This window comes from Erythrobacter sp. (assembly GCF_035194505.1).
Lineage (GTDB): Bacteria > Pseudomonadota > Alphaproteobacteria > Sphingomonadales > Sphingomonadaceae > Erythrobacter.
In genome coordinates this window covers 1,178,931-1,233,706 of sequence record NZ_CP136573.1, presented here as the reverse complement: position 1 = coordinate 1,233,706, position 54,776 = coordinate 1,178,931, and the positions used below count along the sequence as shown (strand labels likewise).

Annotated in this window: 54 protein-coding genes, 2 tRNA genes, 1 other RNA gene and 1 pseudogene (2 of these 58 cut by a window edge); 41 read left to right on the top strand and 17 right to left on the bottom strand. The window is 65.9% G+C overall.

The genetic code is table 11. The features are described 5' to 3' along the window. Both RSE14_RS06185 and RSE14_RS06180 read left to right on the top strand, forming a co-directional pair. Nucleotides 1-390, top strand: the 3' portion of a protein-coding gene (locus RSE14_RS06185; protein ID WP_324076344.1) for a fatty acid desaturase. 387 nt of this gene lie to the left of the window's left edge; only the last 390 of its 777 coding nucleotides appear in the window; its start codon lies off the left edge, out of view; it ends in the stop codon at nucleotides 388-390. Continuing rightward, nucleotides 387-917, top strand: a complete 531-nt coding sequence (locus tag RSE14_RS06180; RefSeq protein WP_324076343.1) for a sterol desaturase family protein — start codon at nucleotides 387-389, stop codon at nucleotides 915-917. Before RSE14_RS06185 ends, RSE14_RS06180 begins: the two co-directional genes overlap by 4 nt. On the opposite strand, the gene RSE14_RS06175 is transcribed toward RSE14_RS06180, so the two are convergent. Beyond that, nucleotides 914-1,306, bottom strand: a complete 393-nt coding sequence (locus RSE14_RS06175; protein ID WP_324076342.1) for a VOC family protein — start codon at nucleotides 1,304-1,306, stop codon at nucleotides 914-916. The genes RSE14_RS06180 and RSE14_RS06175 overlap by 4 nt on opposite strands. A 79-nt stretch (nucleotides 1,307-1,385) precedes the next feature. Here RSE14_RS06175 and RSE14_RS06170 point away from each other — a divergent pair. Next, a protein-coding gene (locus tag RSE14_RS06170) for an IS630 family transposase (RefSeq protein ID WP_324072659.1) occupies nucleotides 1,386-2,332 on the top strand; the annotation gives its coding sequence in 2 pieces (ribosomal slippage) (nucleotides 1,386-1,722 and nucleotides 1,722-2,332; 948 coding nt in all). Nucleotides 2,333-2,462: 130 nt separating this feature from the next. On the opposite strand, the gene RSE14_RS06165 is transcribed toward RSE14_RS06170, so the two are convergent. Beyond that, nucleotides 2,463-3,944, bottom strand: coding sequence for a porin (locus RSE14_RS06165; RefSeq protein ID WP_324076341.1), 1,482 nt, complete (start codon nucleotides 3,942-3,944; stop codon nucleotides 2,463-2,465). A gap of 201 nt (nucleotides 3,945-4,145) precedes the next feature. Further along, nucleotides 4,146-4,222 (bottom strand) — tRNA-Pro (locus tag RSE14_RS06160). A 298-nt stretch (nucleotides 4,223-4,520) separates the two neighbouring features. Between RSE14_RS06160 and yajC the strand changes: the two genes are divergently transcribed. The 3 genes from yajC to secF are packed head-to-tail and all read left to right on the top strand — an operon-like array spanning nucleotide 4,521 to nucleotide 7,499. Continuing rightward, a complete protein-coding gene (yajC, locus tag RSE14_RS06155) occupies nucleotides 4,521-4,850 on the top strand; it encodes a preprotein translocase subunit YajC (protein ID WP_324076340.1) in 330 nt (109 codons plus the stop codon). 57 nt (nucleotides 4,851-4,907) lie between these two features. Beyond that, nucleotides 4,908-6,506, top strand: coding sequence for a protein translocase subunit SecD (gene secD / locus RSE14_RS06150; RefSeq protein WP_324076339.1), 1,599 nt, complete (start codon nucleotides 4,908-4,910; stop codon nucleotides 6,504-6,506). Nucleotides 6,507-6,521: 15 nt separating this feature from the next. Beyond that, entirely contained in the window at nucleotides 6,522-7,499 is a 978-nt protein-coding gene (gene secF / locus RSE14_RS06145; protein WP_324076338.1) for a protein translocase subunit SecF, read from the top strand. 16 nt (nucleotides 7,500-7,515) lie between these two features. Here secF and RSE14_RS06140 read toward each other — a convergent pair whose 3' ends face one another. Both RSE14_RS06140 and RSE14_RS06135 read right to left on the bottom strand, forming a co-directional pair. Further along, nucleotides 7,516-8,700 (bottom strand): glycosyltransferase, encoded by a 1,185-nt coding sequence (locus RSE14_RS06140; RefSeq protein WP_324076337.1) that lies wholly within the window; start codon nucleotides 8,698-8,700, stop codon nucleotides 7,516-7,518. 25 nt (nucleotides 8,701-8,725) lie between these two features. Further along, nucleotides 8,726-9,313 carry a helix-turn-helix domain-containing protein gene (locus tag RSE14_RS06135; RefSeq protein WP_324076336.1) on the bottom strand — a complete coding sequence of 196 codons (588 nt, stop codon included), beginning with the start codon at nucleotides 9,311-9,313 and terminating at the stop codon, nucleotides 8,726-8,728. A 93-nt stretch (nucleotides 9,314-9,406) separates the two neighbouring features. On the opposite strand from RSE14_RS06135, the gene RSE14_RS06130 reads away from it, so the two are divergent. Then, the gene (locus RSE14_RS06130; protein WP_324076335.1) at nucleotides 9,407-9,886 is read left to right on the top strand and encodes a DUF6456 domain-containing protein; all 480 of its coding nucleotides are present in this window, start codon (nucleotides 9,407-9,409) and stop codon (nucleotides 9,884-9,886) included. A 155-nt stretch (nucleotides 9,887-10,041) separates the two neighbouring features. Here the strand turns inward: RSE14_RS06130 and RSE14_RS06125 are convergent, their stop codons facing one another. Then, entirely contained in the window at nucleotides 10,042-11,886 is a 1,845-nt protein-coding gene (locus RSE14_RS06125) for an ABC-F family ATP-binding cassette domain-containing protein (RefSeq protein ID WP_324076334.1), read from the bottom strand. 104 nt (nucleotides 11,887-11,990) lie between these two features. On the opposite strand from RSE14_RS06125, the gene RSE14_RS06120 reads away from it, so the two are divergent. The 8 genes from RSE14_RS06120 (at nucleotide 11,991) to RSE14_RS06085 (ending at nucleotide 18,421) form a co-directional block, all read left to right on the top strand. Next, nucleotides 11,991-12,740, top strand: a complete 750-nt coding sequence (locus RSE14_RS06120) for an SIMPL domain-containing protein (RefSeq protein ID WP_324076333.1) — start codon at nucleotides 11,991-11,993, stop codon at nucleotides 12,738-12,740. A 48-nt stretch (nucleotides 12,741-12,788) separates the two neighbouring features. Further along, nucleotides 12,789-13,103 (top strand): PepSY domain-containing protein, encoded by a 315-nt coding sequence (locus RSE14_RS06115; RefSeq protein ID WP_324076332.1) that lies wholly within the window; start codon nucleotides 12,789-12,791, stop codon nucleotides 13,101-13,103. Between the two features lie 139 nt (nucleotides 13,104-13,242). Next, nucleotides 13,243-13,920 (top strand): response regulator transcription factor, encoded by a 678-nt coding sequence (locus tag RSE14_RS06110; RefSeq protein ID WP_324076331.1) that lies wholly within the window; start codon nucleotides 13,243-13,245, stop codon nucleotides 13,918-13,920. Between the two features lie 130 nt (nucleotides 13,921-14,050). Next, on the top strand, nucleotides 14,051-15,391 hold the full coding sequence (locus RSE14_RS06105; RefSeq protein WP_324076841.1) for a sensor histidine kinase: 1,341 nt from the start codon (nucleotides 14,051-14,053) through the stop codon (nucleotides 15,389-15,391). Nucleotides 15,392-15,487: 96 nt separating this feature from the next. Next, complete coding sequence (locus tag RSE14_RS06100) at nucleotides 15,488-16,093, top strand: sigma-70 family RNA polymerase sigma factor (RefSeq protein ID WP_324076330.1); 606 nt, start codon at nucleotides 15,488-15,490, stop codon at nucleotides 16,091-16,093. Beyond that, nucleotides 16,090-17,067: a hypothetical protein gene (locus tag RSE14_RS06095; protein ID WP_324076329.1), complete on the top strand. Its 978-nt coding sequence runs from the start codon at nucleotides 16,090-16,092 to the stop codon at nucleotides 17,065-17,067. The genes RSE14_RS06100 and RSE14_RS06095 overlap by 4 nt, the downstream gene beginning before the upstream one ends. Nucleotides 17,068-17,194: 127 nt before the next feature. Then, the gene (locus RSE14_RS06090) at nucleotides 17,195-17,752 is read left to right on the top strand and encodes a hypothetical protein (RefSeq protein WP_324076328.1); all 558 of its coding nucleotides are present in this window, start codon (nucleotides 17,195-17,197) and stop codon (nucleotides 17,750-17,752) included. Nucleotides 17,753-17,986: 234 nt separating this feature from the next. After that, nucleotides 17,987-18,421 carry a hypothetical protein gene (locus RSE14_RS06085; protein ID WP_324076327.1) on the top strand — a complete coding sequence of 145 codons (435 nt, stop codon included), beginning with the start codon at nucleotides 17,987-17,989 and terminating at the stop codon, nucleotides 18,419-18,421. Nucleotides 18,422-18,430: 9 nt separating this feature from the next. Here the strand turns inward: RSE14_RS06085 and RSE14_RS06080 are convergent, their stop codons facing one another. Then, on the bottom strand, nucleotides 18,431-18,751 hold the full coding sequence (locus RSE14_RS06080; RefSeq protein WP_324076326.1) for a chorismate mutase: 321 nt from the start codon (nucleotides 18,749-18,751) through the stop codon (nucleotides 18,431-18,433). A gap of 68 nt (nucleotides 18,752-18,819) precedes the next feature. On the opposite strand from RSE14_RS06080, the gene RSE14_RS06075 reads away from it, so the two are divergent. From RSE14_RS06075 to ffs, 4 genes are all read left to right on the top strand, one after another. Continuing rightward, nucleotides 18,820-19,830 carry a polyprenyl synthetase family protein gene (locus RSE14_RS06075; RefSeq protein ID WP_324076325.1) on the top strand — a complete coding sequence of 337 codons (1,011 nt, stop codon included), beginning with the start codon at nucleotides 18,820-18,822 and terminating at the stop codon, nucleotides 19,828-19,830. A gap of 20 nt (nucleotides 19,831-19,850) precedes the next feature. Beyond that, nucleotides 19,851-22,280, top strand: coding sequence for an ATP-dependent helicase HrpB (gene hrpB, locus RSE14_RS06070; protein ID WP_324076324.1), 2,430 nt, complete (start codon nucleotides 19,851-19,853; stop codon nucleotides 22,278-22,280). A gap of 112 nt (nucleotides 22,281-22,392) precedes the next feature. Beyond that, nucleotides 22,393-22,671, top strand: a complete 279-nt coding sequence (locus RSE14_RS06065; RefSeq protein ID WP_324076323.1) for an ETC complex I subunit — start codon at nucleotides 22,393-22,395, stop codon at nucleotides 22,669-22,671. Between the two features lie 76 nt (nucleotides 22,672-22,747). Further along, nucleotides 22,748-22,842: signal recognition particle sRNA small type (ffs, locus tag RSE14_RS06060), an RNA gene on the top strand. A 3-nt stretch (nucleotides 22,843-22,845) separates the two neighbouring features. On the opposite strand, the gene RSE14_RS06055 is transcribed toward ffs, so the two are convergent. After that, on the bottom strand, nucleotides 22,846-23,331 hold the full coding sequence (locus RSE14_RS06055) for a DUF4188 domain-containing protein (protein WP_324076322.1): 486 nt from the start codon (nucleotides 23,329-23,331) through the stop codon (nucleotides 22,846-22,848). Nucleotides 23,332-23,455: 124 nt separating this feature from the next. Here RSE14_RS06055 and RSE14_RS06050 point away from each other — a divergent pair, with 124 nt between their 5' ends. From RSE14_RS06050 to RSE14_RS06035, 4 genes are all read left to right on the top strand, one after another. Next, the gene (locus RSE14_RS06050) at nucleotides 23,456-25,240 is read left to right on the top strand and encodes a DNA polymerase III subunit gamma/tau (protein ID WP_324076321.1); all 1,785 of its coding nucleotides are present in this window, start codon (nucleotides 23,456-23,458) and stop codon (nucleotides 25,238-25,240) included. 29 nt (nucleotides 25,241-25,269) lie between these two features. Continuing rightward, nucleotides 25,270-25,611: a YbaB/EbfC family nucleoid-associated protein gene (locus RSE14_RS06045; RefSeq protein ID WP_324076320.1), complete on the top strand. Its 342-nt coding sequence runs from the start codon at nucleotides 25,270-25,272 to the stop codon at nucleotides 25,609-25,611. Between the two features lie 114 nt (nucleotides 25,612-25,725). Further along, nucleotides 25,726-28,137: an endopeptidase La gene (gene lon / locus RSE14_RS06040; RefSeq protein WP_324076319.1), complete on the top strand. Its 2,412-nt coding sequence runs from the start codon at nucleotides 25,726-25,728 to the stop codon at nucleotides 28,135-28,137. A gap of 237 nt (nucleotides 28,138-28,374) precedes the next feature. Next, the gene (locus RSE14_RS06035) at nucleotides 28,375-28,647 is read left to right on the top strand and encodes an HU family DNA-binding protein (protein ID WP_324076318.1); all 273 of its coding nucleotides are present in this window, start codon (nucleotides 28,375-28,377) and stop codon (nucleotides 28,645-28,647) included. Between the two features lie 90 nt (nucleotides 28,648-28,737). Here RSE14_RS06035 and RSE14_RS06030 read toward each other — a convergent pair whose 3' ends face one another. Then, nucleotides 28,738-29,646, bottom strand: coding sequence for a hypothetical protein (locus RSE14_RS06030; RefSeq protein ID WP_324076317.1), 909 nt, complete (start codon nucleotides 29,644-29,646; stop codon nucleotides 28,738-28,740). Nucleotides 29,647-29,677: 31 nt separating this feature from the next. Further along, nucleotides 29,678-30,469, bottom strand: coding sequence for a 23S rRNA (guanosine(2251)-2'-O)-methyltransferase RlmB (gene rlmB, locus RSE14_RS06025; protein ID WP_324076316.1), 792 nt, complete (start codon nucleotides 30,467-30,469; stop codon nucleotides 29,678-29,680). 173 nt (nucleotides 30,470-30,642) lie between these two features. Here rlmB and RSE14_RS06020 point away from each other — a divergent pair. The 6 genes and pseudogenes from RSE14_RS06020 (at nucleotide 30,643) to RSE14_RS05995 (ending at nucleotide 34,574) form a co-directional block, all read left to right on the top strand. Beyond that, a tRNA-Tyr gene (locus tag RSE14_RS06020) sits at nucleotides 30,643-30,728 on the top strand. 194 nt (nucleotides 30,729-30,922) lie between these two features. Continuing rightward, on the top strand, nucleotides 30,923-32,149 hold the full coding sequence (locus RSE14_RS06015) for a tyrosine-type recombinase/integrase (protein ID WP_324076315.1): 1,227 nt from the start codon (nucleotides 30,923-30,925) through the stop codon (nucleotides 32,147-32,149). Nucleotides 32,150-32,318: 169 nt separating this feature from the next. Next, nucleotides 32,319-32,480, top strand: a pseudogene (locus tag RSE14_RS06010) (integrase); the annotation flags it as partial. Between the two features lies 1 nt (nucleotide 32,481). Next, nucleotides 32,482-33,060, top strand: coding sequence for a hypothetical protein (locus RSE14_RS06005; RefSeq protein WP_324076314.1), 579 nt, complete (start codon nucleotides 32,482-32,484; stop codon nucleotides 33,058-33,060). A 58-nt stretch (nucleotides 33,061-33,118) separates the two neighbouring features. Next, the gene (locus tag RSE14_RS06000) at nucleotides 33,119-33,310 is read left to right on the top strand and encodes a helix-turn-helix domain-containing protein (RefSeq protein ID WP_324076313.1); all 192 of its coding nucleotides are present in this window, start codon (nucleotides 33,119-33,121) and stop codon (nucleotides 33,308-33,310) included. A 394-nt stretch (nucleotides 33,311-33,704) separates the two neighbouring features. After that, on the top strand, nucleotides 33,705-34,574 hold the full coding sequence (locus RSE14_RS05995; RefSeq protein ID WP_324076312.1) for a bifunctional DNA primase/polymerase: 870 nt from the start codon (nucleotides 33,705-33,707) through the stop codon (nucleotides 34,572-34,574). Between the two features lie 107 nt (nucleotides 34,575-34,681). On the opposite strand, the gene istB is transcribed toward RSE14_RS05995, so the two are convergent. The 5 genes from istB to RSE14_RS05970 form a co-directional block, all read right to left on the bottom strand. After that, entirely contained in the window at nucleotides 34,682-35,410 is a 729-nt protein-coding gene (gene istB / locus RSE14_RS05990; RefSeq protein WP_324076311.1) for an IS21-like element helper ATPase IstB, read from the bottom strand. Then, nucleotides 35,397-36,911, bottom strand: coding sequence for an IS21 family transposase (istA, locus tag RSE14_RS05985; RefSeq protein ID WP_324076310.1), 1,515 nt, complete (start codon nucleotides 36,909-36,911; stop codon nucleotides 35,397-35,399). The genes istB and istA overlap by 14 nt, the downstream gene beginning before the upstream one ends. A 402-nt stretch (nucleotides 36,912-37,313) precedes the next feature. Beyond that, nucleotides 37,314-38,198: a hypothetical protein gene (locus RSE14_RS05980; RefSeq protein WP_324076309.1), complete on the bottom strand. Its 885-nt coding sequence runs from the start codon at nucleotides 38,196-38,198 to the stop codon at nucleotides 37,314-37,316. 95 nt (nucleotides 38,199-38,293) lie between these two features. Continuing rightward, a complete protein-coding gene (locus RSE14_RS05975; RefSeq protein ID WP_324076308.1) occupies nucleotides 38,294-40,675 on the bottom strand; it encodes a YbcC family protein in 2,382 nt (793 codons plus the stop codon). Between the two features lie 32 nt (nucleotides 40,676-40,707). Next, nucleotides 40,708-42,273, bottom strand: coding sequence for a proton-conducting transporter transmembrane domain-containing protein (locus RSE14_RS05970; protein WP_324076307.1), 1,566 nt, complete (start codon nucleotides 42,271-42,273; stop codon nucleotides 40,708-40,710). 123 nt (nucleotides 42,274-42,396) lie between these two features. Here RSE14_RS05970 and RSE14_RS05965 point away from each other — a divergent pair, with 123 nt between their 5' ends. From RSE14_RS05965 to RSE14_RS05950, 4 genes are all read left to right on the top strand, one after another. Further along, the gene (locus RSE14_RS05965) at nucleotides 42,397-43,296 is read left to right on the top strand and encodes a LysR family transcriptional regulator (protein WP_324076305.1); all 900 of its coding nucleotides are present in this window, start codon (nucleotides 42,397-42,399) and stop codon (nucleotides 43,294-43,296) included. Between the two features lie 87 nt (nucleotides 43,297-43,383). Next, the gene (locus RSE14_RS05960; protein ID WP_324076304.1) at nucleotides 43,384-44,532 is read left to right on the top strand and encodes a beta-ketoacyl-ACP synthase III; all 1,149 of its coding nucleotides are present in this window, start codon (nucleotides 43,384-43,386) and stop codon (nucleotides 44,530-44,532) included. Between the two features lie 50 nt (nucleotides 44,533-44,582). Then, complete coding sequence (locus RSE14_RS05955) at nucleotides 44,583-45,335, top strand: phosphatidylserine decarboxylase (RefSeq protein WP_324076303.1); 753 nt, start codon at nucleotides 44,583-44,585, stop codon at nucleotides 45,333-45,335. 130 nt (nucleotides 45,336-45,465) lie between these two features. Further along, nucleotides 45,466-46,266 (top strand): CDP-alcohol phosphatidyltransferase family protein, encoded by an 801-nt coding sequence (locus tag RSE14_RS05950; protein ID WP_324076840.1) that lies wholly within the window; start codon nucleotides 45,466-45,468, stop codon nucleotides 46,264-46,266. Here the strand turns inward: RSE14_RS05950 and RSE14_RS05945 are convergent. After that, on the bottom strand, nucleotides 46,202-46,465 hold the full coding sequence (locus RSE14_RS05945) for a hypothetical protein (RefSeq protein WP_324076302.1): 264 nt from the start codon (nucleotides 46,463-46,465) through the stop codon (nucleotides 46,202-46,204). The two genes, RSE14_RS05950 and RSE14_RS05945, sit on opposite strands and share 65 nt — an antisense overlap. A gap of 285 nt (nucleotides 46,466-46,750) precedes the next feature. Here RSE14_RS05945 and rpsB point away from each other — a divergent pair, with 285 nt between their 5' ends. Further along, nucleotides 46,751-47,533: a 30S ribosomal protein S2 gene (gene rpsB, locus RSE14_RS05940; RefSeq protein WP_324076301.1), complete on the top strand. Its 783-nt coding sequence runs from the start codon at nucleotides 46,751-46,753 to the stop codon at nucleotides 47,531-47,533. Nucleotides 47,534-47,662: 129 nt separating this feature from the next. Beyond that, nucleotides 47,663-48,589, top strand: coding sequence for a translation elongation factor Ts (gene tsf, locus RSE14_RS05935; RefSeq protein ID WP_324076300.1), 927 nt, complete (start codon nucleotides 47,663-47,665; stop codon nucleotides 48,587-48,589). Nucleotides 48,590-48,659: 70 nt separating this feature from the next. Here the strand turns inward: tsf and RSE14_RS05930 are convergent, their stop codons facing one another. Then, the gene (locus RSE14_RS05930) at nucleotides 48,660-49,730 is read right to left on the bottom strand and encodes an MBL fold metallo-hydrolase (protein WP_324076299.1); all 1,071 of its coding nucleotides are present in this window, start codon (nucleotides 49,728-49,730) and stop codon (nucleotides 48,660-48,662) included. Between the two features lie 126 nt (nucleotides 49,731-49,856). On the opposite strand from RSE14_RS05930, the gene pyrH reads away from it, so the two are divergent. The 6 genes from pyrH to rseP form a co-directional block, all read left to right on the top strand. Then, on the top strand, nucleotides 49,857-50,576 hold the full coding sequence (gene pyrH / locus RSE14_RS05925; RefSeq protein WP_324076298.1) for a UMP kinase: 720 nt from the start codon (nucleotides 49,857-49,859) through the stop codon (nucleotides 50,574-50,576). Between the two features lie 39 nt (nucleotides 50,577-50,615). Then, the gene (frr, locus tag RSE14_RS05920) at nucleotides 50,616-51,173 is read left to right on the top strand and encodes a ribosome recycling factor (RefSeq protein WP_324076297.1); all 558 of its coding nucleotides are present in this window, start codon (nucleotides 50,616-50,618) and stop codon (nucleotides 51,171-51,173) included. Nucleotides 51,174-51,235: 62 nt separating this feature from the next. Then, nucleotides 51,236-51,877: a polyprenyl diphosphate synthase gene (gene uppS, locus RSE14_RS05915; RefSeq protein WP_324076296.1), complete on the top strand. Its 642-nt coding sequence runs from the start codon at nucleotides 51,236-51,238 to the stop codon at nucleotides 51,875-51,877. Continuing rightward, entirely contained in the window at nucleotides 51,864-52,616 is a 753-nt protein-coding gene (locus RSE14_RS05910) for a phosphatidate cytidylyltransferase (RefSeq protein ID WP_324076295.1), read from the top strand. The genes uppS and RSE14_RS05910 overlap by 14 nt, the downstream gene beginning before the upstream one ends. Before the next feature lie 7 nt (nucleotides 52,617-52,623). Then, a complete protein-coding gene (gene dxr, locus RSE14_RS05905; RefSeq protein WP_324076294.1) occupies nucleotides 52,624-53,790 on the top strand; it encodes a 1-deoxy-D-xylulose-5-phosphate reductoisomerase in 1,167 nt (388 codons plus the stop codon). Nucleotides 53,791-53,806: 16 nt separating this feature from the next. Beyond that, nucleotides 53,807-54,776: the 5' portion of an RIP metalloprotease RseP gene (rseP, locus tag RSE14_RS05900; protein WP_324076839.1), read on the top strand. 128 nt of this gene lie beyond the right edge of the window; the window shows 970 of its 1,098 coding nt (coding positions 1-970); it begins with the start codon at nucleotides 53,807-53,809; its stop codon lies beyond the right edge, outside the window.

The following is a 54,776-nucleotide window of genomic DNA, read 5'->3' as shown; positions in this document are numbered from 1 at the left end:
GCCCGCTGGTACGCGACCTTCTTCCGGCGCTATTTCGGCTGGCGCTCGCTGGTTTTCGTGCACACTGTGGTCGGCATCTACTGGCTGGTGCTGGATATTCCGATGGCGCAGATCGTGCTGCTCTACGGCCTGCCGGCGCTGGGATCATCGCTCCAGCTGTTCTACTTCGGCACCTTCCGCCCGCATTGCCACCGCGCAGGCCAGCCCTTTGCCGATCGCCACAATGCGCGCAGCAATGATTTCGGCACGCTCGCCAGCCTCGCCACCTGCTTCCATTTCGGCTATCATCTCGAACATCACCACCGCCCCGACGTGCCATGGTGGGGCCTGCCGGCGGCGAAACGGGCCGGATTGGGCGAGGCCGAACAGACTGCAAAGGTGCCCGCATGAGCTGGCTCGAAGTGTTCCTTACCGTCATGTCCTCGCTGATCGGCATGGAGCTGTTCGCCTGGGTCGCGCACAAATACATCATGCACGGCTGGGGCTGGGGCTGGCACCGCGACCATCACGAGCCGCATGACAATGTGTTCGAGAAGAATGATCTGTTCGCAGTCGTCTTCGGCTCCATCAACGCCGCGATGTATATCTACGGCTCGCTCTACTGGGACTGGCTGTGGTGGTTCGCGGTCGGCATCACGCTTTACGGGGTGATCTACACGCTGGTGCATGACGGCCTTGTCCACCAGCGTTACTGGAAGTGGGTGCCGAGGAAGGGCTATGCCAAGCGGCTGGTGCAGGCGCACAAGCTCCACCATGCCACGATCGGCAAGGAGGGCGGGGTGAGCTTCGGCTTCGTCTTCGCGCGCGATCCGGCCAAGCTCAAGGCCGAGCTGAAGGCGCAGAAGGAAGCCGGCCTCGCCGTGGTGCGCGACAGCGCGGGGGCGGACGGATACGAGACGGTCGGCCGTAACCTCTAGCCGCGGGGCGCCTGCGTCAGGCTGAGATTATTGCCTTCGGGATCGTGGAACCACGCGATCTTCGCGCCCGATGCCGGATGGGTCCAGATGCCGAGCTCGTCCTGTCCGAAGCCGTCATAGACCGCGAAGGTGACCCCCTTGGCCACCAGCGCGTCAATCACCGCCTCGATATCCTCGACCTGCCAGCCGAGCACGGTGTGCGGATTTGGCGTGTGGCCCTCCACCTTGGTCAGGCGCAGCATCGTGCCCGCCAGATCATATCTGACCGCAAAGGGATCCTCGCCCGCCTCGGCAAGCCCGAGCGTATCGGTGTAGAAGCGGCGCGCGGCAGCCAGATCGGCGGCGAGCACGAAACAGACGGGCGGCATGGTGCCTAGAGCGGTTTCCACACGATCTGATTCGTCAGGGATTCCCTTCGCGGCGCCGTTGTGATTCAGACTTCCTGCTGGTGGCAGGAGGCCAGCACGGATGGCACGAACGCTTTCACAGGATCTTCGGGACAGGGTCGTTGCAGCGATTGATGGCGGCCTGAGCTGCCACGCGGCGGCGGCGCGCTTTGGGGTCAGCGTGTCGAGCGCGATCCGCTGGCGGCGAAGAGCGCTTGAGCATGGCCGGGCCGTTGCCAAGCCGCGCGGCGGTGACCGGCATTCAGGCAAGATCGAAGCGCACGGCGGCTTCATTCGGGAGCTGATCGCCGAGCAAGGCGACATGACCCTGGTCGAGGTTCAGGCGCGGCTGATCGAGCGTGGGGCCCTGGTCGGTATCGGCACGGTGCATCGCTTCTTCGTGCGTCACGGGATCACGCGCAAAAAAAGACCGGCCACGCGATCGAGCAGGACCGTCCCGACGTCCTGAGGCAACGGCAGCATTGGTTCGACGGCCAGATCGATCTCGAACCCGAACGCCTCGTCTTCATCGACGAGACGTGGACCGCCACCAACATGACCCGCAGCCATGGCCGCTGCCCGAAGGGCGAGCGGCTGCGGATGGGCTTCCCGCACGGCCACCGCAAGACCACCACGCTGGTCGCGGGACTGCGAATGACCGGCATGGTCGCGCCGATGGTGCTGGACGGGCCGATCAACGGCGACTGGTTCGAAGCCTATGTGGCGCAGGTTCTGGTGCCCGAGTTGCAACCCGGTGACGTGGTCATCATGGACAACCTCTCGAGCCACAAACGGGCGGCAGTGAAGGAAAGGATCGAAGCGGCCGGTGCAACGCTGCGCTTCCTCCCGCCATACAGCCCGGACTTCAACCCTATCGAGAAGGCATTCTCCCGGCTCAAAGCCATGCTCCGCAAGGCGGGTGAGCGAACCGTCAGCGGGTTGTGGGACTTGATCGGCCGGCTCGTCGACATCTTCCAGCCTGCCGAATGCGCCAATTACTTCAAATCTTGCGGATATGAGCCGGAATGAATGGAAACCGCTCTAGCATGATGAACCTCCCCCACGGGGACGACTCCATGCGTGCAGCCTCCCCGAAAGGCAGCCTATGCTATCGCTGCAAACCCGCCAAGCGCATCACGCTGTGGCAGGCTCACTGCGATCAATAGTTCCACTGCGCCTGCACCCGCAGGATCTGCCCTTCGGCCTGGCCGAAGCGGCGCTCGTCGGCTTCCTTGCGCGAGGCCCAGCCATAGGTGGTGGTGATCTCCAGCGAGGGGTCGATCTGGAACTCGAAGCCCACTTCCAGCTCTTCGGTCTCCAGCCGCGGGGCATTGACCGCCGCCTTGAAGCCGCCGCGGTAATATTGCCAGCGCGCGAAGGGATAGAACGGCCCGATCGGGGATTCGTCGATCTTGCCCATCACCTGCACATAGCCGCCCTTGAGCGGACGCTCCTCGATCCGCCCGCTGGCGGGCACGAATTCGGGGCCGGTGCCCCAGTTCCATTCGGCCTGCACGCCGAAGGGCTGGGGATAGAGGATCGCGTGGAGGTTCACGCGGTCGTCCTTGAAGCCGACCGGGCTGACCCCGCCGGTGCGCACTTCCGGGCGGATGGTGTTGCGCATCACCGATCCGCCGATCTCCAGCACCTGCCCATCAAGGCCGATGCCGCCGAGTTCGAACGGCCAGGTCGCAAGGCCGACCATCATCACGTCATTATCGGTCTCGGTGCGGTTCAGGCCCTGGCCGTTGAACACGCCGAAGCCGAAGGCGCCGTAGCTGCCGAAAAGCTTCTGCCCGTCGGCCGTCAGCCGGTCCCAGATCTTCTGGACGCGGGGCGGGGTGTAATAGGCGACGATCCCCATGTCGCGCTCGCCCGAAGCGGCGGTGTTGATCGCATCGGTACGATCTAGCGCGAGGCGGTTCGACGAGGACTGCAGGTTCTCCCAGCCGTAAGGCACCTTCGACTGGCCGAGGCGGATGCGGAAGGACTTGTCGCCGGTGGGGAAGACGTCCGCATACATGTCGCGCAAGCTGACCGAATTCTCGCGCCGCTCGCCGACCGACTGGTTGGAGACCGCTGCGGCGAAATCGGGCTGGAAGTAGAGCGAGACATGCTCGTTGAGATCGCCCTGAAGGATCAGGCGCATCCGGCGGAAGCTGAAATTGCCGGCCGCGCGCACGTCGCTGTCACCGATGGTGCGCAGGCGCGAGACGCCCGCAGGGGCATCGGCGTCGCCAGAGATGATCTGGTTGAAGCGCATCTGGGTGTAACCGCGCAGGCGCAGCTTTTCGTACCACGCCTTGGGCTTGGGCTTGGGGGTGCCGACTTCGGCAAGCTGCACGGCGGCCGGAGCGCCGGGGGCCTGCGGCGTGGCGGTGACGGCAACCGCCGAGCCGGGCGCAGGCGCGGGCAGGGTAATGGTCTGGGCCACGGGAGCGGCAGCGGGGGCGGTCTGGTTCGTCTGGAGGCTGGCGACGATGGCTTTCAGCTCGTCGATCTGGCGCTGGAGATCGGCAATCGTCGCCGCGTCGCCTGATTCGCCAGCCGGAGCGCTCTGCGCAAGCGCGGGCACGCTGACGCTGGCCAGAAGAGTCCCCGCAATCAGCGAGATGGCGCGCACGCCGCGAATATTTGCCATGAAACTGCGCTTTCCTACCGCGCGGCTCCCGATGAGCCGCTCGCAGGCCGCGTCTATGTCGGTTTAATGTCAGTCCTGTGACAATTGTGACCGGAAATTGGCGTTCCTGTCGTATTTGTCACATTGTGCAGGCGGCAAGCGGGCCAGCGCTGCACCAGCCGGGTGCGGTGCGTGATGGGGCGTGCAAAAGGGGGAAACCACTGGTCGGGACGAGAGGATTCGAACCTCCGACCCCCACACCCCCAGTGTGATGCGCTACCAGGCTGCGCTACGTCCCGACACCAGTGGAGCGGCGCCTATAGGGGGGTGGCCCGAGGCTGGCAAGCGTCCTTGTTTATGATCGCGCTGAAGCGCGATGCAGACCTCCCACCCCGCCTCCCTGCCCGGCCACCATAACATAGTGGTACTATTGGTGGCCGGGCGGGGAGGCGGGGTGGCCAGAGGGAAGGAGCGTCTGCGCCACCAAAGGTGGCCGAATGATTGCGAGCAGCTTGCAATGCTGCTAGGCGCGCCCACTTGAACGGCGGGGCGCTTGCCCTTGCACATCAATCACGGGATCCTGACGGGCACACACCTATGACATTCGACCTTCTCGCCGCCGCTGGCGCGGGTGCTGCCGCAGCGCCGCCCGCCTGGATCAGCTTCCTGCCGATCATCGGCATGATCGCGATCTTCTGGTTCCTCATCATCCGTCCGCAGATGAACCGCCAGAAGGAGCATCAGGCCAAGGTTGCGGGCATGAAGAAGGGTGATCAGGTCATCACCGCCGGCGGTCTCGTCGGCAAGGTGATCAAGGTCGACGATGTGTATGTCGAGCTGGAGCTGGGCACCAATGTCCGCGTCAAGGCGATCAAGGCCACCATCGGCGACATCATCCCGCCCGGCGGCTCGCCTGCCAACGACTGATTATAGCGCCTGCCTCGGCGGGCGTCGTTCTCCCTTGCGCGTGAGAGCCTGAAAGACATGCTCGAATTCCCCCTTTGGAAAAAGATCTGGCTGTGGGCGGTGACGCTGGCGGCATCCGTGCTGGCGCTGCCCAGCCTTGCCAATGTCGCCGGGATCGACTGGCCCGCCGCGCTGCCGAGCCCCGAGGTTAATCTCGGGCTCGACCTTGCGGGCGGCTCGCACCTGCTGCTCGAAGCCAAGGCCGAGGATATCCGCGCCCAGCGGCTGGAGAACATGGAAGAAACCGTGCGCCAGCTGATGCGCAACGCTTCCCCGCGCATCCGCATCGGCGATGTCTCGACCGGCGATGGCAAGCTGTCCTTCATGCTCGACAGCCCGGCCGATATTGATCGTGCGCGCGGGCTGGTCGAGCCGGTGATGCAGGGCGCGAACCTGACCCGCGAATGGGACATGTCGGTGGTCGATGGCCAGCGCATCGTCCTGACGCCCACGCCGGCCGGGCTCGACACCGCGCTCGACGATGCGATGGAGAGCGCCACCGAAGTCGTGCGCCGCCGTATCGACGAGCTTGGCACGCGCGAGCCGACCATCATCCGGCAGGGCGAAACCCGCATCGTGGTGCAGGTGCCCGGCCTGCAGGATCCCGATGCGCTCAAGAGCCTGCTGGGCCAGACCGCGCAGCTCGAATTCAAGCTGGTGGATCTCAACGCCCTGCCCGAGAATGTGCAGGCCGGCATCGCGCCTCCGGGCAGCGAGGTGTTCCCCTATGCGCCCGGCACCCCGATGGAAGGCCGCTTCGAAGCGGTGCGCCGTCTGGGCGGGATCCGCGGCGAAAACCTCACCGGCGCGCAGGCCGGGGTCGATCCGACCAACAACCAGAACGTCGTCAACATCACCTTCGACGCGCAGGGCGGGGCCAAGTTCGCCAAGCTGACGCGCGAGAACACCGGCAAGCCCTTTGCGATCATTCTCGACGGGCAGGTGCTTTCGGCGCCGCGGATCGACGAGCCGATCCTGGGCGGCCGCGCGCAGATCTCGGGCAGCTTCAACACCGAGAGCGCCAACAACCTCGCGATTGCGCTGCGCTCGGGCGCGCTGCCGGTGCCGCTGCAGGTGATCGAGGAACGCACCGTCGGGCCGGACCTTGGCGCGGATTCGATCCGCAAGGGCCTGCTGGCAATGGCGATCGGCAGCCTTGCGGTGATCGTCCTGATGGTGACGAGCTATGGCCGCTTCGGCCTCTATGCGACCGCAGCGCTGGTGCTCAACGTGCTGATGCTGCTCGGCCTGATGGCATTGGGCAGCTTCACGCTCACCCTGCCGGGGATCGCGGGCTTCGTCATCACCATCGGCGCGGCGGTGGACGCCAACGTGCTGATCAACGAACGTATCCGCGAGGAGCGCAAGCGCGGCCGCAAGGTCGTCGCCGCGGTCGAGACCGGCTACAAGGAAGCCGGCCGCGCGATCTATGACGCGAACGCCACCAACTTCATCTCCGGGGTGGCGCTGTTCGCCTTCGGCTCGGGGCCGGTCAAGGGCTTCGCGGTGGTGCTGGTGATCGGCCTGTTCACCTCGGTCTTCACCGGCGTGACCCTGACCCGCCTGTTCGTCGCCGGATGGCTGCGCAAGACGCGCCCCAACGACATCAACATCTAAAGGAGCACGAGACCGATGAAACTCCTGAAGCTCGTCCCCGACGATACCAACATCAAGTTCCTCAAACTGCGCGTGCCATTCTTCGTGATGAGCCTCGTGCTGATCTTCGGCAGCTGGACCGCGGTGCTGGTGAACGGCCTCAATTTCGGGGTCGATTTCGCCGGCGGACAGGAAGTGCGCATGACCTTCCAGGAGCGCGATGCCGCCCCGATCCCGTCCTTGCGCGAGCTGGTCGGCGGGCTCGGTTATGGCGAGCCGGTGGTGCAGGAATTCGGCGGGCCCAAGACGGTCTCGATCCGCGTCGCCCTGCCCGAAGGGACCGAGGATACGCCGGGCGCGGCTACCGCGATCGGCCAAAAGGTGATCGCGGCGATCGCCAAGGAATATCCCGATGTCCGCACTGACGGGAACGACACGGTCTCGGGCAAGGTCGCGGGTGAATTCCGCGATCAGGCGATCCTCGCGCTGCTGGCGGCGATGGCGGCGGTGTCGCTCTATATCTGGGTGCGGTTCGAATGGCAGTTCGGCGTCGGCGCGATGTTCGCGCTGGTGCACGACGTGTCGGTGACCGTGGGCCTGTTCGCGCTGACGCAGATGGAGTTCAGCCTGCAGATCGTCGCCGCGATCCTCGCGATCATCGGCTATTCATTGAACGACACCGTGGTGGTCTATGACCGCATCCGCGAGAACCTGAAGAAGTTCCGCAAGATGCCGATGCCGGAGCTGCTCGACCTGTCGGTCAACGAGACTCTGTCGCGCACGGTCATGACCTCGCTGGCACTGTTCCTGGCGCTGATCCCGCTGCTGATCTTCGGCCCGCCGAGCCTGTTCGGCATGGTCGCGGCGATCACGACCGGCCTGTTCATCGGCGCCTATTCGAGCGTCTACATGGCCGGCCCGCTGCTGATCTGGATGGGGGTGACCTCGAACAGCTTCGTGCCGACCGAAAGCGCGATGGACCGTCAGGAAAAGATCGTCCGCGGGGAAGTGTGATTAACGGCGGCGGGGTTCAGGCTCCGCCCGTTAGCCGCTCATAATATTCCGCCAGCGCCGCACCGTTGGCGTCCCAGCTGAAGGCCTCCGTCAGCGCTGCCACGGCCTCGCGCGGGGGCGGGGCGTTGAGGATGGCGTTGATGCCCGCCGCCACGGCCGCAGGATTGCGTTCGACCAGCCGTCCGGCGGTGTCGCAGGTGATGAGCTCGCGCGCGCCGCCGACATCGCAGGTCACCACCGGCGTCCCGCAGGCGAGCGCCTCGACCCAGGCATTGGCGAGTCCCTCGCTCACGGTCGGCAGAACCATTGCATCGGCGGCCGACAGGATCAGCGGCATCACATCATGATCGAGCGATCCGGCGAAATGGACCCGGTCGGCCATGCCCTCGCTTGCCGCCAGTGTCCGCAGCCGCGCCTCGTCCTCGCCCTTGCCGATCAGCACCAGCCGGGCGCCGGGAATGTCCTTCAATGCCGCAATCGCGATGCCTTGCCCCTTGCGCTCGATCAGCGCGCCGACGCAGGCCAGCAGCGGGGCATTGTCGGGCATGGCAAAGCCCAGTTCCTCGGATAGCTGCCGACGCAATTGCGTGTGTTCGAGCGGGCGGAAGCGGTCGCGATCAAGCCCGGTGTAATGGACCGTGATCTTCTCTGCATCCATCCCCATTGCCGCCATCTGCCCCGCCAGATCGCGGCTCACCGCCAGCAGCCCGGTGGCGCGGCGCGCGGCGTCCAGCATCTGCGCCTTGGCAAAGCCCTGATCGCCCCAGAAGCTGATATCGCTCCCGCGCGCCTTGATCGACAGCGGCAGGCCCATCTCCCCGGCGATGATCGCGGCGGCCGGGCCATCGGGGAAGAAGAACTGCGCGTCGATCAGATCGATCGGCGTTTCGGTGTGGATGCGCTGCACCAGCGGCAGCACCGCCCGCGCAATCGCTGCTGCATTGCGCCGCGCGCCGATGCGCGGGATCAAAGTGAAATGCGGGCGGTGGATGGTGATCCCGCCCTCGACATTCTCCGCCGGAAGATCGGCCAGCGGGCGATAGCGGCCCAGCACCAGCGGCGGCAGGCCGATCGGGTTGACCATCGTCACCCGCCAGTCGCCGCGCTTCGCCAGCGCCTCCATCGAGCGCGCCACGAAGGTGCCGAACCGCGGGTTCACCGGGTTGGGATAGAGCGTCGCGAGGGAAAGGACGTGCTTCACGGGGCAGGGCCTAGCAGCGGGCGGGTTAAAGCGGCCTGACCAGCATCATGGCCACCGCAATCCACGCCGGATTGTCGACCACCACCTGCTTTTGCCCCGCACCCGGCGGCAGCAGGCCGACGAGGGTGCCGCGCCGGTCGATCAGCCGCCCGAAAGCAAAGCGCCCGCCGGGGCGGGGCACGAGGCAGTCGCGGTTGATCGCGCTCTGGGTGTCCTCAAGCGCGAGCTGTCGCAGCCACACGAGGTCGCCCGGGCGATATTCGCCCACGCTCTCGCTTACCATCAGCACCAGCGGGGGCGGGGCGTCGGGGGTGTCGGCAAGTTCGCTCGGCAGCACGGCGGCGCGGGGGGAGGTGAGGGCGGAGGCACCGCCCGCAGCCAGTTCCGCCACGATCTGGGCCGTGCCCGCCGGGCCGGTCTCGGCGCGCATCAGACTCGCCGGATCGACGCCGAGGGCGGCGGCAATGCGGTTCATCCAGACCAGCGAGAGTTGCCGGGTGCCGGTCTCCAGCCGCCCGATGGTCTGCGCGGTGGTGGGCGGAACGCAGGCGGCGGCGAGATCGGCGAGGGTGAGGCCCTTGGCCTTTCGGATATCGCGGATGCGGTTGAGCATGGAGGGTGTCGTCCAAATTAACCAATACGGTTTTTTCTTTCCTACAAATGCGCCGCTTTGGCAAGTCTTGCCGCAAGCAAAGGGAGACATGACATGAAGCGCCAACTGGTTGAACGCGAACTCACCGCCGAAGGTCCGCTGCGCGGGGCCCGCCGCCCGGGCACGCGCGCGGTGCGCACGGTGACGGTCAATCTGGCCGAAAGCCCGATCGCCTGGCTCCACGCGCGCGGGCACATCAATGCACGGCTGTTCGATGCGGGCGAGGCGCTGCGCAATGATTACGAACGCGCACAGCTTTCCGCCAACATCACCATGCGCTGGGATCCTGTGCGGGTGAAGACCACCGGCGAGCGCGGGTTTACGCCGACCGAACGGCAAGTCGCCGCGCGCCAGCGGTTCGACGGGGCGATCAAGGCCGCCGGCAAGGGGCTGGAGGATGTGCTGTGGCGCGTGGTCTGCGCGGGCGAGGCGCTGCCTGAGGCGGAAAAGACCCTCGGCTGGCCGGCGCGCAGCGGCAAGCTGGTGCTGAAGATTGCGCTGGAGCGGGTGGCGGAGTTTTACCGCATCACCTGAGGGGGCGGAACCGGCTGCGCACGACATTCAGAGGCTGGCGAGCCGAAAATGGTGCATTTGCGGGACCCGGAGCGCAGCGGCCTTTCTGGCCGTGAGCACCGGCAGCCCGGAAATGGGCCATTTGCAGGCCGTCAGAGCTGAATGCCGGGTGCAGCCTAGCCCTCGACCATCTCGGCCAGCATCAGCCAGCGCTCTTCGGCCGCGTCTTTTTCGGCGCGGGCATTGGCGATGCCGGCGCTGATCGTGGCAAAGCGCTGGGGATCGCGGGTGTAGAGCTCGGGATCGCCCAGCAGCGCCTCGCCCTTGGCGATGGCGGCTTCCAGTTCCTCGATGCGTTTCGGCAGGATCTCGTAGTCGCGCTGGTCCTTGTAGGACAATCGCGGTGCGGAAGGCGTCTTTGTAGGAAGGGGCTTTTGACCCCCCTCCAGGGTCGGTTTGACCCCCTCTTGACCCCCTCTTGACCCCGGTTTGACCCCGGTTTGGGGGGCCTTTCGCCGCGCTTCCCAATCGGCGTATCCGCCCGCGATAATATCCACCTTGCCCGACCCGTCGAGCCCGAGGGTGATGGTGACGGTGCGGTCGAGGAAGTCGCGATCATGGCTGACGATCAGCACGGTGCCGTCGAAGTCCGCGATGACTTCCTGAAGAAGATCAAGGGTTTCAAGATCGAGATCATTGGTCGGCTCGTCCAGCACCAGCAGATTTGCGGTGCGCGCGAATTCGCGGGCCAGCAAAAGCCGCGAGCGTTCGCCGCCAGAAAGAATGCCGACTTTGGTGTCGACGAGGCCGGGATCGAATAGGAAATCCTTGAGATAGGCCTGCACGTGCTTGCGCACCCCCCGGACGTCGATCCAGTCGCCGCCCTCGGCCAGAATCTGGCGCACCGTCGCCCCCGGTTCGAGCAGCTTCCTCTGCTGGTCGATCATCACCCCTGAAAGCGTGCGGGCATGGGTGACGCTGCCAGTGTCGCTTTCGAGTTCTTTGGTGAGCAATTTCAACAGGGTGGTCTTGCCCGCGCCATTCGAGCCGACGATCCCGATGCGGTCCCCGTTCTGGATCCGCAGGGTGAACGGCTTGATGATGGGGCGATCACCATAAGTCTTTGAAATATTGTCCGCGACAATCACCGACTTGGACTTGAAATCATCATCGCCAGCGAGTTTCAGCTTGGCCGTTCCCGCACCCGCAATCATCGCCGCCCTGACAGCGCGCATCTGGTAGAGCTTTTCCAGCCGGCCCTGATTGCGCTTGCGCCTTGCGGTGACCCCGCGCTCTAACCAGTGGGCCTCGATTTTCAGTTTTGCATCAAGGCGTTCCGCCGCACGCGCCTCTTCGGCATAGACCGTCTCTTCCCACGCCTCATAGCCGCCGAAGCCTACCTCCTTGCGCCGCAAGGTGCCGCGATCGAGCCACAGGGTGGCGCGCGTCAGGCGGGTGAGGAAGGTGCGATCGTGGGAAATGGTGATGAAGGCCCCGCGATAGCGCGAGAGCCAGTCCTCCAGCCAGTCGATCGCGGCCAGATCGAGGTGGTTGGTCGGCTCGTCCAGAAGGAGCAGATCAGGCTCCTGCGCCAATGCCCTGGCAATCGCGGCGCGGCGCTTTTCGCCCCCGCTGGCAGTGGCGGCGGGGCGGCTCATGTCGATGCCGAGCTGGCCGGCAATCGCCTCCACCTCATGCGCTGCGGGGGCATCCTCGCCGCCTGTCGCAAAGTCCATGAGGGTCGAAAACGGCGTGAAATCAGGGTCCTGCTCAAGGAACACGATGCGCGTCCCGGGCTTGATCCGGCGCTGTCCGCGGTCGGCATCGATCTTGCCGGTGATGAGCCGCAGCAGCGTCGTCTTGCCCGCGCCGTTGCGCCCGATCAGCGCCAGCCGGTCTCCGGACAGCACGTGCAGATCGATCGGTGCCGCGCCGGTGGTGGGCGTCGGCCCGCCGAACAGCCAGCGTCCGCCCTGTTGCAGGGCCATGCCTTCGAGCGAGAAGATGGGAGGTTGCGCCATGGCGCGCGGTGCCTAGAGACTTGCGCGCGCGCTGCCAAGGCGGTTCAGTCCCGCGAAAGCTGCCGTGGTTCATTGGCGCGGCTTACCGGAGGAAAACACCTATCATGATCCGTCCCGCACTTGCCGCAGTCGCTGCCAGCTCGCTCGCTCTGTCGGGTGCCGCGCTCGCCGAACCCGTGATCGAAATCGAGGCCAAGGGCCCGGTGGTCGAACTCACCGTCAGCGAAAGCGTCTCGGTTGCTCCCGATATCGCCACCATCGGCGCGGGCGTCACCACCGATGCGCCGACCGCCACCGAGGCGCTGCGCCAGAACTCGGCTGCGATGGCCAAGGTGGTCGCCCGCATCAAGGCACTGGGCGTGGCCGAGCAGGACATCCAGACCACCGGCATCAACCTCAATGCCCGCTATGATTACGACCAGACCACCCAGCGTCAGGTGTTCCGCGGCTATCAGGCCTCCAACCGGGTGAGCGTGATCCTGCGCAAGATCGACAATGCCGGGCGCGTGCTTGATGCGCTGGTCGAGGCGGGCGCGAATGATCTGTCCGGCCCCAGCTTCTCGATCGAGAACGACGCCGCCGCCAAGGACGCCGCCCGCAAGCGCGCGATCGAAAAGGCCAAGGCGCGGGTCGATGAATATGCCACGATGTTCGGCTATGACCGGGCCAAGGTGCTGTGGATCAGCGAGAGCATCGAAAGCCGCGGCCCGATGCCCGAAATGGCGATGATGCGCGCCAGCGCCGACATGGTCGCCGCCGCTCCGCCGCCGGTGCAGCCGGGCATGGTCTCCACCGGGATCAGCATGTCGTTCAAGTTCGAGCTGGTGAATGACGCAGCGCCGAGTGCGCCGTGACATCATTCACACCTTGTTCAATGCTGCATAGCTAGGCATGGGGCCATTATGAACGCTCGTCGCTCCTCTTGTGCTGCTCTGCTTGTCGCCCTGTGCGCGGCAGGGCTGGCTGTGCCCGGGGCGGCGCAGGAGCAATCGCTCAGCGATCAGGGCGAGGCGCGGCGCGAGGCGCAGGCGGGCACCCAGCTGTCGCTGCGCGAGATCGAGCGGCGCATCCTGCCGCAGATGCAGGGCAGCGAATATCTCGGCCCGGCCTACGATTCGACGGCGCGGGCCTACCGGCTCAAGTTCATCCGCGAAGGCCGGGTGACCTATGTCGATGTCGATGCGCGCACCGGCCGCGTCATCGGCCGTTCGCGCTGAGCGCCCGTTTGCTTGACGCTGGCGCGGCAAAGGCGCACCAAATCACGCAAATCACGCAAATCACGCAAATCACGCAAATCACGCAAATCACGCAAATCACGCAAATCACGCAAAACACGCAGCAGGGAAGTGGTGAAGCATGCGAATTCTGATCGTCGAGGATGAGCCCACGCTGGGCGCGCAGCTCAAGTCGACGCTGGAGCATAACGGTTATGCGGTCGATCTGTCGGTCGATGGCGAGGACGGGCACTACATGGGCTCGAGCGAGGATTACGATGCGGTGATCCTCGATCTGGGCCTGCCGGAAATCGACGGCCTGACAGTGCTGGGCATGTGGCGGCGCGAAGGGCGCACCTTCCCCGTGCTGGTGCTGACCGCGCGGGATTCGTGGTCCGACAAGGTCGCAGGTCTCGATGCAGGTGCGGACGACTATCTCGCCAAGCCGTTCCAGACCGAGGAGCTGATCGCCCGCCTGCGCGCGCTGATCCGCCGTGCTTCGGGCAACACTTCGTCCGAACTGACCGCCGGCGATGTCCGGCTGGACACGCGCTCGGGCCGCGTCACGCTGGGCGGCGAGCCGGTGAAGCTGACGGCGCAGGAATACAAGCTCCTGTCCTACCTCATGCACCACAAGGGCAAGGTGGTGAGCCGCACGGAGCTGATCGAGCACATCTATGATCAGGATTTCGACCGGGATTCGAACACCATCGAAGTCTTCGTTACCCGCATCCGCAAGAAGCTTGGCGCAGACGTGATTACGACCATCCGTGGCCTCGGTTACAGCCTCGACGACCCCGCCGAAGCCCCGCGCGCCTGAGGGCGGGGACACGTTGGCCGGAGCGCCCGCTGCGGGCGAGGGCGCTGCTGCGCCTGCGCCGCAGCCGGTGACCGAACCTGCGCTGCCTGCCGCCTCCCGTCCGGCCCCGCGCGCCAGCCTTGCGCGGCGCATGGGGCTGATTGCGGCGGGGTGGATCTTCGTCCTGCTGCTGGGCGGCGGCATCGCGCTCGAACGCACGCTCACCGCGCAGGTCGAAAGCAATTTCGACGAGCAGCTCGACTACATCCTCACCGCGATGATCGCCTCGGCCGAGATCGATGCGAGCGGCGAAGTCTATTTCTACCGCACGCTGGGCGACCAGCGCTTCCTCGAACCGGGCAGCGGGCTCTACTGGCAGATCAGCGGCGGCAGTTACGAGCCCTGGCCCTCGCGCAGCCTGTGGGACCGCACCCTGAAGCTCCACGGGGTGGAGGCCAAGGGCGGCCACTTCGACAGCGAGGTGCATTTCTACAACTCCGTCCAGTTCCCGGGCGAACCCTTGCGGATTGCCGAGCGCACCGTGATCCTGCCCGGCAGCGACACCCGCTGGACCTTTGCCGTGGCCAGCGCGACGGCGCAGATGGATTCGCAGATCGGACGGGTGCGGCTGATCCTGATCTGGAGCTTTGCGGTGCTGGGCCTTGGCCTGCTGGTGATGGCGCTGCTCCAGATCCGCTATGGCCTTCAGCCCCTGCGAAGGGTGCGCGCCGCGATCCAGAACCTGCGCACCACGGGCGCGAACCGCATTGCCGAGCCGCTGCCGCTGGAAGTCCAGCCGCTGGTGGACGAGGTCAACGCGCTGCTCGAGCATACCGAGCGTCAGGCCGAGGAGGCGCGCCGCCACGCGGGCAATCTCGCCCATGCCTTGAAGACCCCGCTGACCGTGCTCACCAACGCTGCCACCGCGCGCGCGCCTGATCTGGGCGATGCGGTGATGCGCGAGACCCGCACGATGCAGCGCCATGTCGATCACCACCTCGCCCGTGCCCGCGCGGTCGGGCGGCGGGCGGCTGGGCAGGCGCGCAGCAATGTCCGCCAGAGCGCCGAAGCCGTGCGCCGGGCGGTCGAGCGGCTCTATCCCGATGGCCGGCTCGACATCGCCGGCAGCCCCGCCGCAGAGGTCGCGATCGAGCGGCAGGATCTCGACGAGATGCTCGGCAACCTGATCGAGAACGCGGCCAAGTATGGCGGAGGTTCGGTCTTCGTCACCATCGATCCGGAGGATGACAGCGCCGAGGCACGCGAGGGCGAATGCCTGATCTGGATCGAGGATGACGGCGCAGGCATCCCCGAGGCCGAGCGCATCCGCATCTTCGATCGCGGCGCGCGGCTCGATACGGGCAAGCCCGGCACCGGCCTTGGCCTTGCGATCGTACGCGACGTGGCGGAGATCTACGGCGGCTCGGTGACGCTGGGCACCAGCGAGGATCTCGGCGGGCTGCTCGTCGAACTGCGCCTGCCGCGTGCATGATTTGCGAGAGCGCGCGAAGGGTTTTGCGCGCCGCTGCGTTATCCGTGCAATTAACCCGCCTGACCGAGCCGCCAGAGAGGCCCATTGCGCGCAACCATGACCGCTAGCGGCGAGCCCCCCTTGGCGGCCGTGATGGCCGATGATGCCGCGCTGGTTGCCCGGCTGGCGGCCCGCGATGCGGCGGGCTTGCGCGAGGTGATCGGGCGTCATGCGGCATCGCTCAACCGGATCGCCTATCGCATGGTGGGCGATGCGCATGAGGCCGAGGATATTGTGCAGGAAGCGTGCTTGAGATTGTGGGACCATGCGCCGCGGCTGGCTGCGCGCCACCCTGCCGGAACGCCGGCGGGCGGGACGCTGCGCCTGTCGGGCTGGCTGGCGCGGGTGGTCACCAATCTCGCGATTGACCGGTTGCGCGCAGGTCGCCGCATCTCGGGCGAGGAGGTGCCGGAGCGGGCCGATGAGGCGCCGCTGGCCGATGCCGTGATTGCCGAAAATCAGGAGGCCGAAGCCACCCGCGCGCTGGTGATGGCCCTGCCGGACCGCCAGCGCGCTGCCATCGTGCTCACCTATTACGAAGAGCTTCCCAATGCCGAGGCGGCCGCCGCGCTCGACATGAATATCAAGGCGTTCGAATCGCTGCTGCTGAGGGCCCGTGCGGCCCTGCGCAAGGCGTTTGCGGCGCAAGGAGACGCGCGATGAGCGCCATGGACGATACCGACGGGGCACCCATCGCTCCCGGCACCCCGCTGGCGCGGGCGCTCGACGATTTTGCGGTTCCCGCGCTTCCCGAAGGCTTTGCCGACAAGGTGCTGGCCGCAGCCGCCGTGCGTCCGGCCCCGCTGCCGGAATTGCGTCGTTCAGGCACCGGCTCTGCGCGCGGCTGGCGGATCGGACGGCGCATCGCAATCGGCGTAGTCGGCTTCAGCGCACTTGCCACGGCGGCCGCGGCGACGGGCCTGCTCGAACGGGTCGGCCTGCCGGTGCCCTCGCCTGAGAAGGTGTGGGCGAGTATCACCGGATCGGAGAGCGCAGCAGCGGTCAAGCCCCCTGCCAAGCCAGCCGCCGTCTCTGTCGATGCCGTGCCTGCCGCGCTCGCGCCGGTACGGATCGAAGGCGCAATCGACACCCCCGAGGAACTGGGCGAGGCCTTCCGCCGGATCGACGAGGTGCGCGAAGGGCGCAGTGCGGCCCGCCGCCAGATGATCGAGCAGCGCATCGCCAAGGAAAAGGAGCGCCGCGCCGCTGCCGGTCTGCCGCTGCCCACGGCTGAACAGGAGGCCCGCATCCGCCAGCGGATCGACGCAGCCGAAGCCCGCCGCGAGGGGCTGATCGACAAGCGCCTCGAAGTCCGGCGCGACGAATTGCGCGGGCGGGTCGAGGGGGGCGAAGCGCTCACCCGCGAGGATATCGTGCGCCCGCTGCGCGAGGACCAGCGCGAGCTGCGCCAGCGCGACACAGTCGAGCGGCTCCGGCGGATGAACCCCGAACAGCGCCGCGCCGCGCTGCGCCGCCTGCCGCCCGAAGAGCGCCGTGCCCTGATGGATACCTGGCAGAAGGTGCGCGCAGGACGGCAGGGCAATGGCACGCAAGCCGCGCCCGCTGCCGATCCTGCCGTTCCGGCCGAGCCCGCTCTGTCCCCATCCGGCACATCCGCAGCCGAACCGCCGCGCTGAGTAAAAAAGCGGCGCCGCGCGCGAAGGGTGCCCTCCTCCCCGCCCGTTTCCTTGCTGTCACCCGCCGCACATCCCCGACGCGGCGGATGACAACCGCAAGACGATGAAACGGATGAGGAATCTCGCCATGATCAAACCCCGCATGATGCTCGCCACGCTCACCGCGCTGGCCCTCGCGCTGCCTGTCGCAGCGCAGGAAAAGACCCGCACCAAGACCTATGAAGGCCCCAATGTCGCCGGCAGCACGACCACCACGGTCGATCGCGATGCCGGCACCGCCAGCCGGACCCGCGAGGCGACCAATCTCGCCACCGGCAACACCGCCAGCAGCAGCGCCCTGCGCCAGCGGACCGAGACCGGCGCCATGATCGACGTGACGCAGACCGGCCCCCGCGGCAAGTCGCGCGAGCTTTCTGGCGAGCGCACCCGCACCGAAGGTGGATCGACCTTCACCGGCACCGCCACCGGTCGCGGCGGCGAGACCTACGGGCTTGCCGGCAGCCGCAGCCGTGACGGGCAGGGCAATTCGCAGGCCAGCCAGTCGGTCAGCAACAGCGCGGGCGAAGTGCTTGCCGCGCGTGATCGCACCACCACCCGCTCTGATGGCCAGGTGAGCCGCAACGTCACCAAGACCCGCGCGCCCGGCACCAAGCGCCCGCCGCGCATTCGCCGCCCGCGCGGCTGAGGTTTGCAGCGCCCGCTTCTGGCGATGCGGCTCCGCCCGCTCAGCCCCCCGAGAAGCTGGCGCGCAAGGCAGCGATGCGACGGCTGATCCGGGGGGACAGCCGACGCGTCGCTCGGGGGGCACGCAGTTTTTGACCCGGCTGCGTGCCCCCTTTTTGCGGATCCGGTTCACGCCCGGTTCACGGCTTCCAAGCGATTGAAAACGCCGGTTTCACAGATGTTGGAGGCGGAAGCGATGCGGTGTGCAGGGGCAGGTGTGCTGATCCTCGCGCTCGGCCTTGGTGCCTGCGCCTCTCCCGATGGCGGCCTTGCCGGGCAACGCACCGTTTTCAGCAATCCCTTTGTGCCGCCGGTGATCGACCAGCGCGGGATCGGCCCTGGCTGCGAGGTCGACGCGCGGGAGGGTTCACTCTGTACCAGCGGCGGTCTGGTCTATCCCGGACGCGGGCGCGTGGCGCTGCTGCCCACGGGCGAGCTTGTGCGCCTCAACCGCGCCGAGCGCCGGTTTCTGAGGGACCGCGCCGATGCGCTCCAAGCGCAAGCCGATATCCGCGAGGCGCTCGCCAATGGCACCCCGCTGCCCCCGGGCTCGCCCGCCTTGCCGCGCGGGCAGGGCAATCCTGCGCCGCCGCCGCCGCCCGAGCCTCCGGTGCAGGACGATACGCCCTGACAGGACGGATCAGCCGCCGCGCGCCTTTTCGTGGTGGCGGATCACTTCTTCGATGATGAAGCGCAGAAACTTCTCGGAGAATTCCGGATCCAAATCCGCCTCTTCCGAAAGCTTGCGCAGCCTCGCGATCTGGCGCGCCTCGCGATCGGGATCGGCGGGGGGCAGAGTGGCCTTCGCCTTGTACTCGCCCACGGCCTGGGTGATGCGGAACCGCTCTGCCAGAATGTGGATCAGCGCGGCATCGATATTGTCGATGCTTTTGCGAAAGCCGGCCAGCACCGGATCGGGCTGTCCGCCATGGTCGGACGAGGGTTGCGTTTCCTGAGACATTGCGCGCGAAACTAGCAGCAATTCTGCGCTTGCCAAGCACGGCGGGCGCGCCCTACAGCCCGCAGAATATGACGGCCGATGTCATTCCCCTGCCGCGCAAGGCTCCGACGCTCGATCCCATGCTTGCGCTGACCGCGCCGGGCATGAATTCGGTCAATGCCGTCATCCTTGACCGGATGCAGAGCGAAATCCCGCTGATCCCGCGCCTTGCCGGGCACCTGATCTCGGGCGGCGGCAAGCGTCTGCGCCCGATGCTGACTTTGGCGGGGGCAGAACTGGTCGGCTATCAGGGCACGCGCCACCACAAGCTCGCCGCGGCGGTCGAATTTATCCACACCGCCACCCTGCTGCACGATGATGTGGTGGACGGCAGCGAGCTGCGGCGCGGGAAGGCTGCGGCGAATATCATCTTCGGCAATCCGGCCACCGTGCTGGTCGGCGATTTCCTGTTCAGCCGCGCCTTTGAACTGATGACAGAGGACGGCTCCTTGAAGGTGCTCTCGATCCTCAGCCGCGCGAGCGCGGTGATCGCGGAAGGCGAGGTCTCGCAGCTCTCCGCCCAGCGCCAGATCAACACCAGCGAAGAGCAGTACCTCCACATCATCGGCGCCAAGACCGCCGCGCTCTTCGCCGCCGCCAGCCAGATCAGCGCGGTGGTTGCCGAATGTTCGGAAGAGCAGGAGCGCGCGCTCGAAGCCTATGGCCGCAATCTCGGCGTTGCCTTCCAGCTGGTCGACGATGCGATCGACTACGATTCGGACGCTGCCGAAATGGGCAAGGATCAGGGCGACGACTTCCGCGAGGGCAAGATGACCTTGCCGGTGATCCTCGCCTATGCCCGCGGCAACGAGGACGAGCGCAAGTTCTGGAAGGACGCGATCATCGGTCACCGCAGCTCGGACGATGATCTTGCCCACGCGATCCACCTGATCGGCAAGCACAACGCGCTGGAAGACACGCGCGAGCGGGCGCGCCACTTTGCCAACCGGGCGATCGATGCAATCTCGATCTTCCCCGATGGCAAGGCGCGGGCCGCCATGGCCGAAGCGGCGCAATTCGCGGTCGCGCGCGGGCATTGAGCCCGCTATCGGGCGGGGCGATGCACCCCGACCTTCCCATCATCGCTGTCCTGCCGGAGATCCGCGCCGCATTGGCGGGCGAGGGCGCAGGCGTGCTGATCGCGCCGCCGGGGGCGGGTAAGACCACCGCGGTCGCGCCCGATCTGCTGGGCGAGCCGTGGTGCACCGGCCAGATCATCCTCACCTCGCCCCGCCGCGTCGCCGCCCGCGCTGCGGCCGAGCGCATGGCGGAGATGCTGGGAGAGGCTTGCGGAGAGACCGTGGGCTACATGACCCGCCTCGACAGCAAGACCTCGTCCCGCACCCGCATTCTCGTCGTGACCGAGGCGATCCTCGTGAACCGGCTGGTCGATGATCCCGAGCTTCCCGGCGTCTCCGCCCTGCTGTTTGATGAGGCGCATGAACGCGCGCTCGACAGCGATCTGGGCCTCGCGCTGGCGCTGGAGAGCCGCGCCGTGCTGCGCGAAGACCTGCGCGTGCTGGTCATGTCGGCCACCATCGATGGGTCGCGCTTTGCCCGGCTGCTGGGCGAGGGTGCTCCGATCATCGAAAGCGAGGGGCGCAGCTTTCCGCTGACAATCAAGTGGCTTGGCGGCGATGGTTCACAAGTGATCGAGGATCGCATGGCTGCCGCCGTGATGACTGCGTGGCGCGATGAGGCGGGCGATATCCTCGCCTTCCTGCCCGGCGTGCGCGAGATCGAGCGGGTGCGCGAGCGGCTGGAGGCGCGCCTGCCCGAGGTGCCGATCCATGCACTCCATGGCCAGATCGAACCCGCCGCCCAGCGCGCCGCGATCCGCAGCGATGCACAGGGGCGCCGCCGCATTGTGCTCGCCACCGCGATTGCCGAAACCTCGCTGACCTTGGACGGGGTGAGCGTGGTGGTCGATTCCGGCCTCGCGCGCCTTGCCGAGTTCGACCGGGCGGCGGGCACCACGCATCTTGTCACCCGGCGTGCCTCGCAGGCCTCGGCGGCGCAGCGCGCGGGCCGTGCGGCGCGGCAGGGGCCGGGGGTCGCCTACCGGTTGTGGGAAGAGGCGGGCCATGCCGGTCGGCCGGAATTTGCTCCGGCAGAGATCATGCAGGCCGATCTGGCTCCGCTGCTGCTGCGGCTGGCCAAGTGGGGGACTGTGAACCCGCAGGCGCTGCCGTGGCTCGATCCCCCGCCCGAAGCCTCGGTCGCTGCCGCAAGGGCAGCGCTGGAGGCTCTCGGCGCGCTTGATGCGGGAGGTCAGATCACGCCGCTGGGCGAGGCGATTGCCGCGCTGCCGATGGCGCCCGATCAGGCTGCAGCCGTGCTCCATGGCGCAGCGGCCGGCGTGGGCGAGTATGCCGCCCGGCTGGTCATGCTGCTTCAGGAACGGGGCCTTGGCGGACGCGGGGAAGACCTGCTCCAACGCCTTGCGCGCTGGCGCGGGGATCGCGCGCCGCGCGCAGTGGCTGCGGCGCGGATTGCGCAGGGGTGGGCGGTGCAGGCGGGCAAGCTTGCGGGCATGCTCGGACAAAGCCCTGCGGCAGACGCAGCCGAGGCGCTCGCGCTCGCTCGCCCCGATTTCGTCGCACGCCGCCGCGATCCCTCCGGCGAACACTGGCTGAGCGCGGGCGGGCGCGGCTACCTCCTCGATCCGACCTCGCCGCTGGCGCGCGCGGACTGGATCGTGATCGGCGATGCGCAGGGCCAGGCCAAGGGCGCGCGGATCACCTCGGGCGCCGAAATCGCGCCTGAGCGGATCGCCGCGCTGTTTGCCAGGCAACTTCAGGAACGCGTCACAACTCTCTGGAATAAAGACAAGGATCGCGTTGAAGCCCGGCGTGAGCGGCGGCTTGGCGCAATCGTGCTGGCGAGCGTCCCCGAACCGGCGCCCGATCCGGCGCTGCTTGTGGATATCCTTGTCGACAAGGCTCTGGAGCGTTTGGGGGATATCCTCCCCGAAGGCTTCCTCGCCCGCGCGCGCTTTGCCGGGATCGCCGCGCTTTCGCCCGAGGCCCTGCGCGAGCACAAAGCGGCGTGGCTGGCCCCGCTGCTGGCCGGACGGCGCGACCTCGATCTGCCGCCGCACCGCTTTGCAGAAGCGGCACTGGGATTGCTCGACTGGAACGAACGGCAGGCTTTCGACCGTGCCGCGCCGACCCATTTCACCTCGCCCGCCGATACGCGCCACGCGATCGACTATGCCGGGGACGATGCGCCCAGCGTGGAAGTGCGGGTCCAGGCGCTGTTCGGGCTCGACGTGCAGCCGATGATCGGCGCTACGCCCTTGCTGCTCAAGCTCACCAGCCCGGGCGGGCGTCCGGTACAATCGACCCGCGATCTGCCGGGCTTCTGGCGCGGTAGCTGGGCCGATGTGGTGAAAGACATGAAGGGGCGCTATCCCAAGCACCGCTGGCCCGATCAGCCATGGCTCGAAAAGCCGAGCATGAAGACGAAAAACGCGTTTAACCGCCAATAGGATTGCGCTATCGGCGGGCTGCAATTCGGGATGCGAAAGCGGCCCGCAAGGCCGACTGGCCGCCCGCAGCGACGCGGCCGTCAGGCCGCATGAGCGAGGATCGAAAAGAAAAATGAGCGCACGTATCTACCAGCAGCCCAAGCACGCGATGCAATCGGGCAAGGCCCGCACCGATGAATGGGTGCTCGAGTTCGAGCAATCGCAGGCGCGGTTTGCCGATCCGTTGATGGGCTGGACGGGCACGGGCGACACGCAGTCGCAGGTGAAGCTGACCTTCCCCTCGAAGGACGCGGCCAAGGCCTATGCGGAGAAATACGGCATCGCCGCGCGCATCCACGCGACGCCCGCCAAGCGGCTCAAGCTGCAGGCCTATGCGGATAATTTTCGCTGACAGGCACGATCCCGCCGCGGGATCTGCTGCGGGACTTGTGACTTGAAATCTCGCACAACGCCCGCCATATGCCCGCCCGGGAGTCGGGTGGACGTTTGCGTCCGCTCACCGAGTCAGGTCCGGAAGGAAGCAGCTCAGGTGGATTGCGGCGGGTCGCCCGGCTCCTTCTTCATTTCATTCGCCGGAACTTGTGCGCATCCGCTCGCGCGCGGCATTGCGTGATCCGGTCGCGGGGACGCTGCCGGTGAAGCGGGCGAGGCCGAAGGGCGGCATATTGGCATAGACCGTCTCGTGCGCGCCTGCCTCCACGACATAGGTCTCGTGATAGATTCCCACCGTTCCGTCATTGCCGATGCTGCGATTGAAGGCGGTCCAGGCCGGCCAGTGCTGCGCATCCCGGTCGCGGGCATAGGCCTCGAGGCTGTCGAAATCGCGCCAGTACTGGATCAGCAGGATCTGGCGCGGACTGCACAGGGCATATTCAGTGCCGAGAAAGCCGCTGTCCGGGTTCTGCGAAAGCTCGCGGATCATCGGGCCCATGGCTCGGAACACCGGCAGCCATTTGCCGATTTTCCGGAAATGATTGATCCGCATGCCGATCAGAAACACCACCAGCGGCCCGTTGTGGGCATCGGTCATGCGTCCGCGAATGATGGCCATGGCACAACCCCTCCCTCGGAGCGGTGATCGGAATGTGTCGCTCGCCTGTCAAGCTGTGCGCAATGTCGATGAGTGTTCTTCAGGGCTTCGACATTCCCGAGCGGCTTGCCTAAGGTGGACGGCGATGAGCGATTCCGATCCCGATCTGCCCGAGGAAGAAACCGGCCCGAGCCTCGCCGAGCTTGAGGCGGCGGGGCAGAATTCGATGTTTGGCGATCCCGCGCCCCCGCCACCCGCCGCGGCTGTGCCGCCCGAACCCGCTCCGAAACCGGCGCCTGCCGCGAGCAACCAGCCCTACCGCGTGTTGGCGCGCAAATACCGGCCCCAGACCTTCTCCGAGCTGATCGGGCAGGAGGCGATGGTGCGCACGCTGGCCAATGCGATCGCGCGCGATCGTCTCGCCCATGCCTTCCTGATGACCGGCGTCCGCGGGGTCGGCAAGACCTCGACCGCGCGGCTTATCGCCAAGGCGCTGAACTGCGTCGGGCCGGACGGGCAGGGCGGGCCGACCATCGATCCTTGCGGGGTGTGCGAGCCTTGCACCGCAATTGCCGAGGGACGCCATATCGACGTGATCGAGATGGACGCGGCCTCGAACACCGGCGTGGACGACGTGCGCGAGATCATCGAGCAGGTGCGCTATGCCGCCGTATCGGCGCGCTACAAGATCTATATCATCGACGAAGTTCACATGTTGTCGCGCAATGCTTTCAACGCTTTGCTCAAGACACTTGAGGAGCCGCCTGCGCATGTGAAGTTCCTCTTCGCCACCACCGAAGTCGACAAGCTTCCCGTGACGGTGCTGAGCCGTACCCAACGCTTCGATCTGCGCCGTATCCCTGCGCAGCTGCTTGCCGAACATTTTGCGCGGGTGTGCGGGCTTGAAGGGGTGGAGGCCGAAGCCGAGGCGCTCAGCATCATCGCCAATGCGGCCGAAGGCTCGGTGCGTGACGGGCTCTCGATCCTCGATCAGGCGATCGCCCATGCCGATCTCGACGGCGAGGGCAAGGTCGCCGCCACCCGCGTGCGCGACATGCTCGGCCTTGCCGACAAGAGCGCGCAGCGGCGTGTGCTTGGCCACCTGCTTGAAGGCGACGCCAAGGCCTTGCTGGCCGCGGTGGACGAGCAATATGCGCTGGGGGTCGAGCCGCTGGCGCTGATGCGGGCGCTGATGGACCTCACGCATCGCGTCACCCTCGCGCAGGTTTCGGGCGGCGAACCCGAGGCACCTTCGGAAGAAGAGCGCGCGGCACTCAGCGATTTTGCAAGCCGGCTGGGGGCAGGAGAACTGCACCGCCTGTGGCAATTGCTGCTGAAGGGCCATGACGAGGTGCGCACCGCGCCCGATCCGCTGGTCTCGCTCCAGATGGCGCTGCTGCGCATCCTGCATGCAGGCCAGATGCCCGATCCCGGCAAGCTGGCCAAGCGGATCGAGGAGATTGCGGCGAGCGGTATCGTTGCGGCTCCGGCGGCGCCTGCGGGCGGCAGCGAAAGTGCTTCAGCCGCGCCTGCCTCTGCAATGCCGTCACAGGATTGGGCTGGCCTCGTCGAGGCGGTCGATGCCGCGGGCCAGCTGCGCGTCGCCCAGATGATGCGCGACCGGATCCGTGTGATCGAACTCGGGCCTGACCGGTTGATCTACCAGCAGGCCGACAGTTTCCCCGATGATCCCGCGCCCGATATCCGCGAGGCGCTGTTCAAGCTGACGGGCAGGCGCTGGCAGGTCGAGCGGGGCAGCGGGACTGCGCAGCCCAGCTTGCGCGAGGCGGCTGAGGCCGAGGCGGCGGCAGAAGACAGCCGCATCCGCTCCGATCCGCTGGTGCAGGCGGCGTTCACGGCCTTCCCCGAGGCCGAATTGCTCGGCACCGAGGGCAATGTCGCCCGCGCGGCCCGTCCGCCCTGGAATTGATCCCCCCTGAAATTGACGGAGTACCCCCGATGAAGTCGATGGAAGAGATGATGAAGGCGGCTCAGCAAGCCGCCGAGACCATCCAGAAGCAGATGAACGAGATGCAGGTGAAGCTCGACGCGATCGAGGTCGAGGGCACCGCGGGCGGCGGCCTTGTGAAGGTCCGCGCCAGCGCCAAGGGCCGCATCCTCGGCGTGTCGATCGACGACAGCCTGATGAACCCGGACGACAAGGGCATCGTCGAGGACCTCGTCACCGCCGCCTTCAACGACGCACGCGACCGGGCGGACCGGGTCTCGAATGAGCAGATGAAGGACATGCAGTCCTCCATGGGCCTTCCGCCGGGGTTCAACCTGCCCGGCCTCGGCTGAGGGCCTTCGCGACGCGTCCACAGCTTGTCCGGGGCCAGCCATTGCGGCGCGCCTGAGGCCTACCCATATTCCCTTTAAAGGCGTTGCCCCCATGGCCGCCGTGGACACAAGAATATGAACCAGACCTTCCCTCTCCTTCCCCTGCGCGACATCGTCGTCTTCCCCGGCATGGTCGTCCCCCTGTTCGTGGGGCGCGACAAATCGGTGGCGGCGCTCGAAGCGGCGATGGAGGCTTCCAAGGACATTGTCCTGATCGCCCAGCTCGATCCGGGCTGCGATGATCCGGAGGGCGATGACCTCTATGATGTCGGCGTCATCGCGCAGGTGCTCCAGCTCTTGAAGCTGCCCGACGGCACGGTGCGCGTGCTGGTCGAGGGCAAGACCCGGGCGCGCCTTGCCGCGCTCGAGGATGTCGGCACGCATCTGCTCGCCGAAGTCGAGACGCTGCCGGGCGAGACCGTCGCCGGCAATGAAGTCACCGCGCTGATGCGGCAGGTGGTCGAACAGTTCGGCGAATATGTGAAGCTGAACAAGAAGCTCGGCGAGGATGCCGGGATCGACCTTTCCGAAGTCGATGATGCCGGTCAGCTTGCCGATACCATCGCCGCCGCGCTGAGCGCCAAGGTGTCGGACAAGCAGGGCCTGCTGACCGAGACCAACCCGCTGAAGCGGCTCGAACTCGTCATGGCCTTCATGGAAGGCGAGCTTTCGGTGCTGCAGGTCGAACGCCGCATCCGCGGGCGCGTGAAGCGCCAGATGGAAAAGACCCAGCGCGAATATTACCTCAACGAGCAGCTCAAGGCGATCCAGTCGGAACTGGGCGGCGGCGATGATGGCGAAGGCGGCAACGAGATTGCCGAGCTCACCGAGAAGATCGAGAAGACCAAGCTCTCCAAAGAGGCCCGTGCCAAGGCGCAGGCCGAATTGAAGAAGCTGCGCTCGATGCAGCCGATGAGCGCCGAGGCGACGGTGATCCGCAACTATCTCGATGTGCTGCTCGGCCTGCCGTGGGGCAAGAAGTCTAAGCTCAAGAAGGATATCGCCCGCGCGCAGGCCGTGCTCGATGCCGATCACTATGCGCTGGAGAAGGTCAAGGACCGCATCGTCGAGTATCTCGCGGTGCAGGCGCGCACCAACAAGCTTAAAGGTCCGATCCTGTGCCTCGTCGGTCCTCCGGGCGTGGGCAAGACCTCGCTGGGCAAGTCGATCGCCAAGGCGACGGGCCGCGAATTCGTGCGCCAGTCATTGGGCGGGGTGCGCGACGAGGCCGAGATCCGCGGCCACCGCCGGACATATATTGGCTCGATGCCGGGCAAGATCGTCGCCAATCTCAAGAAGGCCGGGACGAACAATCCGCTGTTCCTGCTCGACGAGATCGACAAGCTTGGCCAGGATTTCCGCGGCGATCCGGCCTCGGCGCTGCTTGAAGTGCTCGACCCCGAACAGAACGCCAAGTTCCAGGATCATTATCTCGAGCTCGATCTCGATCTTTCGGACATCATGTTCGTGTGCACTGCGAACAGCCTCAACCTGCCGCAGCCGCTGCTCGACCGGATGGAGATCATCCGGCTGGAAGGCTACACCGAGGACGAGAAGGTCGAGATTGCCCAGCGCCACCTCGTGGAAAAGCAGGTGCAGGCGCATGGTCTGAAGAAGGGCGAATTCACGCTTGAGGAAGCGGCGCTGCGCGATCTGATCCGCTATTACACCCGCGAGGCCGGCGTGCGCACGCTGGAGCGCGAGATTGCCAAACTGTGCCGCAAGGCGCTGCGCCAGATCCTCGAAGGCAAGGTCAAGAGCGTCACCGTGACGCCCGAAAACCTCGGCGACTTCTCCGGCGTGCGCAAGTTCAAGCACGGGGTGTCCGAGGCCGAGCCGCAGGTCGGCGCGGTCACGGGCCTTGCGTGGACCTCGGTTGGCGGCGAATTGCTCACCATCGAGAGCGTCACCACCCCGGGCAAGGGCGAGGTCAAGACCACCGGCAAGCTTGGTCAGGTGATGAACGAGAGCGTCGCGGCGGCCTTCAGCTTCGTCAAGGCGCGCGCGCCGGCCTATGGTATCAAGCCGAGCCTGTTCAACCGCAAGAACGTCCACATCCACCTGCCCGAAGGCGCCGTGCCCAAGGACGGGCCGAGTGCAGGCATCGGCATGGTCACCTCGATCGTCTCGACCCTCACCGGCATCGCGGTGCGCCCCGATGTGGCGATGACCGGCGAGGTCACGCTGCGCGGGCGCGTGCTGGCGATCGGCGGACTGAAGGAGAAGCTGCTCGCGGCCCTGCGCGGCGGGATCACCACGGTCCTCATCCCCGAGGAGAACGTCAAGGACCTCGCGGAAATCCCCGCGAATGCCAAGGCCGGGCTGGAGATCATTCCGGTGAGCCACGTGGACGAGGTTCTGGCGCGCGCGCTTGTCGAACCGCTCGAGGCGATCGAGTGGACCGAGGCGGATGATCTGGCGAGCCAGCCGGGCGGCTCCAATCCGGCGGCAAATCCTGCCGGATCAGAGGTGCCAACCGCGCACTGAGCCGCTAGAGAGACCGCTCTTGCCGCGATTCGCGGCAGGGTCGCTTTCCACGAGAAACAGCACTCCGAAGTGCACGGCGCGGCAGGCTCAGGCCAGCTGCGCCTGCGAACTGCTTTGCCGGCCTGTCCTGCCGAGGGCGATTTGCCTTTGACAGCCCTGCCGAAACAGTTTCAACTCGGACGTTTCGTGGGGCGATTCACCAGAACGACAAAAATCACGAGCCTAGGGGGTTCCGACATGAACAAGAACGACCTGATCAGCGATGTGGCCGCCGCCAGCGGTCTATCCAAGAGCGATGCCGCCAGCGCTGTCGAAAGTGTGTTTGATACCATCACTAAGGCCCTTTCGAGCGGCGATGAAGTCCGTCTTGTGGGCTTCGGCACTTTCTCTGTCGCCAAGCGCAAGGCCTCGATCGGCCGCAACCCGCGCACGGGCGAGGAAATGAAGATCAAGGCATCGAACCAGCCGAAGTTCAAGGCCGGCAAGGGCCTCAAGGACGCGGTCAACTGATCAGCTTTGCGGGCGCCTGATCGCCTGTAACGAAAAACCCCGCCAGCGATGCCGCCGGCGGGGTTTTTGTTTGCGTGGCTGCGGCTGCGATCAGCCGCCGGTGACGATCAGCGCGGTCGGGGCCTGGGTAGTGCGCGGCGAGATCGTCCAGCGCAGTTCCTCGCCGCCATTGGTCGTGGCGGACGGGCCTTCATCGGTGTTGTTGGCAAGGATTCGCATGCCCGGTGCGGTGCGGATCGTGAAGGTGCCCTCCATCATCGGCACGCCCGGTATGGCCGGAGCCTCGGCGTTGCCCTCTCCCGCTCCATCGGCCGCTCCCATTGCGGCCAGCCCGGCGAGCGAGCCCATCCCGCCCATCATCCCGGCCATCGGATTGTCGCCGTTCTGGGCGGCAAAGCCGGGCGCGTTGATGCGCGCCTGCCCGCTATCGCGCAGGATCATCTGCACAAAGGGATTGAGCGGCGGAAAGCCCTCGATCAGCGGGAACATGAAATCATGGCCGAGCGTGCTCTGTGTCGCAAAGCTCACCTCGAACACCCCGTCGCCCTTGTGCACCACGCGGTTCCAGCCCTTCTGGCGTTCAAGCAGGCGTACCAGTTCCTCGCTCGCCTTGGGATCGGCGGGATCGATGCCGCCCATCATGGCCTTCATCGCCTGGGCGTCTTTCTTGGCCTTTTCCGCCCGTTCGGCCGCGCCCGCATCCCATTCGGCGCGCTGGCTATCGAGCTCGTCCTTGGTGCATTCGCGCTCTTCGTAGGTTTCGTCGTTGAAGCAGGCCTCGGGAGTGAAGGTCTCTTCTGAGGCCGCGCCCATCTGGGCCAGCTTCGACAGACCGAGGAAGAAGATCTCGCCCTCGTAGCTGAAGGTGAAACTGTCCGGCCCCGTCAGCGCGAGTTCGGACGTGAACTTGCCCGGCGACATGAAACAGCCCGACAAAGCGAGCGCAAAGCCGGCCAGCAGCGCGGCAGCGCGCAGGCGGATCGGAGAAAACATCGTCATGGCAAAAGGCCCTCCCTCTTGAAGAAGCCTTCTACCCGCGCGTGGCCACCGCATAAAGCGCAATCGCCGCGGCATTCGAGACATTGAGGCTCTCGATTGACGAGGAGATCGGCAGCTTGGCCAGCGCATCGCAATGGGCCGCGATGTTATGGCGCAGGCCTTCGCCTTCCGCGCCGAGCACGATCACGACCGGGCCGGTGGGCATGGTCTCGGCAAAGGTTGCCTCGGCCTCTCCGGCGAGACCAATGCGCCAGTAACCGGCCTCGGCCAGTTCCTCCAGCGCGCGGGCGAGGTTGACGACGCGCACCCACGGCACCGTCTCCAGCGCCCCCGAGGCGGCCTTGGCGAGCACGCCGCCTTCGGGCGGGGCATGGCGATCCTGGGTGACGATCGCAGCCGCGTTGAAGGCCGCGGCCGAGCGCAGGATCGCGCCGACATTGTGCGGATCGGTGACGGAATCGAGCACCACAATCGGCCGCTCCGCCTCGCCCAGCGCGACTTCATCGAGGAACACATCCTCCAGCGGCGCGCATTCCAGCACCAGGCCCTGATGCGGCGCATCCTTGGCGACGAGCCGCGCCAGATCGGCGACATCGGCGTATTCGATCGGGAAATCGGCCGGCAGTTCGCCGTCGAGGCTGGCGACTCCCTCTCTGGTCGCCCACAGCTTGCGATGCTGGCGCTCCGGGTTCTTGAGCGCGGCTTCCACCGGATGGCGGCCCCACAGGCGAACCTGACCCGTGCTGGCCTTGCCCGAACCGCGTCCGCCCTTCATGCGTCCTGCACGGCCGCGCAGCGCGCGTTTGCGTTTACCCTCGGTCATTGTCGCTCCTTGGCTATGCCATCTAGCGCGCCCCCTGCCAGCAGGGGCATTGACAGGCAAGCAGTGCTTCGCCAAAGGGGCGCCTCTCGGCAGCGGGACCCCTCGGGGAATCGCGCAAATTCAGAGCGGATGACGCTCGGGAAAGCCCCCCTCGACGATGCAGGGGACTGTGTGGACAGGTGGCCGAGTGGTTAAAGGCAGCAGACTGTAAATCTGCCCGTGCAAGCGTACGCTGGTTCGAATCCAGCCCTGTCCACCACTTCCTCATTCAATGACGTTCGCTAAAGACCGTAGAAATCCCCTTGATACAGGGATATGGTACCCCTGTCTGTTCGTTCACGTCCGCCCCAGTTCGCCTGCAGTCGGGGCCTAGTGTGGGAACGGTGTGGGTACAGAATTGATCGTCCCCACACTTTGGATTGGCTTTGTGGGCAATGAAAGTGTGGGGACGGAATGGGTAAGCTCTCGGCGATCGCGGTTAAGGCTGCTCTCTCTAGCCCCGGAACCTATCAAGACGGCGACGGCCTTTTTTTGAAAGTTAAGAAAACTGGCGCTGCGTCTTGGGCGCTGCGGCTCCAGCGTGACGGGAAAAGGCAGGATATTGGGCTGGGGAGTGCCAAGCTGGTTACATTGGCAGAGGCACGTGAGAAGGCGGCGTCGTTTCGCAAGGCCGTAAAGATCGAGCGGAGGGACATACTGGCTGAACGCAAGGACGAGGTTGCCGCCAAGGTTGTTTTCAGCGAGGCTGCCCGGCAGTATCATGCTGAAAATGAAGCGGGCTGGAAAAGCACTGTCTACGCCCGGCAATGGCTTGCCAGTCTTGAAAACTACGCCTTCCCAAGGCTCGGTCACCTTCCCACCGGGTCAATCTCTGCTGCCGATATCATCGATGTGCTGACGCCGATTTGGCAGGAAATTCCCGAAACCGCGCGCCAGGTGCGCAACCGGATCTGTTCCGTTCTCGACTACGCCCACGCCAAAGGCTGGCGCTCGACAGAGGCACCGTCTGGCAGCGGCAGCCTAAAAGCAGGGCGCGGCCTACCGCGACAGGTCAAGCAAAAGCAGAACCGTAAGGCCATGCCCTATGTAGCCGTCCCACCTTTTCTGACCGCATTACGCCGCAGGCCTTCATTTGGCCGTCTGGCGCTGGAATTGCTTATCCTCACTGGAACACGATCGCAGGAGGTTCGGCTGGCCAGATGGGATGAGTTTGACATTGAGAGCCGCCTTTGGACGATCCCCGCCGATCACATGAAGCGTGGCAAGGCGCATATCGTGCCTTTGTCAGATGCGGCGTTGACGGTGCTCGCCAAGGCGAATGCCTTGCGGCTTATAGATACCGATGTGGTTTTCCCAGGCGCGACGGGCAACCCCATGTCGGACATGACCCTGTTGAAGGTGCTGCGCGACATGAGTGAGCCTTATCATGTGCATGGCTTTCGATCGTCCCTCACCGACTGGGCGGCTAATGAGGGATTTCCCGATGCTGTGGTTGAGGCAGCTCTTGCCCATAAGACGCCTGACGCCGTGCAGGCTGCTTATCGCAGGACAACATATCTCGGCACTCCAGATAAGCCAGGCGCGCGTATCACGCTCATGCAGGCATGGGGGAGATACTGTTATAGCCGTTTGGCTATTGCGGGGAAAATTGTGTCCCTACCTAATAAGCGAGCAAGATGACCGTGCACAACATCGACAAGCCCAAACGCTAGCTCATCGTCGGCAATGACAAGATCGGGAACCCGCGCCACCTCACTATGCCGCAGCAGATGCCGACTTCTTCGAAGCGCAGTTAAGGGGCGGAATGCCAGCCGCATCGATCTTTGCCCCCTTTTGGCGGCTACGCAATCGGGCACTTGCGAATGGCGACAAGGACAAGGTGCGCGCCGCTTATCATCGGGGGCAGCATTGGAAGGAGCGTGTGGAAATGGCGCAGTGGTGGAGCGACTACCTCGATCAGCTCCGCCAAGGCGCGGATGTCGTGAAGCTCCCTGAACGGAAGGCGGTTTGAGATGGACGAGCAATCATTCGAGGAAGCGTGGGGACGCCTAGCGGAACAGTTCCTCCAGGAAGCGAGCACCATAGAAACAGACGAGGAATTAGGGGCAGCATTTCTCGATTTCGTCCTGAAGCGAGAGCGCTTGCGCCACCGTGTGGAAGGTCCGGGTCCTGAGCAAGAGAAGGTGGACCGGCAGACCCTTGAGCGCCTCTATCATCAGACTGAACTTGGCCCTGAGCACTTCGTCGCGGAGAGCATATTCAAGCGGCTCGCCACGGACCCCACCAATGCTATCCGTCGTTTAAGGGAGACGGTGGAAGCACGAAGTGCTCGACAAACTGTCCGGGCCAAAAACCCTCGGCCGGGCCGCTACAGCAGTATCACCAGGTTGATTAATGACATCGTCGATGATGATCGGACCATTCCCGCCAGGAAAGTGCGGGCGGAGCTGCTTCGCATTGACGGCATCGTGCTGCTGGATGGCGAGATCCGTAATTTGCAGGACGGCGATAGCTTGAAAGAACGTAACCTTCCGAGCCGAGTGTCCGACGCCAAGCTCAGAGCAAAAAAACAATCGGCTGAACCCGGCTAGGCCGAAAACGACTCAGGCAACCCCGATTCGTTCACCTCCGAACGAAAGGGCAAATCCCATGTCTGACACCATTGAGCCGCAGAAACTGGCTTTTAGTATCCGCGAGGCCTGCGCTGCCTCTAGCCTTGGCAAGACCACCCTCTACACGCACATCAACTCCGGGCGGCTTAAGGCCATCCGGGTCGGCGGTCGCACGCTGATCCCTGCTGAGAGCCTGTATGCCCTAGTGAGCGGGGAGGCAGCGGAATGACCTGCCATCTTAATGATTACGGCTATGGTCACGCGGGGTGCTGCGGTTGCAAGCGGGATATTGACCTCGCATCAGAAACATCGGCCCTGTGTTGCCAGCAAGGTAACATGCTCTTGTACTTCTTCTATTGCTCCGGGTGCGCCAGTCGCCTCCGAGCAGCTGGGGAAGGCGCTTTCGCCATCGCCATTAAAGAAATCCTCGAAGAGGCTGTGGCAGCTTTCCCGAGCCGCACAGGGTTCGCGATGACGACCTCCCTGGCGCTCCGCGCCCATGGTGGAGATTTGGTAAAGGCATACGAGGTAGGAGTGTTGTTGCCGCGGGTGCTGCATGACGCAATCGCCGAAGGGGAAGCGGAAGCCGCTTTCCTCCCCCCACTCTGCGGGGAGGTAGGGCAATGAGTATCACATCTGAATATGCATGGGCTGGCATGGCCCTCGTCCCTATCCCGAAGGGTCAGAAGAGGCCGAGGGTGAAGGGCTGGAACAAGCGCGATAACGTCGTCACCGACCCGGAGCAGGCTTCCGAGCTGGCGGGTAACATCGGCCTTGCCCACGCCTACTGCACCTCGCCGACAATGGCGCTAGACGTCGATGATCTGCCGAAGGCAAAAGGTTGGCTGGCCAAGCATGGCGTTGAACTTGACGTGCAGCTGGATGCCGATGACGCGGTGCAAATCGTGTCGGGCAGAGAGGGCAGGATCAAGCTTCTCTATGCACTTCCCTCCGGCTGCGCCCCTCGCGAGAGCATCAGCATAAAGGAAACGGTGCTGGTCGATGGTGAAGAGCGGCAAGTTACTGTCATCGAGTTCCGCTGTGCTACGCGCGATGGGCTGACTATGCAGGATGTCCTGCCGCCCTCGATCCATCCGGATACCGGGCAGCCTTATCGCTGGGGCGGTAAAGGCGACTGGCGCGCTATCCCCGAGATCCCCGACCCTTTGCTTGCCATCTGGCAGCAGGAGTTGGCTGCACGCGAGGCCGGACACAAGCGTCGCAAGAGCCGGTTGTCGCTCTTCAAGGGTGTTGATGACACCCCGAGGCAGCGTGCGCTCGTTGGTGAAATGCTCGGTCATATCTCCGCCGACTGCAGCTACGAACGCTACCGCAATATCGTGTGGGCCATCCTGTCGCTGGGCTGGAAGGATGCCGAAGACCTTGCCGAAGAGTGGTGCCTAACCGCACCTCATCGCTTCGAGGATGTCGACTTGTCAATCGGCGTTCAATCGGGACCCCCTATCGGCGCGCAAAAGGGACCCCCTTGTTGAGATGGTGGGTGGTTGATGCTGGGCGCGTGTTTCGCGCTGCTGGCGGCGTAGGGAGGGCGTAGCCCGACCGGAGGCGTCAGCAGCGCGAAGGCGGTTTTCTGACTTGGTCAGCTGCGATTTTTGAAGCGCCAGCTGTCGTTGCCGGTCTCGACGATATCGCAATGGTGCGTGATGCGATCGAGCAGCGCGGTGGTCATCTTGGGGTCGCCGAAGACGGTGGGCCACTCGCCGAAGGCGAGGTTGGTGGTGATGATGACCGAGGTCTGCTCGTAGAGCTTGCTGATCAGATGGAACAAGAGCTGCCCACCGGATCGGGCGAACGGCAGATAGCCCAGCTCGTCGAGCACCACGAGGTCGAGCCTGCCGAGCTGAGCAGCGATGGCGCCAGCCTTGCCGATGCGAGCTTCTTCCTCGAGCCGGGTAACGAGATCGACCGTGTTGAAGTAGCGCCCGCGGGCACCGGCACGCACGACGCTGGCGGTGATCGCAGTGGCCAGATGGGTCTTGCCCGTCCCTGTGCCGCCGATGAGCACGATGTTGCGGCGACCGGGCAGGAACGAACCTGCGTGCAGGGAGCGCACCAGCTCTTCGTTGATCGGGGTGCCCTCGAACGTGAAGGCGTCGAGGTCCTTGATTACCGGCAGCTTGGCTGCGGTCATGCGGTAGCGGATCGAGGCGGCATGACGATGCGCGGCTTCGGCGCGCAACAGATCGGTCAGGATCTCATGGGTCGTGCGCTTGCGCTGCAACCCGGTGGTGACCGCCTCGTCGAAGGCTCCTGCCATGCCCTTGAGCCCGAGCGAACGCATCGCCTCGATCATCTCATGCCGCTGCATGGAGGCCTCGCACCGTATCGTAGCGCGCGCAGTCCGCGATCGGCGGGTGGCTGAGCTTGAGATCGGCGACCACATCCAGGGGGCGCTCGGATGGCGGGTCCCGGTATCGGGCCAGGATGTTGAGGATGACCTCGTCGCTGACAGCACCGCTATTAAGCGCCTCCCGGATCGCGGCCTCGACCGCTTCCAAGCCATCGGTCATTATCGATGCCAGCACGCGCACGAAGCGGCGGTCGGCGTCATCACCGCCGCCCAGCTTGCGCCGCAACCGCGTCAGTGCCGGTGGCAGGTCCCACCCCTGGAAGGGTGCACCGTTCCGCAGGGCGCCGGGCTTGTTGGCCAGAACGGGCAGGTAATGCCAGGGATTATAGATCGTCCGGTCACGGCCGAAGTGCCGAGCATGCTCGGCGATTACCTCATCGCCGAGGCGCACGACGATGCGATCGGCATAGGCGCGGACCTGAACGGCCCGCCGCGCCGCTTTGGCCATGACCGAGTAGCGGTTGCGGTCGAAGCTGATCAGGCACGTGCCGGTCACAGCATGCGCGGTCTCATGGAAGCCGTCGAACGGCGCAAGCATCGGCTGCAGGGCTGGCCGTTCGAGATCCAGCGCCTCGGCAACAGTCAGCTCCTTCTGCTCGGGATGCGCGTGCGTTGCGGCCCAGCGCAGGCACTCAGCTTCCAGCCAACCGTTGAGCTCCTCGATGCTGGTAAAGCGCAGGCGAGGCTGGAAGAAGCGGCCCCGGATGGTCTGCACCTGGTGTTCAACCTGACCCTTCTCCCATCCCGCAGCCGGCGAGCAGGCCGTGGGCTCGACCATGTAATGATCGGCCATGACCAGAAAGCGGCGGTTGAACACCCGCTCCTTGCCGACGAACACGGTGGTGACCGCGGTCTTCATGTTATCGTAGATGCCGCGCAGAGGAACACCGCCGAAGAAGGCAAAGCCGCGCGCATGCGCGTCAAACACCATCTCCTGCGTCTCGCGCGGATAGGCCCTGACGTAGACCGCGCGCGACGCGCACAGCCGCATCTGCGCCACCTTCACCCGCATCGGCTTGCCCGCGATCTCCACATCCTCGTGGCTCCAGTCGAACTGGTAAGCCTCGCCAGGCTTGAACATGAGCGGGATGAAGGCAGGCGCGCCATCACCCGCATCCTTGCGCCGCGCTTCCGTCCAGCGCCGGGCGTAGCGCCGGACCGCGTCGTAGGATCCCTCGAACCCCTCACGGCACAGCAGATCATGGATCCGGGTCATGCGCAGCCGGTCACGCCGGTGCCGGGCCTCGTTCTCCGTCAGCAGCACGTCGAGCCGCTCCTGGAACGGCCCAAGCCGGGGCAGCGGTTGAACCGTGCGGCGATAATCGAATGCGCCTTCCGGCGCCCGGATCGCTTTGCGCACCACCTTGCGCGACAGCCGCAGATCCCGCGCAATCGCCTTGATCGCCTTCCCGCTCGCGTGCTCCCGCCGTATCCGAACAACCGTCTCCACCACCAACATCCCGATCTCACCACCTGGAAAACCAGGCAGTCCGCTACACCATCAGAATGAGGGGTCCCTTTTAGATGCCGATCACCCCGCTAACGGGGTCCCTTTTGCACGCCGGTCCACACTTTTGATTGGTGACTGCGCCTACACCCCGAAAATGTGGGGTAGAGTGTGGGAGTGGCTTTCAAGGTTCATATAAAACAAAAGAAAAACAGTTATTTGATTCTTAGGTTCGATACAAGCCCTGCCACCACTTCCCTCTCTTTCGCTCGAAGCGGCCGAAAACCTCGCAGCAAAGCCCCCAATGTTTCACGTGAAACATCGTCCGGTGAGCCCCGTTTGCGGGTCATCCCGGGGTCAACTGCGTGCCAAGCGGGGGTCAAACGGGGGCTGGATTCGCGCCCTTTGCCAAAATCAGCGCAGCGACGCCTGCGAATCCGCCTCCATTGTCGCCAGATAGCCGAGCGTCTGGCGCGCCTTGGCGAGCGACTGCTGGGCTACGCTCTCCGACGTCGTGCCCTTCATCGAGCGTGACAGCGTGTCGAGATAGGCAAGGTAGCCCCGCGCCGCCTCGGCATTGTGCTGCCGCAGGCGATAGCCGGCCTCGGCGTGACCCGACGTATCGCGCCCCGGGCGCCGGCGATCGCCCAGCCGGATGACATCGCGCGCCGCATCCCGGGCCTTGCCGGTCAGCATCCGGAACTGCCTGCGCGTTGCCGCGGTGACCGCGCCTTCGGGCGCGGGTTGGGAGGCGAAATCAAGCCTGCCTGCAGCCTCGGTAGCGAGAACCTGCTGGGCGGGGATGGCGGGTGTGGAGGCTGGCTGAGAGACAGCCGCGGCCGGTGCCGGGATGCGGGCCTGCATGCGTGCGGGGGCCTGACGCATGGTGGCAGGCTTCGCGCGGACAGGTGCTGCCGCGCTGGCCGCTGCCGCCGCCTGCGCTGCGGCAAGGCGCGCGGCATCATCAAGCCGCAGGTCCGTGGCAACCGGGGGAGCCGCAGCAACAATCGCGGGCGAGGCAGGCCGGGGCGCGACCGACGGGGCTGCTGCTTGCGGCAGGCTTGCCCCCGCCAGTAGCCACGCGCAGCCGATCATGGCGGCAACCGTGCCAGCCAGACCCATGTGACGCAGGCTCCCTGTGCCCCCGCGTGCGGGTGATCCGCCGCGCACATCGCCCGAAAGCGTGGCAGAGCCCTTCGGCGCAAGCCAGGGCAGCGCGTCGAGTGGCAGGGGCGCATCGCCGGGTGCAGCAAGAGCCATCCCCCGTTGCGGCAGGCTGGCGGCAAAATGCATCGTCATCGGTCTCTTATCCCAGGACTGTGAAAGCTGTCCTGCCGATAACGGTTCACCCCGCCGGCCTATTCCCTGCCGATGGATTCAGGCGAGCCAGCGCCTCAGGCAGCCAGCGTCTGCGGCGCGGCATCGGCCCAGTTGAGGCCCGGCAGATAGCGCGCGTCGACCTTGCCGTCCTTCATCACGAAGAGGTGCAACCAGCCATTGTCGAACAGCTCGCGCACGCCAGCATGGCGTTCGAGCACCTTGAGGATTTCCTCGCGCGGGGCCTCGATCATCACGCTGAGGCGCAGCGGCTCGTGCTGGAGCGCCTCGCCGTCATGCACCGCCTGCCACGGCAGGCCGGGGCGCAGGCGTCCGCCATTGCCTTCGATCACCCCGATCCCGCCGACCACGTTGTGGATCAGCTTGTTGCCGCCGCCGAAGATCTCGGGCGCAACCGAGGAACCGAAATACTGCAAGGAGATCCAGCTCGCCACCACCACCGGCGCGGTGATGATCAGTTCAAGCGTGCCGAAGCCGTCATCGGCCTGCCAGTCATAGGAGTGGAGGAAGGCGCGCCCGCCCAGATCGCGGCCGGCGGTCGCCTCGCGCGGGGCGGCGATGAAGGCAGCGCATCCCGCAAGGCCCCATTCCGGGCGGATTTCGGCCCAGTTGGTGGCGCGGGCGGGGATGCTTTCGCCGCTCGCCCCCGGCATCCGCAGCGCACGCTCGGCCCGGGCGAGTTTGGCCGCCTGTGCCAGCATCGCACGAACCTTGGCGAGATCGCCGCTCCGGTCAGCCGGGAGGCCGTCCTCGTAGATGGTGATCGCATCGGTGGTGGTGTCGTGCAGCCCGGCGACGAACAGCGTGTCGGCCGGAACCTCGACCCCGCGTGTCCCAAGGCCCGCACGGGTCACCGGATCATTGAGCAGGATCGCCAGCAGGCGGGCCGAAACCTCGCCGGTGTAACCCCCGCAGGCACCGCAGTGATAGGCGCTTTCATGCGGGTTGTTGGTGACATTGCCGCCGTGGCCCAGCAGCAGCACAATCTCGCCGTGGCCGCGCGTGAGGCTCATCGCCTTGAGCACCGCGGCACCCGTGTCGGCCTTGGCCTCTGCGCTCATCCCGCCGATCACTTCCGGCGCAGGCTCAGCCTTGGCCTTGCGCGTGAAGCCCAGCGCCGACTTGACCAGCTTGGCCGCATAGACGGGGCCCATCGCCTCGACAAAGGCGAAGGAGGACACCGCCGCCTGCCGGAAGCGGCCCCATGCGCGCAAGGAGCGGGCGTTGATGCGGTCTGCCTGATCCTTGGCCGGATCGCCTGCCGAGGTGGTTGCGATGGCCGGATTGAGCAGCACCGGCAGGCGCGCCTCGCGGATGTCGGAGCCGTGGGCGTGGTGCGCCAGCGGCAGGCCGAAGAAGCCTGCGAAACCGATCGTGGCGATGGAGCTGTCGACGCTCTCGAGCGCGCGGCGGAACACTTCCGAGCGCACGTCGATGCAGAAGGCTGCCTGGAGGAAGGGGCGGTCCGGTGCCGGGGTTGCGCCGTCAAGTGCGGCGATCAGGCGGCGCTGGTGGCCGCGGTCGGCCGCTTCCTGAAGGATGGCGAGCACGACATCATCGGCGCTTGGCGTAACCGGCTCGGCATGGGCGGCGATGGTCGCAGCCCAGCGTTCGGCCACTTGCGGCGCGTGGGCGAGCAGCGCTTCGTCCCAAATCAGGCGGATGGCGAGCAGATCGGCCAACGTGCGGTCACTCTCGCCTGCCAGTTCGGCCTGCCACAGCAGCCAGCGGGCGTGCTGCGACCAGCCGCCCAGCGACATGAACAGGCGGTGGAAGGCGGTCTCGGCGGCGGCATCGCTGATGCCCAGCGCCTCGGCGGCGAACAGGATCGCGCGTTCGGCCGTGTCGGGGGCAGCGGCGACATGGGCGCAGAAGCCCTTCAATCCGGCGATTTCGGGGGTGAGATCATGCATCGCCCAGGCCCGCCATGCGGTGAAGGCCTCGCTGCCCGGAGCGGGCGACCACAGCGCCTGCCCGCGATCGAACTGGCCCGCGGCCCACAGCCCGATGCACTTGTCGATCAGCGCGGGCCAATCGATCCCGGTCACCTCGGCGGCGAGATCGGCGACGGTCGGAAGGGCGCTCGGCTCGGGGCCGTCACCCAGCCGTCCGGCGGCATGGGCGAGGGCGGCGGTGTCGGCAGGCTTCAGGGGCGAGGGGCTGGCGGCGAGCGCCTCTGCCAGATCATCCTCGCTGATCGTTCCGCTGCGGATCGCGGCGGCATATTCGCTGCCCTTGCGGGTGACGCGCACGCCGGCGACCCGGCCGAGCCGCGCGGCGGCGGCGGCGAGATCCTCGCCGGTCTGGCCGAGGAAAGGATTGACCGCGACGGTCGCATCGAGCGGGAAGGCGGGCGGAATGGCGCGGGCTGCCTGTTCCGCGGCTTCGAGAATGGTCGAGAGCCGGACCGGGGTGATCTGCGCGTGGTTCATGAACATGATCGGATACTCCGCGTGAAGGCTGTGCAGGATCAGCGCTTGGTGGTGGTGCTGAAGCCGCCGATGGCGCGATCGAGCAGGGCGTTCAGATAAAGGCCGTTGGCGAGGTGGACGCGCAGGCCAGCGGTGGAGGGGTGGTGCGCCCACAGCGGGAACAGCGCCTGCGCAAAGGCGACAAGGCCGAAGCTCGACACCGCCACCACCAGCACCGCCCATTCAAGCTGGCCCGGCATCGGGGCGGCGGGCAGGATCGGGCCCCACAGGCTTTGCGCGATGGTCTGGAAGCTGAAGTAGCCGATGGCGGCCGCGAGCGCGGAAGCTGCGGTGCGCTTGGTCAGGGCGACGGGGGCGCGGTCTGCGAGGCCCTGTGCGACAAGGTAGGCGACGCCGAAGATCAGGATTGCGCCCAGCGCCAGCGCCTGCGGTGACTTGGGGCCGAACACGCTGGTGAAGGCAGCGGCAATCGCGGCGAAGATGGCGAGCGCGAGGGCAAAGCTTTTGAGCACGGCGCCAACGCTGGGGGCGGCGACCGGACCCGGGCGGCGGATGCTGGCGACTTCGGTCACCGCGTTTCCTGAGGACAGGAAGGCATGCGCCTTGTAGAGCGAGTGGGCGATGATGTGCAGCAGTGCCAGCGTCCACAGGCCCAGCCCGCATTGCAGCAGCATGAAGCCCATCTGCGAGATGGTCGACCAGGCGAGCGCGGTCTTGATCGCGCTCTGGGTGAGCATGACGGCAGCGCCGAACAGGGCGGTGAGGCCGCCGAGCATCGCCAGCGCGGCCATGGCGCCGGCGCTCTGCTGGACCAGGCCCGCCGCCGTGATCAGCAGCACCCCGCCCGAATTGATGATCCCGGCATGAAGCAGGGCGGAGACGGGGGTGGGGGCCTCCATCACCTCGGTCAGCCAGCCGTGCAGGGGGAAGGCGGCGGTCTTGAGCCCGGCGGCGATGACGATGGCGGCGATGCCGAAGGTGCCGGTGAGGCCGAGGCCGGTGGTGCGGGCGGCTTCGGCAAGGGCGGCGAATTCGAGCGTGCCGAACCGGGCGAAGAGCAGCGCGGCGGCGACGACCAGCATGGCGTCGCCCGCGTGCCACACCAGCGTGAACTTGGCGGCGGCGCGGCCGGCCTCGGCGCGTAGCGGATAGAACAGCAGCAGGCGCTTCAGGGCAAGGCCGACGGTGATCGCGGCGAGGATGGTGGTGGCGAGCGTCCCGGCCTGCACGAACACCAGCACCGCGGCGAGCGCGCTCAGCATCAGGGCGTGGAAGGTGCCTTCGCGCTCCTCGCCGTCAAGGTAGGTGCGGCTGTAGCGCATCACGATCCAGCCGATGAACCCGACCAGGGTGGCCATCGCGGTGCTCACCAGATCGGCGCGCAGGGCAAGGCGCAGCGCGCCATCGAGGATGCCGGCCTGTGCGAGCGTGCCGAGCGCGGCCTGGGCAAGGCCTGCCACGCCCAGCGCGAAAGCGGCAAAGGCCGATCCTTCCGACCAGACCGGCAGGCTCCCCGGACGCTTGCCCGGACGCAGCAGCGCAAAGGCAATGGCGGGCAGCAGCGCCAGCGGAGCGAGGAAGGAGGGGGCGAAGGCGATCGTCATTGCAGCACTCCGACAGGAGGGGTTCGGGATGTGCCGGCGGAATAGGGGCTGGACAGTTTTTGATAAAATACATATTTTGCAGACAAACGTTCGCAATATTGGAACGTTTAGTGCGGAGCAGCGATGGCCAGCCTCAATCTCCACCACCTGCGTCTGTTCCGCGCCACCGCGCGCGAAGGCACGCTGACCGCAGCGGCGCGGGCGCTCAACATCTCGCAGAGCGCGGTCTCGACCCAGATCAAGGCCCTGGAGACCGATCTCGGCCATGACCTGTTCGAACGGCGCGGGCGCAATCTGGTGCTGACCGAGGCAGGGCGCATCGCGCTCGATTACGCCGACCAGATCTTCCGCGCCTCCGAACAGCTCACCGCCACCTTCCGCGCGGTGGGTGAGCAGCGCAAGGTGCTGCGCATCGGCGCGCTGGCGACCTTGTCGCGCAACTTCCAGATGAAGTTCCTCGAACCGCTGATCGGGCGCGACGATGTCGAGGTGGTGCTGCGCTCGGGCACGCAAGCCCAGCTGCTGCGCGCGCTGGATGCCACCACGATCGATGTGCTTCTGACCAACATGGTGCCGGCCCGCGACGCGGCGAGCCCCTATCTCGTCCGGCGGATTTCCGAACAGCCGGTCAGCCTTGTCGGCACGCGCTCGCGGCTGGCGCTGGCGGCGCAGGGCTTGCGGACCCTGCTCACCACCGCGCCGCTGATTCTGCCGACTCCGGAGACGGCCCTGCGCGCAGGGTTCGACGCAATGATCGAGCGCATGGGCATCGTCCCGCGCATCGCGGCCGAGGCGGACGACATGGCGATGCTGCGCCTGCTGGCGCGCTCGAATGCAGGGATCGCGGTGATCCCGCCGATCGTGGTGCAGGACGAGCTTGCCGCAGGCCTGCTCTATGAATTGTTCCAGCTGCCCGACATCACCGAGGAATTTTGCGCCGTCACCATCGCGCGCACCTTCCCCAATCCGCTGCTGGCCGAGGTGCTGGGCAGCGCCGCAGAGCCGGACACGCCGCCCGCCTGAACGCCGCCGGTGATGCGCGCTGTGCAAGCCCTTGCCCCGCGCGAAGGCGGGCTTTAAGGCGGCGCGCTTCCCACGCAAGAGAGACCCATGCAGGAATCGCAAGCCAGCTCCGCCGCCTCGCAAGCAGCCCTCACCGGCCGCCCCGTCATTTCCGCGACCGGCCTGTTCACGCCCGCAGAGACGATCACCAACGAAGAACTGGTGGCGAGCTTCAACGCCTTCGTGGATAAGCACAACGCGGCCAATCCGGATGCCGAGCCGCTGTCCTATTCATCGGTCGAATTCATCGAGAAGGCGAGCGGCATCAAGGCGCGCCACGTGATGAGCAAGGCAGCGATCCTCGATCCCGACACCATGTGCCCGCGCCTGCCCGAGCGCACCAATGACGAGCTGTCGGTGATGGCCGAAATCGGCGTTGCCGCCGCCAAGCAGGCGCTGGAGCGCGCCGGTCGCCGTCCGGAAGATGTCGACGCGGTGCTGTGCGCGGCCTCCAACATGCAGCGCGCCTATCCCGCCATGGCGATCGAGATCCAGCAGGCGCTCGGCATCGAAGGCTTCGGCTTCGACATGAATGTCGCCTGCTCGTCCGCCACCTTCGGCATCCAGACCGCGGCCGATTACATCCGCGCCGGCAATGCGCGCTCGGTGCTGGTGGTCAGCCCCGAAATCACCTCCGGCCACCTCAACTGGCGCGACCGTGACAGCCACTTCATCTTCGGCGATGTCGCCACTGCCGTGTTGGTGGAAGATGCCGCGATTGCCCCGGCGCAGCACTGGGAGATCCTCGGCACCCGCCTGAAGACGGTGTTCTCGAACAACATCCGCAACAATTTCGGCTTCTTGAACCGCGCCCATCCCGAAAGCACCGGCAGCGCCGACAAGCTGTTCGTCCAGGAAGGTCGCAAGGTGTTCAAGGAAGTGGTGCCGATGGTGGCGCAGATGATCCTTGATGAAGCCGCGCGCCTCGGGATCGATCCGGAAGCCCTGCGCCGCCTGTGGCTGCATCAGGCCAATGCGGGCATGAACCGCCTGATCGCGCACAAGGTGCTGGGCCACGAGGCGAACGAGGACGAGAGCCCGACCGTGCTCGACACCTATGGCAACACCTCGAGCGCGGGTTCGATCATCGCCTTCCACCAGCACAGCGATGATCTTGTGGCAGGCGACACCGGTCTGATCTGCTCGTTCGGCGCGGGCTATTCGGCCGGTACCGTATTCGTGCGCAAGATCGGCTGAGGGGCGAGCCTCCTTGCGGGGCGGCACAAGCGCCCCTAGAAGCTTGGTCAATGGCAGGCGAAATCCTCGATAACAAAGGCCGGGGCGAGGCGAGCTGGGACTGGCCCGCAATCCACCCGGAAGGTCGCAAGTTCGGACTGATCGCGCTGGCCGCGAGCCTGTTCGTGCTGTTGGTGTTCGGCTCGAACCTGTTCGGCTGGCCGATGATGCTGGCGTCCCTCGGCGTCTTCGCCTTCTTCCGCGATCCCGAGCGCGTGGTGCCGCAGAGCGAGGCCGCGATCATTGCGCCCGCAGACGGGCTGGTGACGCTGATCGAGGAAGTCACGCCGCCGCGCGAGCTGGTGATCGACGATGGCAGCGGCTTTGCCGGCCTTGCAGCTTCGCCGGTGACCCGCGTCTCGATCTTCATGAGCGTGTTCGATGTCCACATCAATCGCACGCCGGTCGGCGGGACGGTGCGGCGCGTGGTCTATATCCCGGGGCGCTTTATGAGCGCCGAGCTCGACAAGGCGAGCGAGGAGAACGAGCGCCAGCATATCCTGATCGAGCGGACCGACGGGCTGAAGGTGGGGTTCACCCAGATCGCCGGGCTGGTGGCGCGGCGGATCGTGCCTTTCGTGAAGCCGGGCGATATTGTCGCCAAGGGCCAGCGGGTCGGCCTGATCCGCTTCGGCAGCCGGGTGGACATTTATCTGCCGCAGGGCACGGATGCCAAAGTGATGGTCGGCCAGACGATTGTGGCGGGCGAGACTGTGTTGGCCGAGATTGGCCAGCGCTGCCTGATTGAAGGAATTGCCCAATGAGTAGCCAATCGTGACCAGGCCGCCCTCCCGCCGACCGGCCGTCAAGCGCGCCGCGCGCAAGCTTCCCGGCGCGCGCTTTCTGGCCGCGCGTCTCGGGCCCAAGGCGGCCGAGGACGAGGACGAGGATGTGATGCTGCCGATGCGCGGCAGCGGTTCGGGCGGGCTCACCTTGCGGGCGATGCTGCCCAACGCGATCACGGCTGCGGCGCTGTGCGCGGGGCTCACCGGCATCCGCTTTGCGATCGACGGGGAATGGTCCTTCGCGATCCTCTCGGTGGTGCTGGCCGGCGTGCTCGACGGGATCGACGGGCGCATCGCGCGGTTGCTCAACGCCCAGTCGCGGTTCGGGGCGGAGCTTGATTCGCTCGCCGATTCGCTGTCCTTCGGGGTGGCGCCGGCGCTGATCCTGTTCCTGTGGTCGCTGCAGGAATGGCCGCGCTTCGGCTGGTTTGCCGCGCTCGCCTTCGCGATTTCCTGCGCGCTGCGCCTCGCGCGCTTCAACGCCCGCATCGACATGGATGATCAGCCGCACAAATCGGCCGGCTTCCTCACCGGCGTGCCCGCGCCTGTCGGGGCAGGGCTCGCTTTCACGCCGTTCTATCTGTGGAACGAGACCGGCATCGCCTTCTTCCGCGAGCCTGTAGTGATCGCCCTTTGGCTCAGCGTGATCGCGGTGCTGATGATTTCCAACATGGCGACCATCAGCTGGGCCTCGCTGCGTCCGCGCAAGGCCATTCGCCTGTGGCTGCTGGCCTTTGCCGCGATGGCCTTTGCCGCGCTGCTGATGGAGCCGTGGTGGACGCTCTCGGTGATCTGTATCGGCTATCTTGGCCTGATGCCTTACGGCCTAATCAAGTATGGCCGGATCAAGCGGCGCCGCGCGCAAGAGCAGGCAGGGGACGCAGAGCCGGCGAGCGGCGCGTCAGCGTAACCGCACCCGCCCGGCGCGCAGCCGCCCGCAGCCGCACCTCGCGCGGATCGACCTCCATAAAGAAGCCTGCATCCATCAGCGCCTTTTCGCGCATCAGATCGGCATAGACCCGGCCCGCCTTCATGGCGCAGTCGACCAGCGTGAGCAGCGCCGCCACGGCAGCGGTGGCGAACAGCAGGTTGATGGCGAGTGCAAGCATGACCGGTTTCCTTTGCGATTCGTGCGTTCGTTCTTTGTTCCATCAGGCTTGTTCCCTAGGTGTTCCAACCTGTCAAGCAGGAATTCTTGTTTTGTTCCGAACGTCTCGCCGATTCAGGGCTGGATTTTGCTCCGCAGCTCCGCTAGTGGCGCGCACGCTTTGGCACGGACATTCGGTCTGTAACGGGGCAAATTCACATGGAAGGCGCACATACCGGTGCCGTTTGCGGGAGCTCCGCGACGACGGTTCCAGCCTTCCAGAGGAACAACCGGAAAGGAAATACCTATGGCGGCACCTGTCGTCACGATGCAGCAATTGATCGAGGCCGGCGCTCACTTCGGCCACCAGACCCACCGCTGGAACCCGCGCATGAAGCCGTACATCTTCGGCGCGCGCAACGGTGTCCACATCATCGACCTGTCGCAGACCGTGCCGCTGTTCGCGCGCGCGCTCGATTTCGTCGAAGCCACCGTGCGTTCGGGTGGCAAGGTGCTGTTCGTCGGCACCAAGCGCCAGGCGCAGGAGCCGATCGCTGAAGCCGCGCGCATGTCGGGCCAGCACTTCGTCAACCACCGCTGGCTGGGCGGCATGCTCACCAACTGGAAGACGATCTCGGGTTCGATCCGTCGTCTCAAGAGCCTTGAAGAAATGCTCTCGGGCGATGTCTCGGGCTTCACCAAGAAGGAAGTCCTCCAGCTCACCCGCGAACGCGAGAAGCTGGAAATGTCGCTCGGCGGCATCCGCGACATGGGCGGCATTCCGGACGTGATGTTCGTGATCGACGCCAACAAGGAAGACCTCGCCATCAAGGAAGCCAACGTGCTTGGCATTCCGGTGATCGGGATCCTCGACACCAACGTCGACCCCAACGGCATCGCCTTCCCGGTTCCGGGCAATGACGATGCGGCCCGCGCCGTGCGTCTCTACTGCCAGACGATCGGTGAAGCCGCGCTCGCCGGCAAGGGCAAGTTCCAGGCCGAAACCGCTGCCGATTTCGGCGCGATGGAAGAGCCGCCGGTCGAAGCTGTCGTGGAAGACGCTCCGGCTGCGGAAGACGCCGAAGCCTGATTTTTTGCGCGGGTGCCTGACGGCTTTCGTCAAGCACCCGTCACATTCCCCCTCTAGCGCGCCCGGCATTGCCTCCCATTGCGGGATGGCAGGGCCGGGCGCCCGAACACACACGAAAAGGAAATTCCCATGGCCGATTTCTCCGTCGCCGATGTGAAGAAGCTGCGCGAGCGCACCGGCGCTGGCATGATGGACGCCAAGAAGGCGCTGTCCGAAGCCGGTGGCGACATCGAAGCTGCCGTTGACGCCCTGCGCGCCAAGGGCCTCGCCACCGCCCAGAAGAAGTCCAGCCGCACCGCGGCCGAAGGTCTCGTCGGCGTGCTGGTCGAAGGCACCCGCGGCGTGGCTGTCGAGATCAACTCGGAAACCGACTTCGTCGCCAAGAACGACCAGTTCCAGGACTTCGTGCGCAAGGCGACCGCGGTGGCCCTGTCGCTCGGCGGCACCGATGTCGAAGCGCTCAAGGCTTCGGCCTACCCCGATGGCGGCACGGTTGGCGAGAAGCTGACCGACAACGTCGCCACCATCGGTGAAAACCAGCAGATCCGCCGCATCAAGGCGGTCTCGGTGAATGAGGGCGCTATCGTTCCCTACATCCACAACGCGGCCGCCGAAGGCCTCGGCAAGATCGGCGTGCTGGTCGCGCTGGAATCGGATGCCGGTGCCGACACGCTCCACGCGCTCGGCAAGGACATTGCCCAGCACGCTGCCGCGATGTTCCCGCAGGCGCTGGACGCGGACGGTCTCGACGCCGACGTGATCGAGCGCGAGCGCAAGATCGCCGCCGAAAAGGCTGCCGAAAGCGGCAAGCCGGCGGACGTGCAGGCCAAGATGGTCGACGGCGCGGTGAAGAAGTTCGCCAAGGAAAACGCCCTGCTCAGCCAGATCTTCGTCAAGGACGGCAAGGCGACTGTGGAAGAGTACATCGCCCGCGTCGCCAAGGAAGCCGGCAAGTCGATCAAGCTGGTCGACTATGTCCGCTACCAGCTGGGCGAAGGCATCGAGAAGGAAGAAGTCGACTTCGCCGCAGAAGTCGCCGCGACCCTCAAGGGCTGACCTCTAGCCTTCAGAAACACGGACGGCCGTCGCAGCTACCCATGCTGCGGCGGCCGTTTGCTTTTGCACGCTAGAGCCGCTTGTCCTGTGTGATATCCTGCGTCCCCGGCGGGAGCGAGAACACCATCCCGTCCTCGCCCACGGTGATCTCGCCGCCAAAATAGCGCGCCGAATCGCCGACGAATGCGGGGTAGAAAAACGCATTGGGGATCGGCGGGACGAGGTGGGTCAGCACCAGCTGGCGCACCCCTGCCGCCTTGGCGCTCTTGGCCGCATCCTCGGGCGAGGCGTGGTAATCGAGAATGTCACGGGTGATCTTGGCCGTGTTCGCTTGCCCGGCCTGTTCCAGCGCATCGGTCAGCCCGGTAACCAGACTGGGCTGGAGCGCATCGTGGACCAGCAGGTCCGCGCCCTTGGCCGCCCGCTCAACCGAGGCACTGCGCGCGGTATCGCCGGTGATCACCAGCGATCGGCCCTTGTAATCGAAGCGGTAGCCGACGCTGGGCTTTACCGGATCGTGATCGACGGGGAAGGCGGTGACCTTCAAGCCGCCGCGCTCCAGCACGGTGACCGGGCTGGCGGCGATGGCGAAAGGCACGGCCTGCACTCCGCCGCCGCTTGGCGGGACGATACGCGCCCCGTGATGCGCCACGCGGTAGCCGTGATCGAGGCGGTAGGCGGTGTTGAACCCTTCCGCGACCGTCTCCACCCCCTGCGGCCCGATCAGGGGCAGGGGCGCGCTGGCCGAGCCTTGGGTCCAGTAGAACAGCGCCAGCGGCCCCAGCCCGTCGATATGGTCCGAATGGAAATGGGTGAGCAGCACTCCATCGAGCGAGGGAATGTCGAAGCCGATCAGGTTGAGATTGCGCGCCGCGCCTTCGCCGATATCGACGACATAGGCCTGATCGCCCGCGATCACGACATTGCACGGCCCCGCGCGGGCCGGATTGGGCAGGGGCGATCCGGTGCCGCACAGAACGAGGTGCAGCCCGTCATCCAGCTTGAGCCCGCCGTCCGCAACGCGCCTGGCCGCAGCCTGCGCGAACAGGCGCTCGCCCGCCTGCCGCTGGAACAGCAGCACCGCTGCCGCCGCCATCACCACCAGCGCCAGCACCGCCACAAGCAGTCTGCGTTTCGTCATCGCCTTCTCCCCCGGCCCCTTCGCCCCCATGCGCGTGCATTGGCTGCAAGGCCTTTCCCTTTGCGTGGTTATAGCTTGCTCGCTAAGGGAACCGCCATCTCCTTATTCACACGGATTCTCGGCTCCATGTCTCTTCCCCCGATCAAGCGCGTCCTCCTGAAGCTTTCGGGTGAAGTGCTGATGGGCGATCAGCAGTTCGGGATCGATCCGGCCTTCGTCGCCGATCTGGCGAAAGAGGTGAAGGCGGCCAAGGAAACGGGGCTAGAAATCTGCCTCGTCATCGGCGGCGGCAATATCTTCCGCGGCATGGCCGGCGCGGCGCAGGGGATGGACCGTGCGCAGGCCGATTACATGGGAATGCTGGCGACCGTGATGAACGCGCTCGCCATGCAGAACGCACTGGAACAACTGGGCGTGCAGACCCGCGTGCAGTCCGCGATCGAGATGGACAAGGTGTGCGAGCCGGTGATCCGCCGCCGCGCCGAACGTCACCTCGAAAAGGGCCGCGTGGTGATCTTTGCCGCCGGCGTCGGCGCACCCTACTTCACCACCGATAGCGGCGCTGCCCTGCGTGCTGCCGAGATGAAGTGCGACGCGCTGCTCAAGGGCACCAGCGTTGACGGCGTTTATGACAGCGATCCCAAGAAGAACGCCGCCGCGATCCGGTTCGACACCGTCTCCTATGACCGCGTGCTGGCCGACAATCTCAAAGTGATGGACGCCTCCGCCGTGGCGCTGTGCCGCGACAACAAGATTCCGATCGTGGTCTTCTCGATCCGCGAGAAGGGCAACCTCGCGCGCGTGCTGGCGGGCGAGGGCGTCCAGACCATTGTTCAAGACCAGTGACGTTCAAGACAGCCAAGACAATCAGAGGGAAACCCAGCCATGCCGCAATATGACAAGGCCGATGTCGAGCGCCGGATGAAGGGCGCGGTGGATTCGCTGAAGAGCGATCTTCAGGGCCTGCGCACCGGCCGCGCCAACACCACCCTGCTCGATCCGGTGCAGGTCGAAGTCTATGGCTCGATGATGCCCTTGCAGCAGGTCGCGACGGTCTCGGCCCCCGAGCCGCGGATGCTCTCCGTGCAGGTGTGGGACAAGTCGAACCTCCACGCGGTGGAAAAGGCGATTGCCTATGCCAATCTCGGCCTCAATCCGATCATCGACGGCCAGACGCTCCGTCTGCCGATCCCCGATCTGACGCAGGAGCGCCGCAAGGAGCTCGCCAAGCTCGCGGGCCAGTATGCTGAGAAGGCCAAGATCGCGATCCGCAACGTGCGCCGCGATGCGATGGAAAGCCTGAAGACCGACGAGAAGAAGAAGGAAATCTCCGAGGACGAGCGCAAGCGGTCCGAAGAGCAGGTCCAGAAGCTGACCGATCAATACGTCAAGGAAACCGACGAGGCTGCGGCCAAGAAGGAACAGGAAATCCTGACGCAGTAAGGCGGACGGGATGATGGGGAGCCGGATTGCAGCCTGATCGCGCCAGACATGTCGCCATCATCATGGATGGCAATGGACGCTGGGCCAAGAAGCGTGGCCTGCCGCGCGCGGTCGGGCATCAGCGCGGCGTGGAGGCGGTGCGCCGGCTGGTGCGTGCGTTGGAGCCGACGGGCCTCGAGTGCCTGACGCTCTATGCCTTCTCCTCGGAAAACTGGAAGCGGCCTGACGAGGAGGTCGACGATCTGATGAACCTGATGCGACGGTTCATCAAATCGGACCTGCCCGAATTCGTCGCCAATAATGTGAAGCTGAAAATCATCGGCGACTGGCAGAGCCTCGCGCCCGATATTGTCGCCATGCTGGAAGACGCGCTGGCGCAGACCGCGAACGGCAAGCAGACGCTCGCGGTGGCGCTCAACTATGGCGGGCAGCACGAGATCGCGCGCGCGGCGACGAAGGCGGCGGCGGCTGGCGAGATTACCATCGAGAGCATCGCCGCGCAGCTTGATACAGCCGATCTCCCGCCGCTCGATCTGCTGATCCGCACCAGCGGCGAAGTGCGCCTGTCGAATTTCCTGCTGTGGCAATCGGCCTATGCCGAGATGCTGTTCGTGGATACCTTGTGGCCCGATTTCGAGCCTGCGGACCTGTCCCGCGCGCTCGATGATTTTGCCCGGAGGGAGCGGCGATATGGCGGGCGGTGAAGGCGTGAAGGCGGTATCGGACCTGCCGGTGCGGCTGGGTTCTGCGGTGGTGATGCTGGTGATCTCGGCCGGGGCGCTGTGGCTCGGCGGGTGGTTCTGGACCGGCTTTGTCGGGCTGCTGGCCGCGGTGGTGCTGTGGGAATGGAACCGGCTGGTCACGCAATTCGCCAAGTCGGTGACGTCCGAAACCCTGTGGTTCTTCGGCGGCGTCAATTATATCGGCGGCGCGGCGCTGGCGATGATGGCGCTGCGCAACGGCGCGCATTTCCTTCCCGTTGACGGGCAGAGCCTCGGCTATGGGCCGCTGGAAGTGCTGGTCGGCTACATCGTCCCGATCATTGCGGTCGATGCGGGCGCCTATTTTGCCGGACGCGCGATTGGCGGGCCGAAGATCGCGCCCAGCATCAGCCCGTCCAAGACCTGGGCAGGCCTTGCGGGCGGGGCGCTGGCATCGGGGCTGGTGGCGATCGGTAATGAACTGGCCGATTTCGGTCCGGCGGCGGGCACGCCGGGCTATGATGCGACGAGCCTTGGGCTCGCGCTGCTCGCCGGGGTGCTGATCGCCGTGCTGGCGCAGGCGGGCGACTTCTTCGAAAGCTGGATGAAGCGGCGCGCGGGCTTCAAGGATTCTAGCAACCTCATTCCCGGCCACGGCGGGCTGTTTGACCGGCTCGACGGCTTCCTCGCGGTGTTCTTCATGCTGTTTGTGATTGCCACCGCCATGCGTTTGCTGGGATGATGCGGCGATGACCCGTTCGCTTACCCTGCTTGGTGCCACCGGCTCGATTGGCGCATCGACGCTCGATCTGGTGCGGCGCAATCGCGGCGAATGGCAGGTCGAGGCGCTGACCGCCAATGGCAGTGCGGCAGAGCTGGCGGCGCTGGCGATCGAGTTTGATGCCAAGCTGGCCGTGGTGGGCGACGAGGCCTGCCTGCCCGAACTGCGCGCTGCGCTGGCGGGCAGCGGGGTGACTGCGGCGGGCGGCAGGCAGGCGCTGGTCGAGGCGGCGCAGCATCCGGTGGACATGACCGTAGCGGCGATTGTCGGCTGCGCGGGGCTGGCCCCGGTGATGGCGGCGGTGGAGCGGGGTGGCACCATCGCGCTTGCCAACAAGGAAGCGCTGGTTTCGGCCGGCGAGGTGCTGATGGAGGCGGTCGCGAAGCATGGCGCGACGCTGCTGCCGACGGACTCCGAGCACAACGCGATCTTCCAGTGCTTGCAGGGTAACCGCATCGCGGATGTGGCGAAGATCACGCTGACTGCCAGCGGCGGGCCGCTCAGAACGTGGACGCAGGCCGAGCTCGATGCCGCCACGCCCGCCGAGGCGGTGGCCCATCCCAACTGGTCGATGGGCGCCAAGATCAGTGTCGACAGCGCCACGATGATGAACAAGGGGCTCGAATATATCGAGGCCTATCACCTCTTCCCTGTCGGGCTGGAGAAGCTCGGGATCGTGGTGCACCCTCAGAGCGTGATCCATTCGATGGTCGAATTCCACGACCGTTCGACGCTGGCGCAGCTTGGCCCTTCGGACATGCGCGTGCCGATTGCATCCTGCCTGGCCTGGCCGCAGCGCATGGAAACGCCGCTTGCCCCGCTCGATCTGGCCGCCATCGGCCAGCTCACCTTCGAGGCTCCCAACGAGGTGCTGTTCCCCGCCACACGCCTTGCGCGCGAGGCGATTGCGGCGGGCGGGTCGGCTCCGGCGATCCTCAATGCCGCAAACGAGGTGGCGGTCGCCGCCTTCCTTGCCGGTCAGATCAGGTTCACCCGGATTGCCGCATTGGTCGAGGAAACGTTGGCCCGTAGCAATGACGCCCCGCGTCCGGCCAGCCTTGATGAAGTGCTCGAAGTCGATCGGTCCGCGCGGCGGCAAGCGCTGAGCCTGCTGGAGAACAACGCCCTTGTTTGAGACGCCCCCCTTCTGGATGTATGTGGCGGGCTTCCTGCTGCTGCTCGGCCCGCTCGTCACGCTGCACGAGCTCGGGCACCTGCTCGTCGGCCGGCTGTTCGGGGTGCGGGCGGAGGCTTTCTCGGTCGGTTTCGGCAAGGAGATCGCGGGCTTCACCGACAGGCTCGGAACCCGCTGGAAGATCTCGCTGCTGCCGCTGGGCGGCTATGTCCAGTTTGCAGGCGACATGAACCCGGCATCCGTGCCTGATCGCAATGCCCCGCGCGAGGAGGGCAGCTTCCAGCACGCCGCCTTATGGAAGCGCGCGCTGATCGTGGCCGCCGGGCCGGTGACCAACCTGCTCGTCGCAATTCTCATCTTCGCGGCCTTCTTCGCCATTCTCGGCAAGCCGGTGATCGAGGGCGCGGAAGATTCGCGCACCATCGGCAGCTTTGCCGAGGGCAGCGTGGCCCAGAAGGCGGGGATGCAGGCGGGCGACGTGATCATCGCCATCGACGGGCGCGAACTTGCCGATTTCGAACAGCTGCGCTCGGCCGTGGGCCTCAATCCCGGCAAGCGCATGGTGTTCACGCTGGAGCGCGCCGGCGAGCAGATCGACGTGCCGCTGACCACCGCGCGGGTGGTGCAGACCGACAGCTTCGGCAATGAAAGCGCCATTGGCCAGATCGGAGTCGCGGCGGCGGGCGGGAAATATGTGTTCGAGGATGTCGGCATTCTCGAAGCCCTGCCGCTCGCTGCGAAGCAGAGCTGGGACCTGATGGGCATGATGGTTACCGGCATCAAGCAGATCGTGGTCGGGGACCGCTCTTTCAAGGAGTTGGGCGGGCCGCTCAAGATCGCCAAATATTCGGGCGAGCAGATGAGCCTCGGGGTCGGGGCCTTCATCAACTTCGCCGCACTGATTTCGCTTAATTTGGCATTCATCAACTTCTTGCCAATCCCCGCTTTGGATGGCGGGCACCTGATGTTCTATCTGGCCGAGGCGA

Bases quoted from the DNA above. Each gene is read 5' to 3' on its own strand.
- RSE14_RS05960 (WP_324076304.1), top strand. From the start codon at position 43,384: ATGCAGGAATCGCAAGCCAGCTCCGCCGCCTCGCAAGCAGCCCTCACC.
- RSE14_RS05970 (WP_324076307.1), bottom strand. From the start codon at position 42,273: ATGACGATCGCCTTCGCCCCCTCCTTCCTCGCTCCGCTGGCGCTGCTG.
- RSE14_RS05955 (WP_324076303.1), top strand. From the start codon at position 44,583: ATGGCAGGCGAAATCCTCGATAACAAAGGCCGGGGCGAGGCGAGCTGG.
- RSE14_RS06130 (WP_324076335.1), top strand. From the start codon at position 9,407: ATGAAGCGCCAACTGGTTGAACGCGAACTCACCGCCGAAGGTCCGCTG.
- tsf (WP_324076300.1), top strand. From the start codon at position 47,663: ATGGCCGATTTCTCCGTCGCCGATGTGAAGAAGCTGCGCGAGCGCACC.
- RSE14_RS06105 (WP_324076841.1), top strand. From the start codon at position 14,051: ATGGGGCTGATTGCGGCGGGGTGGATCTTCGTCCTGCTGCTGGGCGGC.
- RSE14_RS06015 (WP_324076315.1), top strand. From the start codon at position 30,923: ATGGGTAAGCTCTCGGCGATCGCGGTTAAGGCTGCTCTCTCTAGCCCC.
- RSE14_RS06030 (WP_324076317.1), bottom strand. From the start codon at position 29,646: ATGACGATGTTTTCTCCGATCCGCCTGCGCGCTGCCGCGCTGCTGGCC.
- rlmB (WP_324076316.1), bottom strand. From the start codon at position 30,469: ATGACCGAGGGTAAACGCAAACGCGCGCTGCGCGGCCGTGCAGGACGC.
- RSE14_RS05995 (WP_324076312.1), top strand. From the start codon at position 33,705: ATGAGTATCACATCTGAATATGCATGGGCTGGCATGGCCCTCGTCCCT.
- RSE14_RS06075 (WP_324076325.1), top strand. From the start codon at position 18,820: ATGACGGCCGATGTCATTCCCCTGCCGCGCAAGGCTCCGACGCTCGAT.
- RSE14_RS05980 (WP_324076309.1), bottom strand. From the start codon at position 38,198: ATGACGATGCATTTTGCCGCCAGCCTGCCGCAACGGGGGATGGCTCTT.
- RSE14_RS06100 (WP_324076330.1), top strand. From the start codon at position 15,488: ATGACCGCTAGCGGCGAGCCCCCCTTGGCGGCCGTGATGGCCGATGAT.
- RSE14_RS06045 (WP_324076320.1), top strand. From the start codon at position 25,270: ATGAAGTCGATGGAAGAGATGATGAAGGCGGCTCAGCAAGCCGCCGAG.
- RSE14_RS06080 (WP_324076326.1), bottom strand. From the start codon at position 18,751: ATGTCTCAGGAAACGCAACCCTCGTCCGACCATGGCGGACAGCCCGAT.
- RSE14_RS05930 (WP_324076299.1), bottom strand. From the start codon at position 49,730: ATGACGAAACGCAGACTGCTTGTGGCGGTGCTGGCGCTGGTGGTGATG.
- RSE14_RS06065 (WP_324076323.1), top strand. From the start codon at position 22,393: ATGAGCGCACGTATCTACCAGCAGCCCAAGCACGCGATGCAATCGGGC.
- RSE14_RS05945 (WP_324076302.1), bottom strand. From the start codon at position 46,465: ATGCTTGCACTCGCCATCAACCTGCTGTTCGCCACCGCTGCCGTGGCG.
- RSE14_RS05975 (WP_324076308.1), bottom strand. From the start codon at position 40,675: ATGTTCATGAACCACGCGCAGATCACCCCGGTCCGGCTCTCGACCATT.
- RSE14_RS06095 (WP_324076329.1), top strand. From the start codon at position 16,090: ATGAGCGCCATGGACGATACCGACGGGGCACCCATCGCTCCCGGCACC.
- hrpB (WP_324076324.1), top strand. From the start codon at position 19,851: ATGCACCCCGACCTTCCCATCATCGCTGTCCTGCCGGAGATCCGCGCC.
- RSE14_RS06050 (WP_324076321.1), top strand. From the start codon at position 23,456: ATGAGCGATTCCGATCCCGATCTGCCCGAGGAAGAAACCGGCCCGAGC.
- RSE14_RS05950 (WP_324076840.1), top strand. From the start codon at position 45,466: ATGCTGCCGATGCGCGGCAGCGGTTCGGGCGGGCTCACCTTGCGGGCG.
- RSE14_RS05965 (WP_324076305.1), top strand. From the start codon at position 42,397: ATGGCCAGCCTCAATCTCCACCACCTGCGTCTGTTCCGCGCCACCGCG.
- RSE14_RS06110 (WP_324076331.1), top strand. From the start codon at position 13,243: ATGCGAATTCTGATCGTCGAGGATGAGCCCACGCTGGGCGCGCAGCTC.
- RSE14_RS06055 (WP_324076322.1), bottom strand. From the start codon at position 23,331: ATGGCCATCATTCGCGGACGCATGACCGATGCCCACAACGGGCCGCTG.
- RSE14_RS06180 (WP_324076343.1), top strand. From the start codon at position 387: ATGAGCTGGCTCGAAGTGTTCCTTACCGTCATGTCCTCGCTGATCGGC.
- secD (WP_324076339.1), top strand. From the start codon at position 4,908: ATGCTCGAATTCCCCCTTTGGAAAAAGATCTGGCTGTGGGCGGTGACG.
- dxr (WP_324076294.1), top strand. From the start codon at position 52,624: ATGACCCGTTCGCTTACCCTGCTTGGTGCCACCGGCTCGATTGGCGCA.
- RSE14_RS06120 (WP_324076333.1), top strand. From the start codon at position 11,991: ATGATCCGTCCCGCACTTGCCGCAGTCGCTGCCAGCTCGCTCGCTCTG.
- pyrH (WP_324076298.1), top strand. From the start codon at position 49,857: ATGTCTCTTCCCCCGATCAAGCGCGTCCTCCTGAAGCTTTCGGGTGAA.
- RSE14_RS06115 (WP_324076332.1), top strand. From the start codon at position 12,789: ATGAACGCTCGTCGCTCCTCTTGTGCTGCTCTGCTTGTCGCCCTGTGC.
- RSE14_RS06035 (WP_324076318.1), top strand. From the start codon at position 28,375: ATGAACAAGAACGACCTGATCAGCGATGTGGCCGCCGCCAGCGGTCTA.
- RSE14_RS06165 (WP_324076341.1), bottom strand. From the start codon at position 3,944: ATGGCAAATATTCGCGGCGTGCGCGCCATCTCGCTGATTGCGGGGACT.
- RSE14_RS06135 (WP_324076336.1), bottom strand. From the start codon at position 9,313: ATGCTCAACCGCATCCGCGATATCCGAAAGGCCAAGGGCCTCACCCTC.
- RSE14_RS06125 (WP_324076334.1), bottom strand. From the start codon at position 11,886: ATGGCGCAACCTCCCATCTTCTCGCTCGAAGGCATGGCCCTGCAACAG.
- RSE14_RS05910 (WP_324076295.1), top strand. From the start codon at position 51,864: ATGGCGGGCGGTGAAGGCGTGAAGGCGGTATCGGACCTGCCGGTGCGG.
- uppS (WP_324076296.1), top strand. From the start codon at position 51,236: ATGGATGGCAATGGACGCTGGGCCAAGAAGCGTGGCCTGCCGCGCGCG.
- istA (WP_324076310.1), bottom strand. From the start codon at position 36,911: ATGTTGGTGGTGGAGACGGTTGTTCGGATACGGCGGGAGCACGCGAGC.
- RSE14_RS06085 (WP_324076327.1), top strand. From the start codon at position 17,987: ATGCGGTGTGCAGGGGCAGGTGTGCTGATCCTCGCGCTCGGCCTTGGT.
- RSE14_RS06005 (WP_324076314.1), top strand. From the start codon at position 32,482: ATGGACGAGCAATCATTCGAGGAAGCGTGGGGACGCCTAGCGGAACAG.
- yajC (WP_324076340.1), top strand. From the start codon at position 4,521: ATGACATTCGACCTTCTCGCCGCCGCTGGCGCGGGTGCTGCCGCAGCG.
- frr (WP_324076297.1), top strand. From the start codon at position 50,616: ATGCCGCAATATGACAAGGCCGATGTCGAGCGCCGGATGAAGGGCGCG.
- secF (WP_324076338.1), top strand. From the start codon at position 6,522: ATGAAACTCCTGAAGCTCGTCCCCGACGATACCAACATCAAGTTCCTC.
- lon (WP_324076319.1), top strand. From the start codon at position 25,726: ATGAACCAGACCTTCCCTCTCCTTCCCCTGCGCGACATCGTCGTCTTC.
- RSE14_RS06000 (WP_324076313.1), top strand. From the start codon at position 33,119: ATGTCTGACACCATTGAGCCGCAGAAACTGGCTTTTAGTATCCGCGAG.
- RSE14_RS06090 (WP_324076328.1), top strand. From the start codon at position 17,195: ATGATCAAACCCCGCATGATGCTCGCCACGCTCACCGCGCTGGCCCTC.
- istB (WP_324076311.1), bottom strand. From the start codon at position 35,410: ATGCAGCGGCATGAGATGATCGAGGCGATGCGTTCGCTCGGGCTCAAG.
- rpsB (WP_324076301.1), top strand. From the start codon at position 46,751: ATGGCGGCACCTGTCGTCACGATGCAGCAATTGATCGAGGCCGGCGCT.